The organism is Phenylobacterium glaciei, from assembly GCF_016772415.1.
In the GTDB taxonomy this organism is placed as follows: Bacteria; Pseudomonadota; Alphaproteobacteria; order Caulobacterales; family Caulobacteraceae; genus Phenylobacterium; species Phenylobacterium glaciei.
In genome coordinates this window covers 56315-110947 of the sequence record NZ_JAGSGD010000003.1, presented here as the reverse complement: position 1 = coordinate 110947, position 54633 = coordinate 56315, and the positions used below count along the sequence as shown (strand labels likewise).

At 68.2% G+C, this 54633-nt stretch carries 59 protein-coding genes (2 of these 59 only partly in view); 31 read left to right on the top strand and 28 right to left on the bottom strand.

Annotation, left to right across the window (positions count from 1 at the left end; translation table 11 throughout):
* Nucleotides 1-510 carry the 5' portion of a monofunctional biosynthetic peptidoglycan transglycosylase gene (mtgA, locus tag JKL49_RS20715; RefSeq protein WP_430700836.1) on the bottom strand. Its footprint begins 204 nt before the window's first position, so only the first 510 of its 714 coding nucleotides appear in the window; its start codon is at nt 508-510; its stop codon lies beyond the left edge, outside the window.
* Nucleotides 511-753: 243 nt separating this feature from the next.
* On the opposite strand from mtgA, the gene JKL49_RS20710 reads away from it, so the two are divergent.
* Complete coding sequence (locus tag JKL49_RS20710; RefSeq protein WP_215343340.1) at nt 754-1416, top strand: nitroreductase; 663 nt, start codon at nt 754-756, stop codon at nt 1414-1416.
* Here the strand turns inward: JKL49_RS20710 and JKL49_RS20705 are convergent.
* Entirely contained in the window at nt 1413-2381 is a 969-nt protein-coding gene (locus JKL49_RS20705) for a WD40 repeat domain-containing protein (RefSeq protein WP_215343339.1), read from the bottom strand. The two genes, JKL49_RS20710 and JKL49_RS20705, sit on opposite strands and share 4 nt — an antisense overlap.
* A 207-nt stretch (nt 2382-2588) precedes the next feature.
* On the opposite strand from JKL49_RS20705, the gene JKL49_RS20700 reads away from it, so the two are divergent.
* Entirely contained in the window at nt 2589-3017 is a 429-nt protein-coding gene (locus tag JKL49_RS20700) for a biopolymer transporter ExbD (RefSeq protein ID WP_215343338.1), read from the top strand.
* A gap of 232 nt (nt 3018-3249) precedes the next feature.
* Here JKL49_RS20700 and JKL49_RS20695 read toward each other — a convergent pair whose 3' ends face one another.
* Nucleotides 3250-4329, bottom strand: a complete 1080-nt coding sequence (locus JKL49_RS20695; protein WP_215343337.1) for a CobW family GTP-binding protein — start codon at nt 4327-4329, stop codon at nt 3250-3252.
* A gap of 109 nt (nt 4330-4438) precedes the next feature.
* Between JKL49_RS20695 and JKL49_RS20690 the strand changes: the two genes are divergently transcribed.
* The 8 genes from JKL49_RS20690 (at nt 4439) to proB (ending at nt 11281) form a co-directional block, all read left to right on the top strand.
* Nucleotides 4439-5362 (top strand): cation diffusion facilitator family transporter, encoded by a 924-nt coding sequence (locus tag JKL49_RS20690; RefSeq protein WP_215343336.1) that lies wholly within the window; start codon nt 4439-4441, stop codon nt 5360-5362.
* A 33-nt stretch (nt 5363-5395) separates the two neighbouring features.
* The gene (locus JKL49_RS20685; RefSeq protein ID WP_215343335.1) at nt 5396-6730 is read left to right on the top strand and encodes a serine hydrolase; all 1335 of its coding nucleotides are present in this window, start codon (nt 5396-5398) and stop codon (nt 6728-6730) included.
* A gap of 115 nt (nt 6731-6845) precedes the next feature.
* Nucleotides 6846-7406: a 50S ribosomal protein L21 gene (rplU, locus tag JKL49_RS20680; protein WP_215343334.1), complete on the top strand. Its 561-nt coding sequence runs from the start codon at nt 6846-6848 to the stop codon at nt 7404-7406.
* A gap of 32 nt (nt 7407-7438) precedes the next feature.
* The gene (rpmA, locus tag JKL49_RS20675; RefSeq protein WP_215343333.1) at nt 7439-7708 is read left to right on the top strand and encodes a 50S ribosomal protein L27; all 270 of its coding nucleotides are present in this window, start codon (nt 7439-7441) and stop codon (nt 7706-7708) included.
* A 133-nt stretch (nt 7709-7841) separates the two neighbouring features.
* Nucleotides 7842-8366 (top strand): GNAT family N-acetyltransferase, encoded by a 525-nt coding sequence (locus JKL49_RS20670; protein ID WP_215343332.1) that lies wholly within the window; start codon nt 7842-7844, stop codon nt 8364-8366.
* A gap of 163 nt (nt 8367-8529) precedes the next feature.
* Nucleotides 8530-9102: a biotin transporter BioY gene (locus JKL49_RS20665; protein WP_215343331.1), complete on the top strand. Its 573-nt coding sequence runs from the start codon at nt 8530-8532 to the stop codon at nt 9100-9102.
* On the top strand, nt 9099-10145 hold the full coding sequence (gene obgE, locus JKL49_RS20660) for a GTPase ObgE (protein WP_215343330.1): 1047 nt from the start codon (nt 9099-9101) through the stop codon (nt 10143-10145). The genes JKL49_RS20665 and obgE overlap by 4 nt, the downstream gene beginning before the upstream one ends.
* Nucleotides 10142-11281, top strand: a complete 1140-nt coding sequence (gene proB, locus JKL49_RS20655) for a glutamate 5-kinase (protein WP_215343329.1) — start codon at nt 10142-10144, stop codon at nt 11279-11281. The genes obgE and proB overlap by 4 nt, the downstream gene beginning before the upstream one ends.
* Nucleotides 11282-11497: 216 nt before the next feature.
* Here the strand turns inward: proB and JKL49_RS20650 are convergent, their stop codons facing one another.
* Nucleotides 11498-13924 (bottom strand): ATP-binding protein, encoded by a 2427-nt coding sequence (locus JKL49_RS20650; protein ID WP_215343328.1) that lies wholly within the window; start codon nt 13922-13924, stop codon nt 11498-11500.
* Between the two features lie 144 nt (nt 13925-14068).
* Here JKL49_RS20650 and JKL49_RS20645 point away from each other — a divergent pair, with 144 nt between their 5' ends.
* From JKL49_RS20645 to JKL49_RS20605, 9 genes are all read left to right on the top strand, one after another.
* Nucleotides 14069-15640 carry an aldehyde dehydrogenase family protein gene (locus JKL49_RS20645; protein ID WP_215343327.1) on the top strand — a complete coding sequence of 524 codons (1572 nt, stop codon included), beginning with the start codon at nt 14069-14071 and terminating at the stop codon, nt 15638-15640.
* A gap of 15 nt (nt 15641-15655) precedes the next feature.
* Entirely contained in the window at nt 15656-16315 is a 660-nt protein-coding gene (locus tag JKL49_RS20640) for a nicotinate-nucleotide adenylyltransferase (protein ID WP_215343326.1), read from the top strand.
* Between the two features lie 74 nt (nt 16316-16389).
* Entirely contained in the window at nt 16390-16803 is a 414-nt protein-coding gene (gene rsfS / locus JKL49_RS20635) for a ribosome silencing factor (RefSeq protein WP_215343386.1), read from the top strand.
* Nucleotides 16800-17264, top strand: coding sequence for a 23S rRNA (pseudouridine(1915)-N(3))-methyltransferase RlmH (gene rlmH / locus JKL49_RS20630; RefSeq protein ID WP_215343325.1), 465 nt, complete (start codon nt 16800-16802; stop codon nt 17262-17264). Before rsfS ends, rlmH begins: the two co-directional genes overlap by 4 nt.
* A 6-nt stretch (nt 17265-17270) precedes the next feature.
* Nucleotides 17271-18140, top strand: a complete 870-nt coding sequence (locus JKL49_RS20625) for a murein hydrolase activator EnvC family protein (protein ID WP_215343324.1) — start codon at nt 17271-17273, stop codon at nt 18138-18140.
* A 172-nt stretch (nt 18141-18312) separates the two neighbouring features.
* Nucleotides 18313-19698 (top strand): S41 family peptidase, encoded by a 1386-nt coding sequence (locus tag JKL49_RS20620; protein ID WP_215343323.1) that lies wholly within the window; start codon nt 18313-18315, stop codon nt 19696-19698.
* Nucleotides 19699-19903: 205 nt separating this feature from the next.
* On the top strand, nt 19904-21067 hold the full coding sequence (locus JKL49_RS20615; protein ID WP_215343322.1) for a divergent polysaccharide deacetylase family protein: 1164 nt from the start codon (nt 19904-19906) through the stop codon (nt 21065-21067).
* A gap of 10 nt (nt 21068-21077) precedes the next feature.
* Entirely contained in the window at nt 21078-21569 is a 492-nt protein-coding gene (locus JKL49_RS20610) for an RNA pyrophosphohydrolase (RefSeq protein ID WP_215343321.1), read from the top strand.
* Nucleotides 21569-22327, top strand: coding sequence for an alpha/beta fold hydrolase (locus tag JKL49_RS20605; RefSeq protein WP_215343320.1), 759 nt, complete (start codon nt 21569-21571; stop codon nt 22325-22327). Before JKL49_RS20610 ends, JKL49_RS20605 begins: the two co-directional genes overlap by 1 nt.
* 303 nt (nt 22328-22630) lie before the next feature.
* Here the strand turns inward: JKL49_RS20605 and sugE are convergent, their stop codons facing one another.
* The 10 genes from sugE to JKL49_RS20555 form a co-directional block, all read right to left on the bottom strand.
* Nucleotides 22631-22951 (bottom strand): quaternary ammonium compound efflux SMR transporter SugE, encoded by a 321-nt coding sequence (gene sugE, locus JKL49_RS20600; RefSeq protein ID WP_215343319.1) that lies wholly within the window; start codon nt 22949-22951, stop codon nt 22631-22633.
* Nucleotides 22952-23046: 95 nt separating this feature from the next.
* A complete protein-coding gene (locus JKL49_RS20595; RefSeq protein WP_215343318.1) occupies nt 23047-23715 on the bottom strand; it encodes a hypothetical protein in 669 nt (222 codons plus the stop codon).
* 93 nt (nt 23716-23808) lie between these two features.
* Nucleotides 23809-24075, bottom strand: a complete 267-nt coding sequence (locus tag JKL49_RS20590) for an ATP synthase F1 subunit epsilon (RefSeq protein WP_215343317.1) — start codon at nt 24073-24075, stop codon at nt 23809-23811.
* A 5-nt stretch (nt 24076-24080) separates the two neighbouring features.
* Nucleotides 24081-25649 carry a F0F1 ATP synthase subunit beta gene (gene atpD, locus JKL49_RS20585; RefSeq protein WP_215343316.1) on the bottom strand — a complete coding sequence of 523 codons (1569 nt, stop codon included), beginning with the start codon at nt 25647-25649 and terminating at the stop codon, nt 24081-24083.
* 22 nt (nt 25650-25671) lie between these two features.
* Complete coding sequence (locus JKL49_RS20580; protein WP_215343315.1) at nt 25672-26541, bottom strand: F0F1 ATP synthase subunit gamma; 870 nt, start codon at nt 26539-26541, stop codon at nt 25672-25674.
* An 8-nt stretch (nt 26542-26549) separates the two neighbouring features.
* Entirely contained in the window at nt 26550-27179 is a 630-nt protein-coding gene (locus JKL49_RS20575; RefSeq protein ID WP_215343314.1) for a pseudaminic acid biosynthesis-associated methylase, read from the bottom strand.
* Between the two features lie 11 nt (nt 27180-27190).
* Nucleotides 27191-28726, bottom strand: coding sequence for a F0F1 ATP synthase subunit alpha (gene atpA, locus JKL49_RS20570; protein ID WP_215343313.1), 1536 nt, complete (start codon nt 28724-28726; stop codon nt 27191-27193).
* 6 nt (nt 28727-28732) lie between these two features.
* Complete coding sequence (locus JKL49_RS20565) at nt 28733-29287, bottom strand: F0F1 ATP synthase subunit delta (RefSeq protein WP_215343312.1); 555 nt, start codon at nt 29285-29287, stop codon at nt 28733-28735.
* A 195-nt stretch (nt 29288-29482) separates the two neighbouring features.
* The gene (locus JKL49_RS20560) at nt 29483-29779 is read right to left on the bottom strand and encodes a hotdog domain-containing protein (protein WP_215343311.1); all 297 of its coding nucleotides are present in this window, start codon (nt 29777-29779) and stop codon (nt 29483-29485) included.
* Nucleotides 29780-29943: 164 nt separating this feature from the next.
* Nucleotides 29944-30276 (bottom strand): DUF8200 family protein, encoded by a 333-nt coding sequence (locus JKL49_RS20555; protein WP_215343310.1) that lies wholly within the window; start codon nt 30274-30276, stop codon nt 29944-29946.
* A 298-nt stretch (nt 30277-30574) separates the two neighbouring features.
* On the opposite strand from JKL49_RS20555, the gene JKL49_RS20550 reads away from it, so the two are divergent.
* A complete protein-coding gene (locus JKL49_RS20550) occupies nt 30575-32518 on the top strand; it encodes a transglycosylase domain-containing protein (RefSeq protein ID WP_215343309.1) in 1944 nt (647 codons plus the stop codon).
* A 159-nt stretch (nt 32519-32677) separates the two neighbouring features.
* On the opposite strand, the gene JKL49_RS20545 is transcribed toward JKL49_RS20550, so the two are convergent.
* From JKL49_RS20545 to JKL49_RS20535, 3 genes are all read right to left on the bottom strand, one after another.
* On the bottom strand, nt 32678-33415 hold the full coding sequence (locus JKL49_RS20545) for a M48 family metallopeptidase (RefSeq protein ID WP_215343308.1): 738 nt from the start codon (nt 33413-33415) through the stop codon (nt 32678-32680).
* A gap of 47 nt (nt 33416-33462) precedes the next feature.
* On the bottom strand, nt 33463-34743 hold the full coding sequence (locus tag JKL49_RS20540; RefSeq protein ID WP_215343307.1) for a polyhydroxyalkanoate depolymerase: 1281 nt from the start codon (nt 34741-34743) through the stop codon (nt 33463-33465).
* 104 nt (nt 34744-34847) lie between these two features.
* A complete protein-coding gene (locus JKL49_RS20535) occupies nt 34848-35438 on the bottom strand; it encodes an SCO family protein (RefSeq protein WP_215343306.1) in 591 nt (196 codons plus the stop codon).
* Between the two features lie 54 nt (nt 35439-35492).
* Between JKL49_RS20535 and JKL49_RS20530 the strand changes: the two genes are divergently transcribed.
* The 3 genes from JKL49_RS20530 to JKL49_RS20520 all read left to right on the top strand — a co-directional run bounded on the left by JKL49_RS20530 (nt 35493) and on the right by JKL49_RS20520 (nt 38102).
* Complete coding sequence (locus JKL49_RS20530; RefSeq protein ID WP_215343305.1) at nt 35493-36869, top strand: ActS/PrrB/RegB family redox-sensitive histidine kinase; 1377 nt, start codon at nt 35493-35495, stop codon at nt 36867-36869.
* 93 nt (nt 36870-36962) lie between these two features.
* Nucleotides 36963-37520, top strand: coding sequence for an ActR/PrrA/RegA family redox response regulator transcription factor (locus tag JKL49_RS20525; protein ID WP_215343304.1), 558 nt, complete (start codon nt 36963-36965; stop codon nt 37518-37520).
* A 60-nt stretch (nt 37521-37580) separates the two neighbouring features.
* Nucleotides 37581-38102, top strand: coding sequence for a thioredoxin family protein (locus JKL49_RS20520; RefSeq protein ID WP_215343303.1), 522 nt, complete (start codon nt 37581-37583; stop codon nt 38100-38102).
* Between the two features lie 8 nt (nt 38103-38110).
* On the opposite strand, the gene JKL49_RS20515 is transcribed toward JKL49_RS20520, so the two are convergent.
* The 4 genes from JKL49_RS20515 to JKL49_RS20500 form a co-directional block, all read right to left on the bottom strand.
* A complete protein-coding gene (locus JKL49_RS20515) occupies nt 38111-38380 on the bottom strand; it encodes a GIY-YIG nuclease family protein (RefSeq protein ID WP_215343385.1) in 270 nt (89 codons plus the stop codon).
* Between the two features lie 145 nt (nt 38381-38525).
* Nucleotides 38526-38978 (bottom strand): MmcB family DNA repair protein, encoded by a 453-nt coding sequence (gene mmcB / locus JKL49_RS20510; RefSeq protein ID WP_215343302.1) that lies wholly within the window; start codon nt 38976-38978, stop codon nt 38526-38528.
* A gap of 46 nt (nt 38979-39024) precedes the next feature.
* Nucleotides 39025-39546 (bottom strand): lipocalin family protein, encoded by a 522-nt coding sequence (locus tag JKL49_RS20505; protein ID WP_215343301.1) that lies wholly within the window; start codon nt 39544-39546, stop codon nt 39025-39027.
* 200 nt (nt 39547-39746) lie between these two features.
* Nucleotides 39747-40457, bottom strand: coding sequence for a class I SAM-dependent methyltransferase (locus JKL49_RS20500; protein ID WP_215343300.1), 711 nt, complete (start codon nt 40455-40457; stop codon nt 39747-39749).
* A gap of 179 nt (nt 40458-40636) precedes the next feature.
* Here JKL49_RS20500 and JKL49_RS21140 point away from each other — a divergent pair, with 179 nt between their 5' ends.
* Nucleotides 40637-42280, top strand: coding sequence for an ATP-binding protein (locus tag JKL49_RS21140; RefSeq protein ID WP_249778379.1), 1644 nt, complete (start codon nt 40637-40639; stop codon nt 42278-42280).
* 40 nt (nt 42281-42320) lie between these two features.
* Here the strand turns inward: JKL49_RS21140 and JKL49_RS20490 are convergent, their stop codons facing one another.
* Both JKL49_RS20490 and JKL49_RS20485 read right to left on the bottom strand, forming a co-directional pair.
* Nucleotides 42321-44132: a DUF885 domain-containing protein gene (locus tag JKL49_RS20490; RefSeq protein WP_215343299.1), complete on the bottom strand. Its 1812-nt coding sequence runs from the start codon at nt 44130-44132 to the stop codon at nt 42321-42323.
* Between the two features lie 343 nt (nt 44133-44475).
* Complete coding sequence (locus JKL49_RS20485; RefSeq protein WP_215343298.1) at nt 44476-44688, bottom strand: DUF4287 domain-containing protein; 213 nt, start codon at nt 44686-44688, stop codon at nt 44476-44478.
* A gap of 129 nt (nt 44689-44817) precedes the next feature.
* On the opposite strand from JKL49_RS20485, the gene JKL49_RS20480 reads away from it, so the two are divergent.
* The 3 genes from JKL49_RS20480 to JKL49_RS20470 all read left to right on the top strand — a co-directional run bounded on the left by JKL49_RS20480 (nt 44818) and on the right by JKL49_RS20470 (nt 46293).
* Nucleotides 44818-45126 carry a BrnT family toxin gene (locus JKL49_RS20480; RefSeq protein ID WP_215343297.1) on the top strand — a complete coding sequence of 103 codons (309 nt, stop codon included), beginning with the start codon at nt 44818-44820 and terminating at the stop codon, nt 45124-45126.
* Nucleotides 45110-45421, top strand: coding sequence for a BrnA antitoxin family protein (locus JKL49_RS20475; protein WP_215343296.1), 312 nt, complete (start codon nt 45110-45112; stop codon nt 45419-45421). Before JKL49_RS20480 ends, JKL49_RS20475 begins: the two co-directional genes overlap by 17 nt.
* A 224-nt stretch (nt 45422-45645) precedes the next feature.
* Nucleotides 45646-46293, top strand: coding sequence for a TrmH family RNA methyltransferase (locus tag JKL49_RS20470; RefSeq protein WP_215343295.1), 648 nt, complete (start codon nt 45646-45648; stop codon nt 46291-46293).
* Nucleotides 46294-46340: 47 nt separating this feature from the next.
* Here the strand turns inward: JKL49_RS20470 and JKL49_RS20465 are convergent, their stop codons facing one another.
* Together JKL49_RS20465 and JKL49_RS20460 are read right to left on the bottom strand one after the other, a co-directional pair.
* Nucleotides 46341-46820, bottom strand: a complete 480-nt coding sequence (locus JKL49_RS20465; protein WP_215343294.1) for a VOC family protein — start codon at nt 46818-46820, stop codon at nt 46341-46343.
* A gap of 67 nt (nt 46821-46887) precedes the next feature.
* Nucleotides 46888-47550: a Fe2+-dependent dioxygenase gene (locus JKL49_RS20460; protein ID WP_215343293.1), complete on the bottom strand. Its 663-nt coding sequence runs from the start codon at nt 47548-47550 to the stop codon at nt 46888-46890.
* A gap of 210 nt (nt 47551-47760) precedes the next feature.
* Between JKL49_RS20460 and JKL49_RS20455 the strand changes: the two genes are divergently transcribed.
* Nucleotides 47761-48126: a TFIIB-type zinc ribbon-containing protein gene (locus JKL49_RS20455; protein ID WP_215343292.1), complete on the top strand. Its 366-nt coding sequence runs from the start codon at nt 47761-47763 to the stop codon at nt 48124-48126.
* Between the two features lie 87 nt (nt 48127-48213).
* Here the strand turns inward: JKL49_RS20455 and JKL49_RS20450 are convergent, their stop codons facing one another.
* The 3 genes from JKL49_RS20450 to JKL49_RS20440 all read right to left on the bottom strand — a co-directional run bounded on the left by JKL49_RS20450 (nt 48214) and on the right by JKL49_RS20440 (nt 50863).
* On the bottom strand, nt 48214-49344 hold the full coding sequence (locus JKL49_RS20450; protein WP_215343291.1) for a ferritin-like domain-containing protein: 1131 nt from the start codon (nt 49342-49344) through the stop codon (nt 48214-48216).
* Nucleotides 49345-49893: 549 nt separating this feature from the next.
* Nucleotides 49894-50301, bottom strand: a complete 408-nt coding sequence (locus JKL49_RS20445) for a metallopeptidase family protein (RefSeq protein ID WP_215343290.1) — start codon at nt 50299-50301, stop codon at nt 49894-49896.
* Nucleotides 50294-50863, bottom strand: coding sequence for a protein kinase family protein (locus JKL49_RS20440; protein WP_215343289.1), 570 nt, complete (start codon nt 50861-50863; stop codon nt 50294-50296). Before JKL49_RS20440 ends, JKL49_RS20445 begins: the two co-directional genes overlap by 8 nt.
* An 88-nt stretch (nt 50864-50951) precedes the next feature.
* Between JKL49_RS20440 and divL the strand changes: the two genes are divergently transcribed.
* The 3 genes from divL to JKL49_RS20425 form a co-directional block, all read left to right on the top strand.
* Entirely contained in the window at nt 50952-53270 is a 2319-nt protein-coding gene (gene divL / locus JKL49_RS20435) for a cell cycle protein kinase DivL (protein WP_215343288.1), read from the top strand.
* Between the two features lie 58 nt (nt 53271-53328).
* A complete protein-coding gene (locus JKL49_RS20430; protein WP_215343287.1) occupies nt 53329-54315 on the top strand; it encodes an NAD(P)H-dependent flavin oxidoreductase in 987 nt (328 codons plus the stop codon).
* 214 nt (nt 54316-54529) lie between these two features.
* Nucleotides 54530-54633 carry the start of a carbon-nitrogen hydrolase family protein gene (locus tag JKL49_RS20425; RefSeq protein WP_249778378.1) on the top strand. 667 nt of this gene lie beyond the right edge of the window, so only the first 104 of its 771 coding nucleotides appear in the window; the start codon lies at nt 54530-54532; the stop codon falls past the right edge of the window.

Here is a 54633-nt window from a genome sequence, read left to right as displayed (position 1 = left end):
GGCCCCATAGACGCCGGGACCCCACTCCACGCTGTTGAGATAGACCTCCATGATCCGCCGCTTGCCCCACAGCCCCTCGATCAGGACGGTGAAATAGGCCTCCAGGCCTTTGCGGACATAGGAGCGGTTGGGCCAGAGGAAGACGTTCTTGGCGGTCTGCTGGCTGATGGTCGATCCGCCCCGCACGCGGGCGGAGCGTTCGTTGTGGGCCAGGGCCTTCTGCATGGCGCCGAAGTCAAAGCCGCGATGGGTGCAGAACTTGGCGTCCTCGGCGGCGATCACCGAGCGCACCAGGCGCGGCGAGATCTCGTCCAGGGAGCGCCACTGGCGGGAAAAGCCGCGGCCCTCGAACACCCGCTCGACCATCAGATAGGTGATGGGCGGCGGGATCAGCCGATAGGCGGCGGTCACCAGCACCGGCCCGATCAGGCCAAACACCAGCAGCAAGGTCACCGCGGTCCGCGCCACCCGGCCCCAGAGGCTGCGCTTGCGCGACGGGTCCTGCCGAATCTCGATGGGCGGGGCGTCGCCACGGTCGTCCACCGACCGGGGCTTCTCATTGAGCGAGATGTCGTTCCAGGACCTGGCTAGGTCCTCCCAGCCGCCCGCCGCCTCCGGCGTGAGGCGCAGGCCGTCGTCCTTGTCGGAACCGGAGGTCGTGTCGCTCAAGTGCGCGGGTCCTTGCCTTGACCTAAGGTGCCAGTGCTAGCGAAGCCAAGGAACCGGTCAAGCCGCCGCACCCCAGGAGCGCAGATGAACGTCACCGAAGCTGTCGCCAAGCGAATCTCCATCCGCGCCTTCAAGCCCGAGACCCCGCCCGCCGCCACGGTCCGCGAGATCCTCGAACTCGCCGCCCGCGCGCCGTCGGGAGGAAATCTCCAGCCCTGGCGGGTCTATGCCCTGGCCGGCGAACCCCTGGCGCAGTTGAAGGCCAAGGTGGCCGCCAATCCCTTCGGCGAGACCCCGGAATACGACGTCTATCCCCCCAGCCTCTGGGACCCCTTCCGCACCCGGCGGTTCCAGAACGGCGAGGACCTCTACGCCTCCATCGGCATCCCCCGTGAGGACAAGCCCGCCCGCCTGCGCCAGCTGGCCAAGAACGGCGAACTGTTCGGCGCCCCGGTGGGCCTGTTCTTCTGCCTGGACCGCAAGCTGGGCCCGCCGCAGTGGTCGGACCTTGGGATGTACATGCAGACGGTCATGCTGCTGGCCACGGAGCGCGGCCTCGACACCTGCGCCCAGGAATACTGGGCCCGCTATCCCAAGACGGTGGGGGACATCATCGGCATGCCGCAGGATCACATGCTGTTCGCCGGCATGGCGCTGGGCTGGCGCGACGACACCCACGCCATCAACACCCTGCGCTCGGCGAGGGACCCGTTCGAGGTCTGGGCGGATCTGAAGGGGTTCGACTAGGCGACGTCAAACACCCCGGCCCCGCCCTCTTCATCGCCCCAGGCGACGCGCTTGCCGTCCGGGGTCATGGCCAGCGCCGAGATCGGTGGGCCTTTTTCGGCCTTCAGCATGTCAATGGCCTGGTTGGTGAGGTCGCAGACCCACACCCGGCCGTCGTCCAGGCCCGCGGCGACCCGGTTGCCCACCGGGGTCCCGGCCACGCGGTTGACCATCGCGCGCTCGTCGAAGCCCACCTCGGCGGCCTGCTTGCCCAGCGGCCCGGCCGAGCCGGTGAACGGCCAGATGACCACGCCGTTGGCGCCCGACGTTGCCAGCATCTGGCCCTTGTAGAGGAAGGCCAGGCTCTTCACCTTGGCCGGATAGCCGCCCATCTTCAGGTTCTTCTCGTCGGCCACCCGCCAGCCATGGAGCTGGTTTTCCTGCATCGACGACATCAGGAACTTGCCGTCGGCGCTCCAGGCCAGGGCCACATGGCTGCCGGCCCATTTCAGCACCGTGGGCTTCTGCTCGGCGATGCGGGCGTACCAGAGCCAGGCGCCGTTATAGGTGGCCGTGGCGATCCGTCGCCCCTTGGGGTCGAAAGCCACGTCGGCCACCGACTTTTCGTGCACGAAGACGCGGTTGAACGCCGGATCGCCCGAATCGCGGACGTGCAGCTCCTTGCCCGCCGCGAACGCGATCAGCTTCGACTCCGCCGAGGCGGCCACCGATTCAATCCAGCGGCCCGGTATCCGGGCGATCTCGGTCACCTCTGAGCCCTTGGACCAGACCACCGCCCCGTCGTCGCCCCCGGTGAGAATCCCCTCCCCGCTGGGGTGCAGGCAGGCCGACAGCGCCACGCCCTTGTGGGCGGCGGCGGTCTCTCCGCCCTCGAATCGGACCGTGCCGTCGCCCAGGGCGAAAGCCGCCTTGCCGTGGCGGTCGAAGAGGGCGGCGGTGACATAGGCGTCGTACGAGGTGTTCATGGGGGCCTCTTAGCCGCCTAACACCGGTCTTGGCGAGACATCGGGCGCCTGGAAAATTCGCCCAGGGCGAGATCAACTCAGGCAGCGCTTGGGCTTGGGCGCAGGTCGGCGCCGGTTCGGGCTTTACAATCCCGATTTGATTGGCGAAGGGTGTCCCGACTGTGGATGGGCGCGACGTCATACGCGCCCCTAGGGAAGGAATTGCATATGGGTGCGAAGCTGGGCGGCGGAGGCGGCGGCAAGTTCGACCTCGGCCAAAACAGCGACATCAACGTCACGCCCTTCGTGGACGTGATGCTGGTGCTCCTCATCATCTTCATGGTGTCGATCCCCGCGGCGACGGTGTCGATCAAGCTCGACCTGCCGCCGGCGATCCCGCCGCCCCCGGGCACGAAGATCGAGGAACCGACCCTGATCAACATTCAGGTGGCCGGCCTCTATATCGGCGACCAGCCCACCACCCTCGACACCCTGCCGGCCGATCTGGCCCGCAAGCTGAACAAGCCCAACCCGACCGAAGAGCGCGTCTATATCCGCGCCGACCGCACGGTCCGCTATGGCGAGTTCATGTCGGTGATGAACACCCTGCAGGGCAACGGCTACTTCCAGGTCGCCCTGATCAACGAAGACCTCTAGGCCTTCGTCTCCAAGACAAGGAAAAGCCCGCCCAGGGAAACCCGGGCGGGCTTTTTCGTGGGCGAGGTCTCGCCTGACCCCTGACCGTCATCCTCGGGCTTGTCCCGAGGATCCATGATCTCAGACGCTCAGAAAGTGCGCGACGGCGCCGCTAGCACCTCTTCGAGCAGCACGGTGTTTATGGATCCTCGGGACAAGCCCGAGGATGACGTCCGTAAGTGGGTATTGCGGCCTACGCCGCGCACGCCTCGAACCCGGCCCGCAGCGCGGCTTCGTCCAGGTTGCGGCCGATGAACACCATGCGGCTGAAACGGTCGTCGCCATCCTTCCACTCGCGCTGGAAGTCGCCCTCCAGGATCATGTGCACCGCCTGGAACACCAGCCGGCGCTCGTCGCCCGCCACGTCCAGGATGCCCTTGGCCCGCAGGATGTCGGGACCCTGGTCGGCCAGCAACTGGTTCAGCCAGGTGGTGACCCGCTGCCCGTGGATCGGCTTGCGCAGGGTCAGCGAGATTCCACGGATACCGGCTGCGGCCGCATGGTCTTCGTGCGCACCGTGATCGCCGTGAGAATGGCCGTGGTGAGAATGGTCGTGATCGTGATGATCGTGATCATGGTCGCAGTCCTCATCATGCACATGGCCGTCTTCGCCGTGCGCGGGGTTCAGGAACTCGGGGGAAAGGTCGGTGATCCGGGCCAGGTCGAAGCCGCCGCGGCCGAGAATGGCGTCGAGCGGTACGTTGGAACGCTGCGCCCGGTGGATGGGGGCCAGCGGATTGATCCGCCGGATGGCGGCCTCCACGGCCTTCAGCTCTTCCGGGGTCACCAGGTCGGTCTTGTTCAGCACAATCTGGTCGGCGAAGGCGATCTGCTCGACGGCTTCCTTGGAATCGGCCAGGCGCAGAGGCAGGTGCTTGGCGTCCACCACGGTGGTGACGCTGTCGAGCTGGGTCTTGGCCTTCACGTCGTCGTCGACGAAGAAGGTCTGGGCCACCGGGCCGGGATCAGCCAGGCCCGTGGTCTCCACGATGATGGCGTCGAAGCCGCCCTTGCGCTTCATCAGGCCCGAAAGCACCCGGATCAGGTCGCCGCGCACCGTGCAGCAGACGCAGCCGTTGTTCATCTCGAACACTTCCTCGTCGGCGCCGACGATCAGTTCGTTGTCGATGCCCACCTCGCCGAACTCGTTGACGATCACGGCGTAACGCTTGCCGTGGTCCTCGGTGAGGATGCGGTTGAGCAGGGTGGTCTTGCCGGCGCCGAGATAGCCGGTGAGGACGGTGACGGGGGTCTTGGCGTTCATGGAGCTCATCTAGTCATTGTGGGCGCAGGATGAAACAGGCGACGTCGCTTGACCTCGATCAAGTGTTATAGAATAACACTTCGCACTCCGCCGCCCGCCACTCTCTATATAGGTGACCGTGACCGCCGCCGAACCCCAAGCCCAGCAGCCGATGGACGCCTTCCGGGGCGACCGGGTGTATCTGGGGGCCGACCATGCCCGCAACGAGCGGCGGACCTGGATCGTGGCGGCCATCTGCCTGGCCACCCTGGCGGCGCAGATCACCGGCGGCCTGCTGTTTCATTCCGTGGCCCTGGTGGCGAACGGCCTCCACATGGCCGCCCACGTCGCCGCCCTGCTGGTGGCGGCCGTCGCCTATGCGGCCGCCCGCACCTATGCGACGGATCCGCGCTTCACCTTCGGAGCCGGCAAGCTGGGCTACCTGGCCGGCTTCGCCAACGCCGCGGTGCTCGGCGTCACCGCCCTGCTGATCGCCATCGAGAGCGTCGGCCGGCTGCTGGCCCCCGAGGAGGTCGCCTATGACGGCGCCCTGGCGCTCGCCGCCGGAGCCCTGGCCATCAACCTGGTCTGCGTCTGGCTGCTGAAGCCCGCTCAGAGCCACGCCCACGACCGCGACGGCGACCTCAACCTTTCGGCCGCCCATCTGCACCTGGCCGGCGACGCTGTGATCTCCGCCCTGGCCATCGCCGGCCTCGCCGCCGGCCGCTATCTGGGCTGGACCTGGACCGACCCGGTCGCCGCCCTGGTGGGGGCGGGCCTCCTGGCCCACTTCGCCTGGCGACTGCTCAGCCGCACCGGCGCGGTGCTGCTGGACATCAATCCCAGCCCCGAGCTCACCGCGCAGATCCGCGGGCGGCTGGAGGGCGAGGGTGAACGCGTCCTGGACCTGCATCTCTGGCGCCTCGGCCCCGGCCACCACGCCGCCATCATCGTCATCGCCGCGGCTGATCCGCAGGCGCCCCAGGCCTATCGCGCCCGTCTGGCGGGCCTGGCGGGCCTAAGTCACGTAACTGTGGAAGTCCGCGACCACACGACGGCTTGACCGGAGTCCACGGATCAGCGTTTTCAAGGTCTGATGAATCAAGGACTTGGGCAGCTTCGGGCTTGGGGCCGGTCGGGCGTTGATGGGGTATCCGACCTCGGCGTCAGCCTGCTCGTCGCAAGCCTGCGGGTCCTGACCTGGATCGAGAACCTCACCGCCTCCTGGCCCCAGGCCCGCCGCGACCTCGCCTTCGACACCCGCATGTTCTGGCGCGCCCGCTGGCGCCCGGCCTCGGCGCTGGCCGTCCTGGCTGGCCTGACCATCCTGGGCGGCGTCTATGTGGCCACCGGCACGCCGGCCAAGGCGCCGCCCCCCACCATCCTGGCCGCCGGCGTGGGCGCCCCCAGGCCCCACGTCGCCCCCCGCCCCAAGCCCGGCCCGCCGCCCGAGGCCCTACAGAAGCGCCTGGACGAACTGGCCGAGAACTATCGTGAGACCGTCGGCATCGCCGTGGCCGACTGCAGCGAGGGCTGGATGGCCCAGGTGGCCGGCGACGACGCCTTCCCGCAGCAGAGCGTCTCCAAACTCTGGGTGGCCATGACCACGATGGACGCCCTGGACCAGGGCAAGCTCAGCCTCGACCAGGGGGTGTTCCTGGGACCCCAGGACCGCAGCGTCTTCTTCCAGCCCATCTCCCACAAGATCGGGGCCACCGGTTACGCCACCACCCTGCGCGACCTGGTGCGCCGGGCCCTGATCGAGAGCGACAACGCCGCCAACGACAAGCTGCTGGAGCAGGTCGGCGGCGTCGACGCCGTGGCCGACATGCTGGCGCGCAAGAACCTCACCGGCATCCGCATGGGCGCCGACGAGAAGAACCTGCAGGCCAAGATCGCCGGCCTGACCTGGAGCCCGGAGATGGGGGTCGGCGGCAATTTCAAGGACGCCCGGGCCAGGCTGCCTGATTCCGTCCGCGACGCCGCCATGAAGGAATACCTGGAAAACCCCCTGGACGGCGCGACCCCGGCGGGCCTGGCCACCGCCCTGATGGCGCTGAAGCGCGGCGAGCTGCTGTCGGCGCAATCCACCGACACCTTCCTGGCCACCATGTCGGAGGCTCGCACGGGTCCCCGACGCCTGAAGGGCGGCCTGCCCTCGGGCTGGTCCATCGCCCACAAGACCGGCACTGGCCAGGACTGGCGCGGCGGCTCCATCGGCATCAACGACGTCGCCGTGCTCACCGCCCCCGACGGCCGGTCCTATGCGGTGGTGGTCCTGATGAAGCGCACCACCAAGCCTGTGCCCGCCCGCCTGGCCTTCATGCAGCAGGTCTCCAAGGCCGTGGTGACCAGCTGGGAGAGCGAACGCGACGGGGCTCGCAAGACGCTCGCCAGCCTGCGTCCCGGAGAGTCTTCCGGGGGTCACTGAATCAACAGCGGCTTCCGTTGACTTGGCGGGGGTCGTCTGTATAAGTCCGCGCCTTCGCACGCAGGACCTTCCTGCGGGCGTGATCCTTTTTTGCTAAAGTCTCAAGGCGCGAACGATGTACGCGGTGATCAAAACCGGCGGTAAGCAGTACCGGGTTCAGGCGGGCGACCTTCTCGTCGTGGAAAAGCTTGAAGGTGAGCCGGGCGCCAACGTGGCCTTCGGCGACGTCCTGATGCTGGGCGACGGTGAGACCATCACCCTCGGCGCTCCGATCGTGGAAGGCGCCACCGTCAGCGCCACCCTGATCGAGACCCGCAAGGGCCTGAAGGTGAAGATCTTCAAGAAGCGCCGCCGTCAGGGCTATCGCCGGACCCGCGGCCACCGCCAGCAGGAGAGCGTGCTGCGCGTGACCTCCGTGGTCGGCGCCGGCAAGACCGAGAACTGGGACGGCGTGGTGGACATGACCACCAAGGCGGTCCTCAACGCCCGGGCTCGTAACCTGAAGCTGGAAGAAGCCGCGACCGCCAAGGCCGCGCTCTCCGCCGAAAAGGCCGCCGCGCCCGCCGCCAAGAAGGCCTCGACCCCGAAGGTCGCCGCCGCGCCCAAGGCTGAAGCCGCCGAGAAGAAGGCTGCTGCGCCGAAGAAGGCCGCCGCCAAGAAGCCCGACGCCGAATAAGCGTCGGATCAAGACAAGTTTAGGAGACCACAATGGCTCACAAGAAATCAGGCGGTTCATCCCGCAACGGCCGCGACTCGGCCGGCCGTCGTCTCGGCGTCAAGAAGTTCGGTGGCGAAGCTGTCGTCGGCGGCAACATCATCATCCGTCAACGCGGCACCAAGTTCTTCGCCGGCGTGAACGTCGGCATGGGCCGTGACCATACCCTCTTCGCCACCGCCGACGGCGCTGTGCAGTTCGTCACCAAGCGCGACGACCGCACCTACGTAAACGTGGTGGCTGCCGAGACCAACGCCAGCTAGGCGGAACCTGCCTTCTCCGGTTCCGCCCCAGTCAGGCGGACCGGACAGAATCCCGAAAAGCGGGAGTCCGGAACGCCGGGCTCCCGCTTTTTCTGTTTCAGGGGTCCCGTCAGAGGACCCGGGAGGTTCTTTGATGTGCTCCATCCAGATCGAACCCGTCATCGAGACGCAGCGTCTTCGGCTGCGGCTCCCCCGCATGACCGACGCCCCCCGCGTGGCCAAGCTGCTCAACGACCGTGAGCTGGCCCGCATGACCCATTCCATCCCCCACCCCTACGGACTGGAGGATGCGCAGAGCTATCTGGCCCAGGCGGACGACGCCGACGCCCGGGCCATGTTCGTCATCGATCACCCGGAACAGGGGCCCGTCGGGGTGGTGGGCTTCGACAGCGAGAACGGCGCCCCCGAGATGGAGTGCTGGATCGGCCGGCCCTTCTGGGGTTTGGGGTTCGCCACCGAGGCGGCCCAGGGCGCGCTGGTCTGGGCGCACAGGGACTGGAAGCGGCGCTACGTCCTGGCGCGCCACTTCTCCGACAACCCGGCCTCGGCCTCGGTGCTCTGCAAGACCGGCTTTCTCTACACTGGGGAGGTCAAGCTCTCGCCTTCGGCCGCCCGCGGCGAGGCCGTCCCCTCGCGGATGATGGTCTGGCTGGCGTGAGTTTGCGGCGCTCGCGTGGTAGAGCCTTTAGGATCAGATCCTTCATCTGATCCGTTGAAAAGGCTCTATTCTAAGAAGGTAGAGCGCGCCGAACGGGTTAACCGGCTTCCACTTAACCCTCGCGCGCTCTATGGCGGGCGCCGAACCTCGTCTGGATATGGAATTGACCTCGACCACCACCGCCAAAGCGCCCTTGGACGCCCTGCTCGCAGGGCGCTCCTTGGCATGGCGTGTCGGCGCCGTCCTGGTGGGGAGCTGGCTGCTGGCGGCCTCCTCCCTGGCCGAGGTCCCGATGTATCCCGTCCCCATGACCCTGCAGACCTACGCCCTGCTGGTCATCGCAGGACTGTCGGGCCCGCGCCTGGCCCTTGAGATCGTCTTCGTCTGGCTGGCCCAGGCCGCCATGGGCCTGCCCGTCCTGGCCGACGGCGCGAGCGGCGTCGCGGCCCTGGTCGGTCCCACGGGGGGCTATCTCGCCGGCTTCCTGGCGGCGGCGGGCCTGGTGGGCTGGCTGGCCACGCGCCCCGGGGGCCGGGACTGGCGGCCTCTCGTGGCGAGCTTCCTCGCCGCCCACGCCCTCATCCTGCTGCTGGGCTTCGCCTGGCTCGCGGCCGGACTGGGGGCCAAGGCCGCCTTCGCCGGCGGCGTCGCGCCCTTCCTCGCGGGCGCTTTCTTGAAAACCCTATTGGCCGCCGCGACCGTGAAGATCGCCGGCGACCGGATCCTGACCCGATGAAATTCCTCGACCAGTGCAAGGTCTATATCCGCTCCGGCAACGGCGGCGGCGGCGCCGTCTCCTTCCGGCGCGAGAAGTATATCGAATACGGCGGCCCCGACGGTGGCGACGGCGGCCGCGGCGGCGACGTCTGGATCGAGGCCCAGGATGGCCTCAACACCCTGATCGACTTCCGCTACAGCCAGCACTTCAAGGCCGACACCGGCACCCACGGGATGGGCCGAAACCGCCACGGCGCGGCGGGCGAAGACATCATCATGAAGGTCCCCGTCGGCACCCAGGTGCTGGAGGAGGACAAGGAAACCCTGATCGTCGACATGGACACCGCCGGCCAGCGCTTCCTGCTGGCGAAGGGCGGCAACGGCGGCTGGGGCAATGACCGCTTCAAGAGCTCCATCAACCAGGCCCCCTACCATGCCAACCCCGGCCAGGAGGGGGAGGAGCGCTGGATCTGGCTGCGGCTGAAACTGATCGCCGATGTCGGCCTGGCGGGCCTGCCCAACGCCGGCAAGTCCACCTTCCTGGCCGCCGCCAGCGCCGCCAAGCCGAAGATCGCCGACTATCCCTTCACCACCATCCACCCCAATCTCGGCATCGTCGACCTGTCCCCCAGCGAGCGGTTCGTCCTGGCCGACATCCCCGGCCTGATCGAGGGCGCCTCGGACGGTGCCGGCCTCGGCACTCGCTTCCTGGGCCACGTGGAGCGCACCGCGGTGCTGATCCACGTGATCGACTCCACCCAGACTGACGTCGTCGAGGCCTGGAGGACCGTACGCCACGAGCTGGAGGCCTATGGCGAGGAACTGGGCGACAAGACCGAGATCATCGCGCTCAACAAGATCGACGCCCTGGACGAGAGCACCGTGGCCATGCAGCGCGAGGCGCTGGAGGAAGCCGCCGGCGTGCCGGTTCGCCTGGTCTCCGCCGTCGCCGGGACCGGGGTGAAGGAAATCCTGCGCGAGGCCTACGCCCTGGTGCGCGACCGCAAGGCCGCCGCGGCCGTCGGCAAGGGCGGCGAAGACGAAGTGGGCTGGAAACCTTGAGCGGGATCGAGCGCGCCCGCCGGGTCGTCGTCAAGGTCGGCTCAGCCCTGCTGGTAGGCGAGGGCGGGACCGCCGACACCCTGTGGCTGGCCGCCTTCGCCGCCGACCTCGCCCGGATGCGGGCCCGGGGCCAGCAGGTTCTGGTGGTCTCCTCCGGCGCCGTGGCGCTCGGCCGCCGCCGGCTGATGCTGGCCAAGCGGTCCCTCACCCTGCCCGAGAAACAGGCCGCCGCCGCCGCCGGCCAGTCGGCCCTGATGCGCGCCTGGGAAGAGGCCCTCGAACCCCACGAGATTCACGCCGCCCAGGTGCTGCTGACCCGCGACGACACCGAGGTCCGCCACCGCTGGCTCAATGCGCGGGCCACTGTCGAGACCCTGCTGGACCTCGGCGTGGTCCCCGTCGTCAACGAGAACGACACCGTGGTCACCGAGGAGATTCGCTACGGCGACAACGACCGGCTGGCCGCCCGCGTGGCCCAGATGATCGGCGCCGATGTGCTCGTCCTGCTGTCGGACATCGACGGCCTCTACACCGCCGATCCCCGCAGCAACCCCGATGCGAAGCACCTGGCCCGCATCACTCACCTGACGCCGGAGATCGAGGCCATGGCGGGCGGCGCCAACGCCAGCGCCGGGGTCGGCACCGGCGGCATGGCCACCAAGATCGCCGCGGCCCGGATGGCCCAGTCGGCCGGCTGCGCCACCGTCATCACGCTCGGCCGCCGCCCCTCGCCGCTGGCCGCGCTCGAGGCCGGCGAACCCGCCACCGTCATCGAGCCGGCGCTCAGCGCCAAGGCCGCCTACAAGGCCTGGATCGCCGGGACCCTGGCCCCCGCCGGCACCCTGGTGATCGATAGCGGCGCCGCCCGCGCGCTTTCCACAGGCAAGAGCCTGCTGGCCGCCGGGATCCGCGCCGTCGAGGGCCGGTTCGAGAAGGGCGACGCGGTCATCGTCCGCGACGAGGCGGGCCGCGAGATCGGCCGCGGCCTGGCCCGCTACGACAGCGCCGACGCCGTCACGATCCTGGGGCTGAAGTCCGACGCCATCGAGGGCGCCCTGGGCTACACCTCGGGCCCGGTGATCCACGCCGACGACCTGGCCCTGGGCCACGCCCCGGCGGAAGTTTCGGCGGTCTAGCTGCCCTTGCCGGGTCGGATGAAGGGTCGATAGCCCTATTCGGCAAACCCACCGCTCATCCCGGCGAAGGCCGGGACCCAGGTGAAACCCACTCCGCTTTCAAGCGAGCCCGAGGGAGATGAGAGATCAACCGCCGCCGCTCGGGATGAAGCTGGGTCCCGGCCTTCGCCGGGATGAGCGGTGTTATCTCCAGGACGGAGCGCGACCCCTCCAGACCTAAACCGCCTCGGCCCGCGCGTCCGGCGGGGCTTCGGCGCCGGCCAGGGCCTCGCCGATGGTCTCGTACAGCACCCCCACCTCGATGGGCTTGGCCACATAGGCGGTCATGCCGGCGGCCATGTATTCGGCGATCTGGTGGCTCATGGCGTTGGCCGACAGCGCGATGATCGGGATCGGGGCCATGCCCTGGGCCAGCTCCGCCTGACGGATCGCCAGGGCCGCGGCCACCCCGCCCATCTCCGGCATCTGGATATCCATCAGGATGACGTCGAAATCGGCGGTGGCCCAGGTGGCGACCGCCTGCAGGCCATCCCCCACCACCGTCAGCTCGACGTCCAACGGGGCCAGCAGGGCGGCCAGCACCCTCTGGTTGGTGGGATTGTCCTCCGCCGCCAGGATACGCAGCCGCCGGTCCTGGGGCAGGGTGATCTCGCCCGGACTGGCGTTGGCCGGCGCGCGCGGCGTCTCGCTGATGCGCGGCAAGGGCAGGCTGACCCGGAACTCCGAGCCCTTGCCGGGCGTGCTGGCGACCTCGACGGTCCCGCCCATCAGCTCCACCAGTTCGCGGCTGATGGCCAGGCCCAGCCCCGTGCCGCCGAACTTGCGCTCGTTTGAGTCGTCGACCTGGGTGAACTTGGAGAACAGCCTGGGCAGGGCTTCGGCCGACATGCCGATGCCGCTGTCGCGGACGATGAAATCCAGGCCCTTAGGTGCGGTCGTCACCTCCAAAGAGACCGCGCCAGAGTCGGTGAACTTCACGGCGTTGGAGAGCAGGTTCGACAGGATCTGGCGGATGCGGTCGGCGTCCCCCAGCCACACCCCGGTGGCGTCCAGGTCGACCGTGGCCTCCAGGTCCAGCCGCTTGGCGGTCGCCGCGCCGGTAAAGGTGGAGACCGTTCGCGTCGCCAGGGTCTCGATGTCGAACTCGACAGGCGCCAGGTCCAGCTTGCCGGCCTCGATCTTGGAGATGTCCAGGACGTCGTTCAGCACCTGCAGCAGGCCCGCGCCCGAGTCACGGATGATGTGCAACCGCTCCCGCTGATCGGGGGCAAGTTCCTCGCGCTCCATCACCTGGACCATGCCGAGCACGCCGTTGAGCGGGGTGCGGATCTCGTGGCTCATATTGGCCAGGAACTGGGACTTCATCTTGTTGGCGCTCTCGGCGGCCTCCTTGGCCACCTGGCTGCGCACCAGCACATCCTCCATCTCGCGCCGCTCCTGGGCTCCGCGGCGGAAGACTCCCAGCGCCTGGGCCAGACGGCCGATCTCGTCCTCGCGGAACTCGTAGGGAATCTCGCTGTCCAGATCGCCGGCGGCCACAGCGCCCATGGCCTGCGTGATCCTGGCCATCGGCCGCACCACCCGGCCGACGATGAAGGCTGCTGACAGCAGGCCGAAGGCGCAGGCGATCGCCATCATGGCGATGGCCAGCCGCACCTGGCGCTCGGCGGCCTGCACCTGACGGGTGGCGTGCTCGGCGGTGAGGTCGAAGGTGACGCCGACGATGTCCATCAAGCTGCGCAGGCTTTGGATCATGGCGTGGTTCAGCGCCGGCCCGTCCACCGGCGCGCCGGCCTCCAGCGCGGCGAGCACGGCGGCCCGGGTGGATCGGAACTCGAGGAAGTAGCCGCGCTCGGCCGTGGCGATGGCGCGAGTCAGGCGCGGGGGATTGAATGGGAGGTTGGCCTGGGCCGTCAGCATCCGGTGCGGCGCGTCCACGGCGCCGGTCAGCTTGGCCATGGCTTCGCGCTCGGCCGCCGTCGCCGGCTTGCCCCGGGCCGCCACCTCGCCCAGCAGCATGACGTCCAGCCCCGCCGCGTCGCGCTCCAGCCAGGCCAGCTGCTTGACGGTCATCATCCGGGCGATGAAGGGATCAACCTGGATGGCCTCATTGGAAAGCTGAGCCGAGAGCTCGCCCAGGGTGTCGACCAGATTGCCGTTGGCGGTGAGCCAGGCCTCACGCAGGGCGGCGGACCGGCGCGGATCCGGGGTGGCCAGGGCGTGATCGGTCACCTGACGCATATGCTGCATGGTCGCCTGCCGCGCGCCGATCTCGCTGACCAGGCGACGCAGCGCCGGACGGTCGGAGACCCCCTTCTCCAGGCGGGCGCGCTGCAGGCGGGCCAGGGCCGAAGCGATCGCCGCGTCGGTCGCGCTTCGGCCGTCCCTGAGCTCGCGCAGGGCCTGAGGCGGCGGGACGCCGGGCTTGGCGAGCGCGATGCCCACCGCCCCTCGTTCCAGGCGCAGCCCCTGCATGGCGTGGAAGATGTCGCGTGAAATCTCGGCCGCCAGCAGCACCCGCTGGGCGGTCTGCTGTCGCTGATAGGCCTGCACCGCCAGCATGGCGAAGGTGACCACCAGGGAGACCACCATCACCCCGGCGATGATCTGGAGCAACGCGCCGAGACTGAGGATCTTCTTCATAGCGCTCCCCACCCGAAGTTGCCGATGGCCGGACCCTAGGTGGCGGACTGGTAACGGCGGCTTAATCGGCGAGACATTCGGTCGCGCGTCAGCGGTGAATTGCCGCCTCCGGCAAAGGTGCTTACTAAGGCTCATCTTGAGCATATGGCGGTCGACGTGGACGATGCGGCGGGCAGAGGCAGGACAGAGACGGCCAACGGCCGGCTGACCACGCTCGCCTCTGGCATGGCGATCCCCTATGGCGGCGACCGCGTGGCCTATGTCCCGCAAGCCCTGGCCGACGCCTTCCGGGCCGGCGACCGGCTGGTGGTGGTGCAGGATAGCGGCGACCTGCTGCACGTTCCCGCCACCGTCCAGGCCCTGGCCGAAACCGCCGTCGGCAAGGCCCACGACGCCTTCCAGAAGATGGGCGCGGTCTCTGACGCCGCCATCACCGCCTTCTTCGAGGCCTTCGCCGCCAACCTGGCCGATGAGACGATCTGGGCCGCCATCGGCCAGGCCAACGCCGCCGATGTGACCAAGGCGCAAGGCCGCGGCCGCTCCACCACCCGCTTGTCGGTCAGCGCCACGATGCGCGCCGACATGATCTTGGGCCTGCGGGCCTGGCGCGACACCCCTGGCGTCCGCGGCCGGGTGCTTGAGACCACCACCCACGAGGGCTGGAGTGTCGACCAGGTGATGGCGCCCCTGGGCGTTACGGGCTTCGTCTTCGAGGGCCGCCCCAACGTCTTCGCCGACGCCACCGGGGTGCTGCGCACCGGCAACACCGTGGTCTTCCGCATCGGCTCAGACGCCCTGGGCACGGCGCGGGCCATCGTCGAGCATGCCCTCGATCCCGCCCTGGCGTCCGCCGGCCTGCCCAAGGGCGCCGCCGCCCTGGTCGATAGCGCCGAGCACGCCGCCGGCTGGGCCATGTTCTCCGACAAACGCCTGGCGCTCGCCGTCGCCCGCGGCTCGGGCTCCGCCGTGGCCCAGCTGGGCGCCATCGCCCGCCAGGCCGGGACCCCGGTCAGCCTGCACGGCACGGGCGGCGCCTGGATGGTGGCCGACGCGAGCGCTGACGCCGCTCGCTTCGAGGCCGCCGCCTACCACTCCCTGGACCGCAAGGTCTGCAACACGTTGAACGTCTGCTGCATCGTCCGTGAGCGGGCGGCCGACCTGGTCCCGGTCTTCCTGGCCGCCCTGCAAGCCGCCGGTGAACGGCGCAAAGGCGCCAAGCTGCACGTGATCGACGGCTCGGAGCGCTACATCCCCGCCGCCTGGCGCGACGCCCGCGTCACCGTCGCCCGCGCGCAAGGGCCGGTCGAGGAACCCCTGGTGGAACGCCTCTCCGAGGCCGAGCTCGGCCGCGAGTGGGAATGGGAAGAGACCCCGGAGGTCACCCTGATGGTGGTGGAGGACGCGGGCCAGGCGATCGCCCTCTTCAACCGCTACAGCCCCCGGTTCGCCGCCAGCCTGATCTCGGAAGACGCCGCCGCCCACGAGCGCTTCTACGCCGCCATCGACGCTCCCTTCACCGGCGATGGCTTCACCCGCTGGGTGGACGGCCAGTACGCCCTGAACCGCCCTGAGCTCGGTCTCTCCAACTGGGAGCATGGCCGGCTGTTCGCCCGTGGCGGGGTCCTGGCCGGGGACGGGGTGTTCACCGTCCGCGCCCGGGTCCGCCAGACCGACCTCAACCTCGACCGCAATCCCGATACGGCGAAGCGGTTTTGATCCAGAGCAGAGACCATGTGGTTCGCGGGACCCGCCCGGCGCGTCCCTGAGGCCGGCCGGCCCGCGACCCTGCGCCTGGGCTTTACGCTCACGCGGGGTATGCGGGTGGGGCTCTATGGCGGCTCGTTCAATCCGGTCCACGCCGGCCATGCCCACGTGGCCGAGACCGCGCGGCGGCGGCTGAAGCTGGACCGGGTGATCTGGCTGGTCTCGCCGCAAAACCCGCTGAAGTCGTCGAAGGACACCGCCAGCCTCGCCGAGCGCATGGCCGCCGTGCGCAAGGTGGCGCGTGGCCGGGCGATGATCGTCTCCGACGCCGAGACCGCCATCGGCTCCACCTACACCATCGACACCCTGCGGGTGCTGAAGGCTCGGTTTCCGGGCGTGAAGTTCGTCTGGATCATGGGCGCGGACAGCCTGGCCAGCTTCCACCGCTGGCGCGGCTGGACGCAGATCATGGGCGGCGCGCCGGTCGCCGTGGTTTCCCGGCCCTGGATTTCCCTGAAAAGCCGCTTCTCGCCGGCCGCCCGGCGGTTCAGCCACGCCCGCCGTCCCGCCAGCCAGGGGCCCATCCTGGCCGGGGCCAAGCCGCCCCGCTGGGTGTTCCTCACCGGCCCCCTGAACTTCCTCTCCTCCACCGCCATGCGGGCGCGGATGGGTGGCTCAAGATCGTGATTTCACGCGGACTGCCCCTTTCCCCGCAATCATGATATGAGGCCTTTTAGCGAGGCAAAAAAGGAGCTACCCCGCTGAGCCCTGACCCTGCGCCGAGTGCGCACGAAACCCCGATTTCCACCGAGGTTTCCTCCGATATCCAGAACCGCATCAGCGCTCTGGAAGACCTGATCCTGGCGCGTCTCGACGACGACAAAGCCCAGGACGTCGTGTTCATCGACCTGAAGGGTAAGAGCGCGGTGGCCGACGGCCTGATCGTCGCCTCTGGCCGTTCGCACCGCCATGTCGGCGCCATGGCCGACCACCTGCTGCGCGCCCTCAAGGACGAGGGCTACGGCAAGGTGCGCGTCGAGGGCATGCCCCATTGCGACTGGGTGCTGATCGACACCGGCGACGTGATCATCCACCTGTTCCGTCCCGAGGTCCGCACCTTCTACAACATCGAAAAGATCTGGTCGGTGGACTCGGCCCACATCGCCTTCACTTGAAGCTGACGATCCTGGCGGTCGGGCGTCTGGCCCGTTCCCCCGAGGTCGAGCTGGTGAAGCTCTATGTGGACCGCGCCACCGCGGCCGGTCGTGCGCTCGGCCTTGGCCCCGTCGAGGTGGTCGAGGTCGAGGCCAAGAAGCCCGGCAAGGCCGCTGAGGCCGATGTCCTGCGCCCGCACCTGACCGACGCCCACGTCATCGCCTGCGATGAGCGGGGCGCCGCGCGCGCGTCCCGCGACTTCGCCGCCGAGATCGCCCGGCTGCGCGACCAGGGGGTGCGGCGGCTGGTGTTCTTGATCGGCGGCGCCGATGGCCTCGATCCCGCCCTTGTGGCCAGCGCCAACGGCAAGCTGGCCTTCGGTCCCCAGACATGGCCCCATGCGCTCGCCCGCGCCATGCTGGCCGAACAGGTCTATCGGGCGGTGACCATCCTGGCCGGCGGCCCCTATCACCGTGACTGAAGCCCCTTGCTGACCCTCCGCACCGCCTGTCTGATCGGCGCCTTCGCCAGCCTGGCGGTGGGCGTCGTGGCGCTCGCCGCCGCCAGCGAGCGGGACAAGCTGCAGAGCCTCAATGTCCGCGAGACGGTGCTCAGCGCCGAGCAGGGCCGCAATCTCAACCGCCTGGCCCGACTGCTCACCGTGCTGGAACAGTTCCGCCGCGATCCGCCGCCGGCGCTGCTGGTCAGCCCCGATGACGCGGTCTCCGCCGTCCGGGCCGCCATCCTGGTCAAGGCCATCACCCCGGAACTGCAACGCCGCGCCAAGCTCTACGCCGCCGAAGCCAGCGAGATCGCCCGCCAGCGCCGCCTGGCCGCCGTGGCCAGCGAGGCCCTGTTCACCGCCGACAGCCAGCTGGCCGAGGCGCGCATGATGCAGCCCCCGGGCCTGCGGCCAGCCAACCCCCTGCAGGACGACGACGGCGAGGTGACCCCGCCCAAGAGCCTGGCGCCCCCCGCCCCGGGGCCCATCACCCGGCGCTTCGGCCAGGCGGTTCCCGGCGGCGGCAAGGCTAACGGCCTGACCATCGCGACCGCCTCTGGGGCGAAAGTGACGGCGCCCGACGCCGGACTTGTCCAATATGTGGGCCCGGTAAAGGGCTGGGGTGTGATCTTGATCTTAAGATTGGCCGGTGGATACCATCTGGTGTTGGCTGGTCTGGACCGGACAAGCGTCGGCGTCGGACAATCCGTCGCGGCGGGTGCGCCTGTCGGATGGATGGCGGATGGGCGACAATCGCCTTCTGACCTCTATCTTGAGGTCCGGGAACGGGGCGCGCCGGTAGACCCGGGGCGTTGGATGAAGGGCGGAAACGGCTTGAGACCGACCGTCGGCTGAGAGCGTGACAGACGGAAGTGGACACCGGTTCCGGCGCCCGTCACGCTCAACGCATAAGAGGCCGAGCCTGTTCAGGCTCGGAGAAGACTAAGGAACCTCCTGGGGTTCTGGTGGGGACGTGAAGCGGTTAAGCGGCTCAATTCCGCCGCAAGGGAGCCCTAGGGCCTTGGTTATGCGCAAGTATCTGTTGATCGGTGTTTCGGCCTTCGTCCTCGGGGCGGGGTCCATGGCCTATGTGAGCCAGCAGGCCCTGGCCTCGGCCCAGCCGCGGGCCAAGACCTACAAGATGCTCGAGCTGTTCGGCGACGTGCTGGACACCGTCGAGCGTCAGTACGTCACCGAGGTCGACGACAAGAAACTCATCGAGGCGGCCATCGACGGCATGCTGACCTCGCTGGATCCCCACTCCGGCTACCTCAATCCCGAGAGCTTCGACGACATGCGCGATCAGACGCGCGGGGAGTACGGCGGCCTGGGCATCGAGGTCACCAGCGAGGACGGCGTGGTCAAGGTGATCTCGCCCATGGACGGCACGCCCGCCTTCAAGGCCGGGGTCAAGGCCGGCGACTTCATCACCGCCGTCAACGGCGAGAGCGTGTTGGGCCTGTCGGTGAACGACGCGGTCAAGCAGATGCGCGGCAAGCCCGGCGAGGCGGTCACCCTGACCATCGCGCGTGAGAAGACCGATCCCTTCGACGTCAAGCTGATCCGCGAAGTGATCAAGCCCAAGTCCGCCACCGCCAAGCTCGAGGGCGACTACGGCTATCTGCGGGTCTCGGCCTTCAACGAGAAGACCACCGACGAGGCTGAGGCGGCGATCGCCGACCTGCGCGCCAAGAACCCCAAGATGAAGGGCCTGATCCTCGACCTGCGCAACAATCCGGGCGGCCTGCTCGACCAGGCCGTCAGCATCTCCGACCTGTTCCTGGAGGGCGGCGAGATCGTCTCCCAGCGCGGCCGCGACCCCCGCGACGTCGAGCGCTACAACGCCCGCACCGGCGACGCCATCGGCGGCCTGCCGATGGTGGTGCTGATCAATTCCGGCTCGGCCTCTGCCGCCGAGATCGTGGCCGGCGCCCTGCAGGACCGCAAGCGCGCGGAACTGGTAGGCCTCACCAGCTTCGGCAAGGGCTCGGTCCAGACCGTGATCCCGCTGCGCGGCGGCATGGACGGCGCGCTGAAGCTGACCACGGCGCGCTACTACACCCCCTCGGGCCGCTCCATCCAGAAGACCGGCATCCAGCCGGACCTGGAAGTGGCCGAGACCCGCGACGAGGCCCAGGCCATCGCCAACCGCGCCTTCCAGTTCAGCGAGGCCTCCTTCCGCAACGCGTTGAACGCCGAGGAGGGCAAGACCCGGGTCGGCGCCCACGAACCGGCCGAGGCGCCCCCCGAGGCCTTCAACACCAACACCGGCGACTTCCAGCTGGCCCGCGCCAAGGACGTCCTGCGCTATGGCTCGGTGGCCGCCACGCCCAAGCTGCCCAAGCCCACCGCCAAGATGGCCGAGGTGGTCTCCAAGCTGCCCAAGCTCGAGCCCAAGCCGCTCGCCAAGTAGTCAACGGGCGGGGCCACGCTGAGCCCTTTAGGGTCAGATGATCATCTGACCCGTTCAAAGGGGCTCAAAAGTCAAAACATAGAGCGCGTACGACGCGCTCTATGCGGCCCCGCCTGCGACCCTGCAACCTGCTGCGGCGCGGCGAAAAGTAGCCCTTCATTAACCATGATCGCGCAGGCTCCCGGCTGAAGCCTTGCGCGTGGTCATGTCTATGTTTTCCAAGAAAAAGCTCGTCACGGTCCCCGCCGCCCCCAGCCCGGGGATCAATGCGCAGGAGATGTTCGCCAAGGCCATCGCCAACCCCTATGTGGGTGCCGGCGGCGCGGCCTTCCTATTCATGTCCGCGGCCCTGATCCTGGTCACCCTGATGGGCGATCCCAAGGCCGGCACGCCGGTGGTCCGCATCAGCCTGGCCAAGGTCGCCGCCATGGCCGCGCCCCCCGGCTGGCGCGAGGCCCTGACCGCCGACCATCCCGGCGGCACGACGCTGTCGACCGACATCTTCCGCCTCTCGGAAAACCCCCTGGGCCCCGGAGCGGCCTTTGGTCAGGCGGTGATCACCGTCCCCGGCGGCCAGGCCTTCCACGCCGCCGATCCCCTGCCCCCAGCCCCCATCGCCGGCCTGACCGCGCAAGGGTCCGGCGGACTGCTGCCGATCATCGGCTCGGGCGGCAAGACGCCTGCCGAGGCCTATGCCCGGCCCTTCGCCAGCAATGGCCGGCCCAAGGTTGGCCTGGTGATCGGCGGCCTGGGTCTCAACGCAACGGCCACCCGCCAGGCCATCGAAAACCTGCCGCCCGAGATCACGCTGTCCTTCGTGCCCTATTCCGACGGCCTGCAGGGCTGGATCGATCTCGCCCGCCAGAACGGCCATGAGGTGCTGCTGGAAGCCCCCATGGAGCCGGTGGACTATCCCGACAACGATCCCGGCCCCTACACCCTGATGGCCCAGGCCCAGGGCCAGGAGACGGTGAAGAAGCTGGAATGGCTGCTCAGCCGGGCCACCGGCTATTTCGGGGTCACCAACTATCTCGGCTCCCGCTTCGTGGGCTCCGACAGCGCCATGACCGCCTTCACCGGCGCCCTGCGCGGTCGCGGCCTGGCCTTCATCGACGACGGCTCGGCCTCGCGGCGCGGCGGTGGCCTGCCCCGAGCCTCGGCCGACCGCATCGTCGACGACCAGCTCTCCGTGGAGGCGATCGACCAGCAGCTCCTGTCCCTGGAAGCCGGCGCCCTGCAGCACGGCCAGGCGCTCGGATCGGGATTTGCCTACCCCGTGACACTGACACAGGTGGCGCAGTGGGCCCAAAGCGTGGAATCTAGGGGCTACCAACTGGCGCCGGCCTCGGCGCTGACCACACGCAGGTAATCTCGCGCCTATGGAAGACCTCGCCGCCTATCGCCCGAACGTCGGGGTGGTGCTCTTCCACCCTGACGGCCGCGTCTGGCTAGGGCGGCGGGTCAACACGCCCGAGCCCTACAACTGGCAGTTCCCGCAGGGCGGCGTCGACGCCGGCGAGGATCTGTACGCCGCCGCCCAGCGCGAGCTGGCCGAGGAGACCGGGGTCACATCCACCACCCTGCTCGGCCGCACCGACGGCTGGATGGCCTATGACTTTCCCGCCGGCCACAACGGCAGCAAGATCGCCAAGGGCTGGAAGGGCCAGCGCCAGGTCTGGTTCGCCCTGCGCTTCGACGGCGAAGACAGCGAGATTGACCTTGGCGGCCAAGGCCATCCCGAGTTCGACGACTGGCGCTGGGGCAAGCTTTCCGAAACGCCAGGCCTGGTGGTCCCCTTCAAGAAGGCCACCTACGAGGCCGTCGTCACCGCCTTCCACGATTTCGCGGGCCTGACGGGTCGCGCCGCCTGATGGCCGCTCCCATCGTCATGGTCCACGGCGCCTTCTGTGGCGGCTGGGCCTTCGAGGCCTTCCGCGCGCCCTTCGAGGCCGCCGGCCACACCGTCCTGACCCCGGACCTGCGCGGCCACGGCGAGGCGGGCGGCTCGGTCGCCGGCCTGTCGATGACCGACTATGCCAAGGATATCGCCGCCCTGTGCACGAGCCTGCCCGAGCCGCCGATCCTGATCGGCCACTCGCTCGGCGGTCTGGTGTGCCAGCTGGCCGCCAAGCGGGCGCCGCTCAAGGCCCTGGTCCTGCTGGCCCCATCGCCGCCCTGGGGCGTGGCGGGCTCCTCCATGGAGGAGGCGGTCACCGCCTTTGGCCTGATGATGGGGGCGGCCTTCGCCCAGAGCATCAGCCCTGACCGCACCCTGATGCGGACCTACAGCCTCGACCGCATGCCCAGCGCCGAGCGCGAGGCGGCCGTCCAGCGCCTGCGCCCCGAGAGCGGCCGGGCCCTGTGGGAGGCGCTGAACTGGTGGCTCGACCCCTTCATGACCACCAGCGTGGGCACGGGGGGGATCGGCGTCCCCTGCCTGGTGATGGTGGGCCAGCGCGACGTGGTCCACCCGCCGATGACCGCCCGCCAGACCGCCCAGCGCCTGGCCGCCGACTACATCGAGATGGCCGGCATGAGCCACTGGCTGCTGGGGGAAACCGGCTGGCAGGCCGTGGCCACCCAGGCCTGGGACTGGCTAGAACGGCTGGACGCCCGCGCCCCGGCCTAGCGGCGCTCGGCTCGGCGCTCTTCCCTTGCCGGAGAAGGTGGCCCTGTGGATCAGGTTCGGATGAGGGGTCGGTAGACCTCGCAAGCAAACATTCGTCATCCCCGGGCTTGTCCCGGGGACCCATGATCTCCGCCTAGCCACAGATCGCACGGCGCGCGCCACGCATCCTTACTGCACCCCCGTGATCATGGGTGGCCGGGACAAGCCCGGCCATGACGATCAAAGGGGATAACGGAGCGCGACACCTTTATCGGTCAGCTTCGCTCACACCTTCTCCCGCAAGGGGAGAAGGATGAGCACCGCCTAGCCCTTCCCGAAGAGCTTCAGCCCCAGGATACCCGCCACGATCAGGCCGACACAGACCAGCCGGGCCACCGTCACCGGCTCCTTGAACAGCACGATGCCCAGGATCACCGTCCCCACCGCCCCGATGCCGGTCCAGACCGCATAGGCCGTGCCCAGCGGCAGTGACTTCATCGCCACCCCCAGCAGGGCCATGGAGACCAGCAGGCTGGCGCCGGTGAACACCGTGGGCCAGAGCCGCGTGAAGCCGTCGGTGTACTTCAGGCCCACGGCCCAGCCGATTTCACAGAGACCGGCGACGAACAGGATGAGCCAGGCCATGGCTGTCCTCCTATGACCGGGCCGTCCCGGAAAAGAGAAAGGCGCTGGAGTCGTCTCCAGCGCCTGAACTCATATCGATGTCGGAGGCTGAACGCCTAGAACTTGCGTTCCGAATAGAGCACTTCGCCCATGTCCCACTTGCCGGTGACCGAGGAGCCGTCCGGCTTCTTCAGCTGCAGGAAGACCAGGCCGATCGACTCGTGATCGGTGAAATATTCCCAGGAGTTGGTGATGCGCTTGTAGTCGGTAGCCGGCACGAAGTCGTTGCGCTGCTGGAGCAGCTCGGGCTGGTGCAGCAGCGAGAAGATGTTGAGGCCCACGATGATCGGCTTTTCCTCGCCGAGCGTGTAGTTGAGCGCGATCCGGCAGACGTCCTTGTTGGAGCCGGGCGCATAGACGGTCAGGGTATAGGGCTTGGCCACCAGGGTCTGGGTGTAGGTCCCGTCCCGCTTGTTGACCTTGAAGCCCAGATCCTTGGTGGCGAGCTTGCTGATGTCGCCGCCGCGCACCTGGGGCACGCAGATGCGGTTGATCACGTCGATGATCTGGCCGATCTCACCGGTGGTGGGAACGGCGTAGACCTTCTCGGGCTCAGGCGCGGGGGCCGGAGCTGCGACGGGCGCGACGGCCGGAGCCATGGCCGGCGCCATCGGCGCGACCGGCATCGCGGGCGGCGCGGCCGGTGGAGCCATGGGCGCCATGGTTTGCGCGGCGGCCGAAGTGGCCAGGCCGGCGGCGATAAGACTGATGATGGCGGTACGCATAGACGGGTCCCCTGACTTGCGATCTATCACACTCAAAGTGGCCGTCCCTCGCAAGCCCCGTAATGCGAGAATACGGCGGCGAAGAGGCGGCGCCTAAATGGCGGCCTCGACCGCCTTCTCAGCGAGAACGGTCAGGCCGTCCGGCGTCACGTCCGCGAACCCGCCCTCGACGTCGAAGGCCAGCACCTTGCCGTCATTGTAAACCTTCACCCGACCGGTCTTCAGGGTCGTCATGAAGGGGGCATGGCCGGCGAGCACGCCGAAGTCGCCTTCGGACCCGGGCGCGTCGACCTGGTCGACCTCGCCCGAGAACAGTTCACGCTCGGGCGAGACCAGGGAAAAGTGCAGCTTGCCGGCCATCAGACTTAGGCTTCCGACGCGAGTTGTTCGGCCTTGGCCACCGCGTCTTCGATGGAGCCGACGTTGTAGAAGGCGGCTTCCGGCAGGTGGTCGAACTCACCGTCCACCACCGCCTTGAAGGAGCGGATGGTGTCTTCCAGGCTGACGAAGATGCCCGGCATGTTGGTGAACTGCTCGGCCACGTGCAGCGGCTGGGCCAGGAACTTGGAGATCTTGCGGGCGCGGGCGACCGTCAGCTTGTCCTCTTCCGACAGCTCGTCCATACCCAGGATGGCGATGATGTCCTTCAGGGCCTTGTAGGCCTGCAGGGTTTCCTGGACGCGGCGGGCGACGTTGTAGTGTTCCTCACCGATCACCAGCGGGTCCATGATCCGGCTGGTGCTATCCAGCGGGTCAACGGCCGGGAAGATGGCCTGGGCGGCGATGTCGCGCGAGAGCACGGTGGTCGCGTCCAAGTGGGCGAAGGAGGCGGCGGGCGCCGGGTCGGTCAAGTCATCGGCGGGCACGTAGATGGCCTGGACCGAGGTGATCGAACCCTTGGAGGTCGAGGTGATGCGTTCCTGCAGGTTGCCCATCTCGGTGGCCAGGGTGGGCTGATAGCCCACGGCCGAGGGGATGCGGCCCAGCAGGGCGGACACTTCGGAGCCGGCCTGGGTGAAGCGGAAGATGTTGTCGATGAAGAGCAGCACGTCCTTGCCCTCTTCGTCGCGGAAGTACTCGGCTTGCGCCAGGCCTGTGAGGGCGACGCGGGCCCGCGCGCCGGGGGGCTCGTTCATCTGGCCGTAGACCAGGGTGCACTTGGAGCCTTCGCCGCCGCCGGGCAGGTTCACTTTCGACTCGATCATCTCGTGATAGAGGTCGTTGCCTTCGCGGGTGCGCTCGCCGACGCCGGCCAGCACCGAGTAGCCGCCGTAGGCCTTGGCGATGTTGTTGATCAGTTCCTGCATGGTCACGGTCTTGCCCACGCCGGCGCCGCCGAACAGGCCGATCTTGCCGCCCTTGGTGTAGGGGCAGAGCAGGTCGATGACCTTGATCCCCGTCACCAGGATTTCCGCTGACGTCGCCTGTTCGGCGAAGGACGGGGCCTCACGGTGAATGGGGGCGAAGAACTTGGAGTTGATCGGACCGGCTTCGTCGATGGGATCGCCGATGACGTTCATGATCCGGCCCAGCGTGGCCGGCCCGACGGGGACGGTGATCGCGCGGCCGGTGTCGGTCACCGGCTGGCCGCGGGTCAGGCCCTCGGAGGTGTCCATGGCGATGGTGCGGACCGTGTTCTCACCCAGGTGCTGGGCGACTTCCAGCACCAGGCGGAAGGGCTCGCCCGTCCGTTGGTCGGTGTTGGTGGTTTCCAGCGCGCTGAGGATCGGCGGCAGGTGGCCTTCAAACTCGACGTCGACGACGGCGCCGATGATCTGGACGATGCGGCCGGTGGCCACGCGGGCCGCCGGGGCGACCGCCTTGGTCGGCGCCTTGAGCGCGGTTGCAGCCTTGGCGGCGGCGGCTTTCGGAGCGGCAGCCTTCGGGGCGGGAGCGGCCTTGGTGGCGGCCGGCTTCTTCGGGGTCGTAGCCATGGGTCTAACTCTTTCGGTCTAGCTAGAGCGCTTCGGCGCCGGAGATGATCTCGATCAGCTCCTTGGTGATCTGCGCTTGGCGAGTACGGTTTTTCTTCAGGTTGAGGGCGGCGATCATGTCGCCCGCATTGCGAGTGGCGTTATCCATCGCCGCCATCTGGGCGGCGTAGAATCCGGCCTGGTTTTCGAGCAGGGCCGACAGCACCTGGACCGTGAGGTTCCGGGGCAGCAGGGTCTCGAGGATGGTCTCCTCGTCCGGCTCGTATTCGTAGGCCGCGCCCTTGAGGTCGATGGTGGCGGCGGCGCCGGCCACCTGGGCGGGGATCAATTGGGCGAGCGTCGGGGTCTGGACGACCACCGACTTGTAGCGGCTGAAGGCCAGGGTCACGACGTCGACCTGACCGGCTTCGAACAGCTCGGTGATCTTGTCAGCCACCGGTTGGGCCGAGGCCAGGCCCGGCACGCCGGCTTCGAAGCTTGCGAGGAAGCGGTCGGCGAACAGCCGGCGCAGCTGGTCGCGCGCCTTCTTGCCCACCGTGATGATCTTCACGTCCTTGCCTTCGGCCAGCAGGGCGTTGATCCGGTCACGGGCGGCGCGGATGATCGAGGAATTGAACCCGCCGGCCAGGCCGCGGTCGGACGAGGTGACCACCACCAGGTGACGGTCCTGACGGCCCGTCCCCACCAGCAGCTTGGGCGCGCCGTCACCGGACACCCCTGCCGCCAGGTTGGCGATCACCGCGGCCATGCGCTGGGCATAGGGCCGGGCGTTTTGAGCAGCATCGGTCGCGCGGCGAAGCTTCGCCGCGGCCACCATCTGCATCGCGCGCGTGATCTTCTGCGTGGATTCCACGCTTTTGATCTGGTCGCGCATCTCCTTGAGGCTAGCCATTTCTCGCCTCAGACCTTTCTAAACAACCACCAGGTGCTGTTATCCATCACGGTCGTCCGTTTCCAGAAGAAGCCGTAATCGACCAGCACGAGGTCGGGAAACATATCCAGGTAGAGCCCGCCGAAGTCGTTTTTGAAGAGCAGGCCCTCTTCCCCGCGATAGGGAATGGCCTCCGGCTTCGGCGAGAAATACTCAGAACAAAAAACGTATTTGGCGGCGACCCGGTGAACTTCCCGCATCGTCGCCTCGAGCAGGCTGGGATCCACGTGGATCAGCACGCCCGCCGTAAAGGCCATATCGACAGCCTTGTCGGCCATCGGGATCGCGTGGCCGAAGCCCTCGATCACCCGATCGGCTGGCAGGACGCCGTCGGCGACAAGCCGCTCGCGGGCCGAAGCGTTGGGCTCGATGGCCCAAAGCTCCATGTCGCAGAGCGCCGAGATGCCCAGGAGGTTGAGGCCCAGATTGGGGCCGACCTCGATGGCGCTTCCCGGCATGTCGCCGTCCATCTTCGACAGCACCTCCGCCCACACCCGCGCGCGTCCGCGAACGACATCGGCCGAAGCGCCACTGCGCTCGGTGTACCGATCGCCGAACTCGCCGGACCAGGCGCTCAGGGCTTTGGGCTCAGGGGCCATCGGCTCAGGTCTTAGGCGAAGGTCGCGACGAAGGCGGCCAGCGCGTCTTTCAGAGCCTGTTCCGTATCAGCCTTCAGTTCCTTGGACGTCCGGATGGTGTCCAGGATCTTCTGGTGCTTGGCGTGCAGGTTGCTCAGCAGCTCGGTCTCGAACCGGCCGACCTGGTTGGTCGGGATGGTGTCGAGGTAGCCCCGGGTCCCGGCATAGATCACCGCGACCTGCTCTTCGACCGTCAGCGGCGCGTACTGCGGCTGCTTCAGGAGCTCGGTCAGGCGCTCACCGCGGGCCAGCTGACGCTGGGTGGTGGCGTCCAGGTCGGAGCCGAACTTCGCGAAGGCGGCCAGTTCGCGGTACTGGGCGAGCTCGCTCTTGATGGGGCCGGCGGCGGTCTTCATGGCCTTGATCTGCGCTGACGATCCCACGCGGCTCACCGAGGCGCCGACGTTCACCGCGGGGCGGATGCCCTGGAAGAACAGGTCGGTTTCCAGGAAGATCTGGCCGTCGGTGATGGAGATCACGTTGGTCGGGATATAGGCCGAGATGTCGTTGGCCTGGGTCTCGATCAGCGGCAGGGCGGTCAGCGAGCCCGAACCATTGTCTTCGTTCAGCTTGGCGGCGCGTTCCAGCAAGCGGGAGTGCAGGTAGAACACGTCGCCCGGATAGGCTTCGCGGCCCGGCGGACGGCGCAGCAGCAGGGACATCTGGCGATAGGCGACGGCCTGCTTGGAAAGGTCGTCATAGATGATGACGGCGTGCATGCCGTTGTCGCGGAACCACTCACCCATGGCGCAACCGGCGAACGGGGCCAGGAACTGCAGGGGGGCGGGCTCCGACGCGGTGGCGGCGACCACGATGGTGTAGTCGAGCGCGCCGCGCTCCTCGAGGGTCTTGACGATCTGGGCGACGGTGGACCGCTTCTGGCCGATGGCGACGTAGATGCAGTAGAGCTTGGCGCTCTCGTCGGTGCCGGCGTTGATCGACTTCTGGTTCAGGATGGTGTCGATCGCCACGGCGGTCTTGCCGGTCTGACGGTCGCCAATGATCAGTTCGCGTTGGCCGCGGCCGACGGGGATCAGGCTGTCGATGGCCTTCAGGCCGGTCTGCACGGGTTCATGCACCGACTTGCGCGGGATGATGCCCGGGGCCTTCACGTCCACCCGGCGGCGCTCGGCCACGTTGGTGAGCGGACCCTTGCCGTCGATCGGCTCGCCCAGCGGGTTGACGACGCGGCCCAGCAGGCCACGGCCCACCGGCACGTCCACGATTTCCGAGAGGCGGCGGACTTCGTCGCCTTCGGAGATGGCGCGGTCGTCGCCGAAGATGACGACCCCAACGTTGTCGCGTTCGAGGTTCAGGGCCATGCCCTTCACCCCGGCTTTCGGGAACTCGACCATTTCGCCGGCCTGGACATTGTCCAGACCGAAGACGCGGGCGATGCCGTCACCGACGGACAACACCTGGCCGACGTCGGAAACGTCAGCCTCTTCGCCGAAATTGGCGATCTGCGACTTGAGGATGGCCGAAATTTCGGCGGCGCGGATATCCATGACTTCTTACGCTCTCTTCAGGGCGAACTTGAGGGAATCGAGCTTCGAACGAAGTGAAGCATCGAACAGTCGCGAGCCGACCCGCACCTTGATACCGCCCAGGATGGACGGATCGACACGGGTCTCGATTTCAGGGTCCTTACCCAGGGCGGTGCGCAGCGAGGCTGCGACGCCCTTGGCTTGGGCCGCGGTCAGGGCGACCGCGGTGGTGACAGTGGCCGCGACGACGCCGCGGCTCTTGGCCGAGAGGGCCTCAAAGGCCGTGATCGCCGCCGGCAGCGCCGCGAGGCGGCCGTTGGCGGCCATCAGGCCGAGGAACTTCTTGGTGGTGGTGTTGAACTTGCCCTTGGCGCCGAGCGCCGCGATCGCGCGGCCCTTCTCATCGGCGCTGAAGGCCGGGGAGGCCAGCAGGGTGCGGAAGTCCTTGGAGTCAGCGCGCATGGTCTTGAGCGCCTTCAGGTCGGCCTCAACGGCCGCCAGGTTCCCGTCTTCGGTCGCGAGATCGAAGAGGGCCTGAGCATATCGGCCGCCCACATTCGAAGTCTTGGAATCGTCCGCCACTTATTTGTCCGCCCGTGCGTGTCGAAAGCCGGCAATAAGGTGCCCCTTACTGCGGCCTAAAGGCTTGAAAGCGCTTGGAAAAGCACATTGGCCGTCGGAGCTTGAGGAACCCCCTGGCCCGAAGCCGCGCGCCTGATAGCACGCGACTTTACGGGCCGCAACCAAACCGGACCCTATAGAGCCATACGAGGTCATTTAAGCGGCCACCGGCGCGGGGGCCTCACGGCGGAACACCGCCGAGCCGCTGGCCACCAGATCGCCGTTCGCCGCGAGCAGCCGCGCGTGGGCGAAGACCAGGGTGCGGGTGGCCCGGTCGATCCAGGCCTCCGCCACGACCGGAGCCCCGGCGGCGACCGCGCGCCCGTAGTCCAGAGTCAGGGAGACCGGCTCCGCGCCCATGCCGGCGGCCGAGGCCAGCAGGGGCTCCAGCAGCGTGGCCGCAGGGGCGGAGCCGCCCGGGAAGGCGGCGTCTTGGCGAAGGGTGTCGGTCATGTGTGGCGCTCTCTTAAGGGCGCCTGAGCAAAAGAAAAAGGGCGCCGGAGAAATCCAGCGCCCTGAAGTTAGGCTCGACACAAATTAGGAGCGGCTGGGAGGCTGCGCCGCGAGCCGTGTCGGTCGGGACAAACGAGACAGCCGCCCATCCCGACCAATAGGATTTAGCGCTTGGCCAGTTGGGTCGAGGCGCCGGCGTTGCACGCGTCCAGCTTGCCGGCGTCCAGGGTCTTGGCGCCGACGCCGAAGGCGGCGATCGCCCCGACATTCTTGGCCACGACCTTGCAGGTCGAGGACGCGAAGGTCTGCGAGGTCGGGGCCGAGGCCACGCAGGCGTCGGCTTCACAGACGAAGATCGCGCCACCGGCGATGAACTTGGTCTTCTCGGCGACGGGGGCCGCCAGCTTGGCGGTGACCACGTCAGCGGCGAAGGCGCCGCCGGCGAAGGACAGAGTGATAGCAGCCGCGCAGGCGGCGGAAAGGGTTTGGAGCTTCATGGGAGCCCTCCAGCGTTTCGGGGAGAAAACAGATCCCCGAGGGAACCTGGCCGTCTGGACCGTGGGTCGCCTCGGGTATCCCCACCCTTGGCGCGCTCCGAACTAAGCAACGCTAAGATAACACTGTTAAGATTGGCGGCAATCGCTTTTTTCGCAACGCCGCTATGCGTAATTGCAGAGGTTAAGCGGCGGGGCCTGAAAGCGCCCCATTCATACCCCGTCAATCTTGTCGCGTGTTTGGTGCGGCTGGGCTATCAGTCGCCTCGAGCGGGACGACCCTTTCAGGACCAAACACCCTATGGCCAATGCGCAGTCGCCCCGTCGGGCCCCTCGCACACCCGCCCAAGCTGCTCTCTACTGGAGCGCGGTCATTGGCGTCTGGGGCCTGATCTTCCTGGTGGCCTTCTTCGCGGTGTTCGCGGTCGATCTCCCCGACACCTCCAAGCTGTACGACGTCAAGCGCCAGCCCTCGATCTCCTACCTGGACCGCTCGGGCGCCCTGGTGGCCGTGCGCGGCAGCCAGTACGCGCCGCCCGTGGACCTGGACAAGCTGCCGCCCTACGTGCCGAAAGCCTTCATCGCCATCGAGGACCGCTGGTTCTACTGGCACATCGGCTTCAACCCCTGGGGCATCATCCGCTCCACCCTCTATAATGTGACCCATCACGGCGGCCCCCTGCGCGGCGGCTCCACCATCACCCAGCAGCTGGCGCGCAACCTGTTCCTGACCGCCAACCAGACCTATCGCCGCAAGGCCCAGGAGCTGATCCTGGCCGTCTGGCTGGAGGCCAAGTTCTCCAAGAAGGAGATCCTCTCCCTCTATCTCAACCGGGTCTATTTCGGCGCCGGGGCCTATGGCATCGAGGCCGCCGCCCAGCGCTACTTCAACAAGCCCGCCTCCCAGCTGACCATCGGCGAGAGCGCCCTGCTGGCCGGGATGATGAAGGGGCCCTCGCGCTACTCGCCGGTCTCGGCCACCGACCGCGCCGCACGGCGCGCCACCATCGTGCTGGATGAGATGGTCCGCACCCGCGCCATCACCCCCGAACAGCGCGCCGAGGCCTTCAAGACCCCGGTCCGGGTCAACCCGGTGCTGGCCAATCAGCGCGCCCAGTACTTCACCGACTGGGTGGACGACCAGGTCCGCGCCCTGGTGGGCGAGCCCACCGAGGACCTGGTGGTGGAGACCACCCTGGACCTGCCGATCCAGACCGCCGCCGAACAGTCCCTGCGCCGCGGCGTCGAGGCGGGCAAGGCCCAGGGCGTCGGCCAGGGCGCGCTCGTCGCCATCGACGGCGAGGGTCGCATCCGCGCCTATGTCGGCGGCTCCTCCTATGCCGACAGCCAGTTCGACCGCGCCACCATGGCCCAGCGCCAGGCCGGCTCGTCCTTCAAGCCCTTTGTCTATCTCACCGCCATGGAACAGGGCCGCACGCCCGCCACCCCGGTCGTCGACGAACCCCTGAAGATCGGAACCTGGGAGCCGAAGAACTATACCGGCCGGTTCCTCGGCCCCATGAGCCTGCAGACGGCTCTGGCCCAGTCCATCAACACCGTGGCCGCGCGCCTGGCCAACGAGGTCGGCACCGGCAATGTGGCCGCAACGGCGCGCCGCCTCGGAATCACCTCCCACATCCAGCTCGACCCCTCGATGGCGCTAGGCGCCGTCGAGGTCAGCCCCATGGAAATGGCCCAGGCCTACGCCCCCTTCTCCAACGGCGGTTTCCTGGCCAAGGGCTACGGCATCGAGCGCATCCGCACCGCCAGCGGCAAGGTTCTCTATGACCACGGCGTCGACAAGGGTGCGCGCCGGGCCGTGATCGGCTCGCCGGCCCTGCAGTACATGAACCAGATGATGCGCCAGGTGATCACCAGCGGCACCGGGACCAAGGCCCGGGTCGCGGGCTTCGACATCGCCGGCAAGACCGGCACCACCAGCGACTACCGCGACGCCTGGTTCGTCGGCTACACCGGCGGCTTCGTCACCGCCGTCTGGGTGGGCCGCGACGACAACACGCCGATGAAGAAGGTCACCGGCGGCGGCGCCCCGGCCGGCATCTGGCACGACTTCATGACCGCCGCCCTGCCGCGCCTGAAAACCCAGCCCATCCCTGGCGGAACCCTGGCGCCGCCCCCGGTGGAGGCGCCGGCCCCCTCAGATCCCATCGGCGACCTGCTGTCGGGCGACGGCCCCAAGACCGAAGCCCCCGCCGAGAAGCCCGCGGAAGAGATTCCGTACTAGGAAGTTCCAACCACGATCGTCATCCCCGGGCCTGTCCCGGGGACCCATGATCTCCGTCTTCCCGCAGATCGCATCGGGCGCGCCGCGGCGTCTTGCTGACCTGCGGAGATCATGGCTGGCCGGGACAAGCCCGGCCATGACGAAAGAGAGTGAGGGAGTTCAGGCCCCGAAGGCGTGCAGCCTCGCGCCCTCGGCCCGAAGCCACGCGCGGTAGGGACGTTCGTCCCCCACCAGGGCCTTCACATGGGCCCAGAAGCGGGGGCCGTGATTGAGTTCCAGCAGGTGGGCGCACTCGTGGGCCACCACATAGTCGGCCACCTCGAACGGGGCCAAGGCCAGCCGCCAGCTGTAGCGGATCGAGGCGGGCTTACCGATCATGCCCGGCCGGCACGAGCCCCAGCGGCCGCGCGCATCCATCACCGTCACCGCCGGCATCTTGGCGCCCAGCAGCCCACAATAGTGGGCCGTGCGGTCGGCGAACACTTCCAGCGCGTGTTTCTTCAGCAGGCGCACGACGGCCCGCGCATAGGTCTCGCCCTCGCCGCGCGCCGCGATGCGGGCGGGCTCGTCCCCGGTCGCCGGGAAGAACCGCACCGGGTGGGTGGCGCGCTCCAGCCGGCACGGCTGACCGAACAGGTCGATCGTGACGCCCGGCGCGATGGACTGGCTCTGCGGCAGCTCGGCCAGGCGGGCGGCGATCCAGCCGGCCCGCTCGGTGGCGAAGGCCGCGGCTTCGTTCAGCCGCCGTACCGAGGGCGCGGTGGCCACCACCTCACGCTTGGTGCGGTCCAACCGCAGGGAAACCCGCCGCGCGCGGCTGTGGACTTTCAGGCGGACGACGGCCCCGGCCACATCCAGCCGGTCGCCATCGGCCAGGGGGCGGCCGAACAGGGACATGGCCCCTATCTAAGCTGCTTTTGGCGAGGGGCTAGCCCGTCGCGGTCTTAAGCCGCGTTGGCGGCGTCGCGGGTCTTTTCAAAGCCGGCTTCGGACTTGCGGATGAAGGCCCGCACCCGGGGATAGATCTCCTCGCGGAACCGGCGGCCGTTGAAGACCCCATAGTGCCCCACGTGCGGCTGGACGTAGTCCTGCTTGAACGCCTCCGGCAGACCCGAGCACAGGGTGTGGGCCGCCTGGGTCTGGCCGATACCGGAGATGTCGTCGTTCTCGCCCTCGACGGTAAGCAGCCCGATGTCGGTGATCTTGGCCGGCTGCACGGCACGGCCGCGATGGGTCAGCTCGCCCTTGGGCAGCAGGTAGGACTGGAACACATAGTCCACCGTCTGCAGATAGAACTCCTCGGGCAGGTCCAGCACCGACAGGTACTCATCGTAGAATTCCAGATGCTTCTCGGCGGCGTCGCCGTCGCCCTTCATCAGGTCTTCCAGATATTGCTTGTGGGCGTCCTGGTGCTTCTCGGCGTTCATCGACATGAAGCTGTAGAGCTGCACGAAGCCCGGATAGACCCGGCGGCCCAGGCCCGGATAGGGGGCCGGCACGGTGTCGATCATGTTGGACTTGAACCAGGCGAAGGGCTTTTCCTCCGCCAGCTTGTTGGTGACGGTCGGCGACAGCCGCGCATCGATGGGCGAGCCCATGAAGGTCATGGTGCCCGGACGGCAGTCCTCGTTGTCCTCGGCCATCAGGGCCGCGGCGGCCAGGACGGCGGGCCCCGGCTGGCAGACGGCCACGACGTGCGGGCGCGGGCCCAGCAGGCGCAGCATCTCGCGGATATGGTCCAGATAGTCGTGGAAATCGAAGCGGCCGGCGTGCAGCGGCACGTCGCGGGCGTTGGACCATTCGGTGATGAACACCTCGTGGTCCTGCAGGAAGGCCTCCACCGTGCCGCGCAGCAGGGTGGCGTAGTGGCCCGACAACGGCGCGACGATCAGCACCGCCGGCTCCAGGTCGCGGCGGCCGGCCTTACGCATGTCGGCCATGTTGCGGCTGAAGTGGGTGAGCTTCACCCAGGGGCTGGACCAGACCTCGGTCTGGGTGACCCGCACCGGCTTGCCGTCGATCTGCACCGAATCGACGTTCCAGACCGGGCGGCCATAGCGGCGGGTGAGGTTGGCGAACAGATCGGCGCCGGCGAAGATCCGCCGCCCCAGGTCGCTGTCCTTGGCCGGGTTGAGCGGCGACGACCAGAAATCCCGGGCGGCGCGGGCGGCGAACCGCAGCGGCGAGGCGGCGTAGTAGCCGGCTTCATACATCGTATAGAGCATGCGAGATCGTCCCGTTGTGCAATGCAGCATGCACGCTGAGGCTTAAGAGAGTCTACCCCTGTTGGGTTCCGCTATGCGGCGTGAAGACGCGGCCGAGCTTGCGCCTAACCGCCCCGCATCGCCGCTGACACCTGCGTCACCACCTCGTCGGGGCCGATGCCGAAGGGGATCACCCGGTCGAAGCGGCCCTTGGGGTCCATCAGATAGGCCGGCGTCGGGTGGTCCATCAGGTAGTCGGTCCCGGTCCCCACCTTGCGGTAGAAGGTGCGGTAGGCCTTGGCCGCCACCGCCACCTGGGCCGGCGTTCCGGTCAGGCCGATGGTCCCCTTCGGAAAGGCGTCGTTGGACAGATAGGTGGCCAGCTGGGCCGGGGTGTCGCGCTCGGGATCGACGCTGATGAACAGGAACTGCACATCCTTGGCCTTGGGCCCTAGCCGTTCCTGGGCCTGGGCCATCTCCACCATGGTGGTGGGGCAGACGTCCGGGCAGTAGGTGTAGCCGAAGAACACCACGCTCCATTTCCCCCGCAGGATCTTCTCGTCCACCGGCTTGCCGGTCTGGTCCACAAGCTGGAAGGGCCCGCCCACCAGGGACGTCGGCGGAGCCTTGAACACCCCCGTCTTCCAGGCCACGGCGCCCAGCAGGGCCAGGCTGAGGACGGTGCAGACGATCACGATCAGGTTGCGGCGGGGCATGGAAGAACCTTTTGTCTCGTCACGACGTGCGACTTGCACGATGCTCTGACCGGCATGGCGTCCGTCAAAACCACGACGCCGTCGGGGCCGGCTGCGGGCCTCGATAGGCAAAGCCCGGCCCAGGCGCAAGACGAGCTGGCCTGGGATATGCGCGGGGCCGGCGGGCGGCTGCGTATGCGCACCCTCGTCACTCTGCGCTGGACCCTGATCCTCGGCGAGGTGGCCATCCTGCTGGTGGGCGCCCTGTTCCTCGGGTTCAGGGCCCCCTACGCCATCTGCTTTGGCCTGATCGGCGCGGCGGCCTGGATTAACCTGCTCACCGGGGTGGCCTCGCCGGGCCAGAGGATGATCGCCGACTGGGAGGCCACCGCCCAGCTCGCCTTCGACATCGCCCAGATCAGCGTCCTGGTGTTCCTGACGGGCGGCTCGGGCAACCCCTTCATCCTCATGCTGATCGCGCCCATCGCCTTGGCGGCCGCGACCCTGCCCCTGAAGCCCCTGCTGATTCTCGGCGGCGCGGCGGTGGGGGCCTCCCTCGCCCTGGCCTTCTTCCACCTGCCCCTGCCCGTGCGAGGTCCAAACGTCAGCTTTTCGCTGATCTATATGCTCAGCAGTTCGGCGGCCAACGTGGCGGGAATCCTGGTGATCGCCAGCAGCGTCCGCCAGGCCGCCCAGGAATCGGCCCGCATGGCGCTCGCCCTCGACGTGACGCAAAACGTGCTGTCGCGCGAACAGCGGCTCTCGGCCCTGGGGGCGCTGGCCGCCGCCGCCGCCCACGAGCTGGGCACGCCGCTGGCCACCATCGCGATCGTCGCCAAGGAGATGGCCCGCGAGGCGCCCACCGCGCAGATCAAGGAGGACGCCGACCTGCTGATCGCCCAGGCCGCCCGCTGCCGCGAGATCCTGCGCCGCCTCACCGACGCCCCGGCCGAGGCCTCCGACGTGGTCCACGAGCGGATGAGCCTGCTGCAGCTGGTCCACGAGGTGATCGAACCCCATGCCGGGGTGAAGGGGGTGCGTGTCGAGGCCATCGTCACCGGCGCGGCCGGCGTCGCTTCCCCCGACATCTGGCGCATGCCCGAGGTGCTGCACGCGCTCACCTCCTTCGTGGAGAACGCCGTCGACTTCGCCACCTCCGAGGTGCTGATCACCGCCCGCTTCGATGCGCTGAGCGTCTCCATGGAGGTCCGCGACGACGGCCCCGGCTTCGCGCCCGAGGTGCTGGCCAAGCTGGGCGAGCCCTATGTCACCACCCGTCCGGGAGCGGAAGGATCGCGCACCGGGCACATCGGGATGGGGTTGGGATTCTTCATCGCCAAGACCCTGCTGGAACGAACCGGGGCCGCGGTGACTTTCCAGAATGGACGGCCGCGTGGCGCGGTGGTCTCGGCGCGCTGGACGCGCGCCCAGATCGAAGCGCCCCTGGCCTAGGATCTCCGGCTTTGGGCTTGCGCCGCGCGAAGAACGCGCGACATGATGCCGCAGAGAGCGAAGCTGCCGAACACCAATATTCAGGGTTGCGTAATGACCGATCTCTCCGCCGACATCGCCGCCCTGCCCGACAAGAGCCTGCTTGTGCTCGACGACGATGCGCCGCTGCGAACCCGGCTTGGTCGGGCCCTCGAGCAGCGCGGTTTCGAGCCGGTGCTGGTGGGCAGCGTCGCCGAGGCCCTGGCCGCGGTGCGCACCTTCGCCCCGGCCTACGCCGTCCTCGACATGCGGCTGGAAGATGGCAGCGGCCTGAAAGTGGTGGAGGCCGTCCGCGACGCCCGCCCCGACGCCAAGGTCATCATGCTGACCGGCTACGGCAACATCGCCACCGCCGTCCAGGCCGTGAAGTCAGGCGCGATCGACTACCTGTCGAAGCCCGCCGACGCCGATGACGTGGCCCGCGCCCTGCTGGCCCGCAAGGACGAGAGCCCGCCGCCGCCCGAAAACCCCATGAGCGCCGACCGCGTGCGCTGGGAACACATCCAGCGGGTCTATGAGCTCTGCGGCCACAATGTCTCGGAGACCGCGCGCCGCCTCAACATGCACCGCCGAACCCTGCAGCGCATCCTGGCCAAGCGCGCCCCGCGCTAGCCTTTTCGGCCTGGCCGCCTAGATAGGTCCTCTGTCCCGATCACGGGCGTGGAGTGACTGATGCGACAAGTTCCGATGCTGGCCGCCCTGGCCCTGACCGCCAGCCTCGTCGCCGGCGCAGCCTCCGCCGCCGTGACCCCGCCCAAGGTCAGCATCACCGACTACGCCCAGCTCAAGACCCCCCTGCCCTATCCCTATGACGAGGCCGCCAAGGCCGACGCCGACGTGGCCAAGGCCAAGGCCCGCGCCAAGGCGGCCCACAAGATCCTGATCATCGACCTGGGCGGCAACTGGTGCGGCGACTGCCGCATCCTGGCCGCCACCATGGACCTGCCCGAGATGAAGACCTGGGTCGCCCGCCACTTCGAGCTGGTCACCGTCGACGTCGGCCGCTTCGACAAGAACCTGCAGATCCCCGCCCGCTACGGCGTCACCAGCCGGCTCGAGGGCGTACCCGCCCTGCTGATGGTCGACCCGGCCACCGACAAGCTGCTCAACAAGGACACCGTCGCCTCCCTCGCCGACGCCCGCCACATGAGCCCCCAGGCCCTCGCCGATTGGCTGGCGACGTGGGCCAATTAGGAAGGTCGTCACGCGTTCAGCGTCTCGTAGAGGTCAAGCCACTGCGGGTTCATCTTCTCGATCAGGTCGATCTTCCACGCCCTCCGCCAGCGCTTGATGCGCTTCTCCGTAGTGATGGCGTCGTAGATGCTTGAAAACGTCCCATACCAGACGAGCCGTTTGACGCCATACTTGGAGGTGAAGCCGGGTGTCCGGCCCTCGCGATGCTGGTGGACTCGGCGTGATAGGTGAGCCGTGACGCCAGTGTACAACGTGCCGTTGCGACCGCTGGCAAGGATGTAGCGTAGGAGCTCTGCTCCATGGCTCTCCCCTTTTCACGTCATCCCGGCCGCAGCGAAGCGGAGAGCCGGGACCCAGGGGCGGAGTGCTGGGCCCCTGGGTCCCGGCTCGGCCTGTCGGCCGTCCGGGATGACGTGGTTTTGTTTAAGCCTCCAGCAAGGTCCCCACGCCCCCCGCCGCCCGTAGCGCCGCGAGCCGGGCGAAGGCGATGGTCAGGGCCTTGCGCCGGGCGCCGGCCAAGGGAACGCTGGGCGCCTCGCGCAGCACCGCGCCGCCGAAGCCGTCGCAGACCACCAGGCCCGGCTCCTCGGGGAGGATGTCCCGCGGAAACTCCGGGGCCACGGCGAAGGCGAAGGCGTCGCAATAGGGCATGTACTCATGCCACTTGCGGTCCACCCGGAAGTCCTCGACGCCGGACTTCACCTCGAGGATCAGGATGTGGCCCTTGCGCGACAGGGCCATCAGGTCGGCGCGCCGCCCATTGGGCAGGGTCACCTCCGCCAGGGGCGCATAGCCCAGGTCGATCAGCAGCCGGGCGGCCCCGCGCGTGACGGCGGTGGTGATCTCCGGGCGCGTGATGGTGACGATGACGTCCATGCCCAAGTCTTGTTCCGGCTTCGTTCCGGAATCAAGACCCTCGGCGCTAGTTCCGCGCCGGCGTCGGGAATTCCAACCGGCTGACGTCGTAGCCCAGGGACTTCACCCGGGCCACGGCCTGGGACTTGGCGCTCGCGCTCAGGATCGGGCGCTGGGACATCAGCCACATGTACCGGCCGTTGGGGGTGCCCAGGATCAGCCAGTCGCTCTTGTGGTCCAGCACCCAGTATTCCTGGCTCAGCATGCCGCCGAAGAAGCTCATCTTGATGCGGGCGTTGGTCTTGGGATCGATGACCTTGGCCTTGGCCTTCCACTCGGTGGCCGGCGCCGCCAGCGTGCCCTTGTGGCAGGCCTGGACCACCGAATAGCCGTCGCCGGTGCGCACCCAGTCCGAGGTGCCGCCCTGGCAATCCTTCTGGGTGTTGTTGGGCAGGCGGGCGACCTCGTACCAGCGGCCCGTCATCTTGGTCAGCTCGATCTTGTCGGCCGGCGGGGCCGGCGCGGCCATGGCGGGCGCGGCGCCCATCAGGGCGGCGGCGGCGAGCAGCAGAGGGGCCAAGGAACGCATGGTCGTCATCGCTAACCGTTACCCGCCGATTGTGAAATTTAAAACGCCCCCGGCGCGAACCGGAGGCCTGCACGTTCAACAGCACGAATTAGACCATTGCACGGCAGCTAAACCGTACAGAACGCTCACTTTCCGCGACAAAACGCCCCGTCGCGCCGACCAGGACCTCCGCCAGGCGTCCCACAATCGGACGCGCAGGCTCAGCCCTTGGTCGCCAGCACGTCGAAGCGGTAGTGGGCCGTGAAGCGCCCCGGATCGACCTGGAACGCCACCGCGTAGCCAAAGTCCTCCAGCACGCCGCGCAGGTGGTCGCGGCTCCACCAGGTCCCCAGGGCCTCTTCGCCGGCCGCGCGGGCCCGCTCGAACGCCGCCCAGCGTTCCGGCGTGTCGTAGAAGGCCGTCAGCCGCGCCACGTCGGGAACATCGGTGAAGACCAGCCTTGTCTCGCCTCTTGCGAAGGCCTCGATGTTGCCCAGCAGCCCCCGCAGCATGGCCTCGTCGAAATATTGCAGCCCCTGGTTCATCACCACCTTGTTGAGGCCCGGCGGCGGAAAGTCGCCTGGCCCGATCTGCTCGGCGCTGCGCTGATGATAGGTGACGTTGGCGCCCGCATAGTCCCGCCGCGCCACCGCGATCAGCTCCCGCGAATAGTCGATCCCCACCACGGCCGCGCATCGCTGCGCCAGCCGCACCGTGATCAGCCCGTTGCCGCAGCACAGGTCGGCCAGCACGTCGCCCGCCTGCAGATCCAGCGCATCCTCAATGGCCCCCACCAGCCGGTCCATCTGAGCGGCGTCGATGGGCTTGCCCCCCACCGTGCGGCCCACCTGCACCAGGGCGTCATCGGCCAACGGCGCGCCGCCGTCCCAATGGCGCCGCCAGTCGCGGTCGGTCGGCAGGGTGTCAGGCATGGACATCAACTCACGGTTCGGGGCGGCCTATCGGTGGCGGATTCGCAGGGCGGCGCCCGATTGACGGCCTGTCGTGATTATAGCACAGCGGTCGGCCCCGGGTCCTGAGGCGCCGGCCCTGGAACTCATGCCCGATCAAGGCCTTCAGGGCACGGTGGAAACGAAATCGGAGGATGGAGTTGTTCAGCTACTTCCGGGAATTGCTCGACACAAAGCTGCTCTCGCCTCACGGATTTTGCCTGTTATGGCGACCGGAGCTGCTGTGGACCCATGTTGTCTCCGACGCCCTGATCGGCCTGGCCTACATGACGATCCCGCTGTCCCTGGGAGTCATCCTGCACAGACGAAAGGACGTTCCCTTCGGCCTGGTGGCCTGGTGCTTCGTGCTGTTCATCGCCGCCTGTGGTTTCACCCACTTCATGGCCATCTGGACGCTTTGGCATCCAGACTACGGCGCCGAGGCCCTGTTGAAGGCCGCCACGGCCATCGTGTCGGTCTTTACCGCCCTCATCCTGTGGAAGCTGGTCCCCTTCGCCGTCAGCCTTCCGTCCCCGGCTCATCTGCAGCGCGCCAACGCCGACCTGGAGCAGATGCTGGCGGAGCGGGACATCGCGCTGGCCAGCCTGAAGGCGGAGAGCGAACGCCGGGCCCGCGCCGAGGAGGCGCTGCGGCAGGCCCAGAAGATCGAGGCGGTGGGACAGCTGACCGGCGGCGTTGCGCACGACTTCAACAACCTGCTGACCGTCATCATAGGCGGGCTCGACACCATTCGCCGCAATCCCGACGGCGACCCCGCCCGCTTGAAGCGGGCCGCGGACATGGCGCTGCAGGGCGCCCAGCGTGCCGCCGGCCTCACCGCCCGGCTGCTGGCCTTCGCCCGGCGTCAGCCGCTTAACCCCACGCGCCTGCAGATCAACGCCGTGGTGCGCGACCTCACCGACCTGCTTCACCGGACGCTCGGGGAACAGGTGGAGCTGGAGACCGTGCTGTCGTCGCGGGTCTGGGTCATCGAGGCCGACCAGAACCAGCTTGAAAGCGCCTTGGTGAACCTCGCGGTCAACGCGCGCGACGCCATGCCGGAAGGCGGGAAGCTCACCATCGAGACCGACAACACCGAGCTTGACGAACGCTATGCGGAGACCGACGCCGAGGTGATCCCCGGGCAGTACGTCGTCGTCGCCGTCAGCGACTGCGGTGAGGGCATGAGCAAGGAGACCCTGGACCGGGTCTTCGAGCCGTTCTTCACCACCAAGGAGGTCGGCAAGGGTACGGGACTGGGATTGAGCATGGTCTACGGCTTCGTCAAGCAGTCCGGCGGCCACGTGACCATCTATAGCGAGCCGGGGATGGGAACCACGGTCAAACTCTACTTCCCACGCTTCTACGGAGAGACCGAGGCGATCGAGGCGATCCCTGAGTCCGCCATGCCCCGCGGGACGCTGGAGGACATTGTTCTTGTCGTCGAGGACAACGACGAGGTGAGAAGCTTCAGCACCGAGGCCCTGCGGGACCTCGGCTACGGCGTTCTCGAAGTGGCCGACGCCGAGGCGGCTCTGGAGATCCTGCGCAGCGACGCCGAGATTTCGCTGCTGTTCACCGACGTCGTGCTGCCCGGCAAGAGCGGCCGGGTGCTGAGCGACATGGCCAGGACCATTCGCCCCGACCTGCCCGTGCTGTTCACCACCGGCTACTCGCGCAACGCCATCGTCCACAACGGTCGCCTCGATCCCGGCGTGCAGCTGCTGGGCAAGCCCTTCACCACCGCACAGCTGGCCACCCGGGTCCGCGACGTCCTCGACAAGGGCTCTAAATCAAAAAGTTAGAGCCGCGGGCCGGCCTGGGCGGCGCGGCCCGCCCGCCATCTCAGGCCTGCGCCTTCACCCAGCGCCGAACCCGCGTCTCCAGCACCGGCAGCGGCAGGGACCCGGCGCCCAGCACCACGTCATGGAACGCCCGCTGGTCGTACTTGGCGCCCAGCGCGCTCCGCGCCTGCGCCCGCAGCGCCAATATCCGCGACTGCCCCACCATATAGGCGCAGGCCTGTCCCGGCGTGACGAAGTAACGGCGGATTTCCGAGGCGATCTTGCCCACCGGCTGCGGCGAGTTGGCGGTGTAGAAGGCCGTGGCCTTGTCCTCGCTCCAGCCCTTGGCGTGGATGCCGGTGTCCACTACCAGCCGGATCGCCCGCCAGATCTCGCGGCCCAGCCGCCCGAAGTCGCTGTAGGGATCGGTGTAGAACCCCACCTCCTTGGCCATGCGCTCCACATAGAGCCCCCAGCCCTCGGCGTAGGCCGCGTAGCCGTACTGGGTGCGGAACACCGGCAGGCCGCGGGTCTCCTGAGCCAGGGAGATCTGCAGGTGATGCCCCGGCCAGCCCTCGTGATAGGCCGTGCCCTCGATCTCGTAGAGCGGCGTCGCCCGGGTGTCGGCCAGGTGCACGTAGAAGACGCCGGGCCGCGAGCCGTCCGGCGCGCCGGAGCTGTAGTGCGCCGCTCCGCCGGCCTCCTCGCGGAACGCCTCCACCCGCCTGACCACCAGGTCAGCCTTGGGCAGCCGCCCGAAGAACTCCGGCAGCCGCGCCTTCATGCCCGCCAGATAGCCCGCCGCCAGTCCAAGGTACCTGGCCCGGCCGGCGTCGTCGTTGCTCACATAGAACCGGTCGTCGGTCCGCAGGGCGACGAAGAAGTCCTCCAGCGTCCCTGAGAACCCGATCTTGCCTTTCAGCGTCTCCATCTCGGCCCGGATGCGCGCCACCTCCGACAGGCCCAGCGCATGGATCTGATCGGCGCTCATGTCGGTGGTGGTCTGCTGGCGCAGCATGGCCTGGTAATAGGCCGCCCCGTCCGGCAGGGCGCCGGCCCCCTGCGGCAGCGCCGAAGCCGCCCCCCGATCCGCCGCCAGCCAGGCGCCGACGCGGTCATAGGCGGGCTTCATCGCGCCCGTCATGGCCGCCGCCGCCCCAGCCACGAAGCCGGCCTCCTGGGCCCCATCGATCTTGCCCGCCGCGCGCAGAGCCGCCGCCTTGGCCTTGGCGTCGGCGAACAGGGCGGAGTCCGCGCCGGCGTCGAAGGGCGCACCCGTCGTCAGCCGCGTCACCTCGTCGCGCGACTGGTCATAGGCAAAGCGCGGCATCCGCACGCCCTCCGCCGCCGCGGCCTTGGCCTTGTCCAGCTCCACATCCATCGCCGGCCCGATGGCCGACAACCGGGCCACATAGCCCGCCATGTCGGCGGCGCTATCCACCCGATGGGTGTTGATCATGAAGTTCGGCAGGCCGGTGTGCGGCCCATTGCGGTCGAACACATAGCCATGCCCCCGCCAGCGATAGGCCTCCTCGGCCCGCGCCAGGGCTAGGACCCAGATGTCGTAGGACGTCCGCGCGTCCTCCCCCAACTTGCCGGGATCGAACCGCCGCTTCATCCCCGCCACGCTGCCGCGCCGCCAGTCCAGCCGCGCCTTCAGCCCCGCCTCGCTGCGGTCGGTGAGTTTGTCGTTGGCGGTCTTGCGCCCCAGCCGCGTCAGCCGCTCCGGCTCCAGGGCCAGTTCAGCCTCGAAGGCTTCGTCCAGATAGGCGGTCAGCGCCGCGTCGAGATCGCCAGCCGGCGCCGCGAAAGCGCCCGACGCCACCGCCGCGCCCGCGACACCTAGTCCGAAGCCACGTCGCGAAAGGTGCATGGGGGGAAACTCCTGCCCGATTTGAGGACCGACCCTAGTCGCCCCCCGACACGACGAAAAGCACGCACCGGGGCGACGCGCGTCCTTCTCCCCTTGCGGGAGAAGGTGGCCCTGCGGAGCAGGGTCGGATGAGGGGTCGTTAGACCTATCGGGTTAGGGCTTATGAGCATGCGCGGAGAGGGGAGAGCGACCCCTCATCCGACCGGTCGCTGACCGGCCACCGTCGAGAGCGAGCCGGGCTACTTAAGCCCGGCTATGGAGTTCGCCAACGATTTGGCGAACTCCCGCTCTTGACCCCGCAAGGGGAGAAGGAAGATCGAGGGCCAACCCATCCGGGACCCGCCTACGCCCCCTCTTCCGCCAAAGTATGCGCCACCACCGCATTCGCATGCCCATGCCCCATCCCATGCTCGGTCTTCAGCATGGCGACGAGCTCCATATGCTTGGCCGGCAGCCGCCCCCGCACCAAGGCCTTCCACTCGGCGATCGGCCGCCCGTAGGTCTTCTCGATGGACGGAAAATAGGACGCGGGGCCTTTGATCTTCTCTTCAGCCATGGGGTGATCCTCCTTATGGGTCCTCAAAGGACGAACGGAGAGCGGCGCGTCCGACAAGGACGGCCCATCGGCTTTTGAGTTCAAGGCGGCCAGCTTGTGTAATTACAAATCTATAATTATATGGAGGCCATGACCAGCGTCCGATTTGAATGGGACGAGGCTAAAAACCTCTCAAATCAGCGCAAGCATGACGGTGTGAGCTTCGAGGACGCCCGGCAGGTATTTCAGGATCCGCTGCACATCTCTGTGCAGGACCGCATCGAGGGTGGCGAACAACGTTGGCAAACCGTTGGGGCGGTCCAGGGCGTCTTGATCCTACTGGTGGCGCACACGGTCACGGAGCAAGACGCCGACGGCGGATCGGTCGAGATCATCCGTATCATTTCAGCGCGACGGGCCACGCCGCGAGAGAGGCGACGCTATGAAAACGAAGCTTGATAAGGCGGAAACCCCGCCGGCTTTGACCGACGCGCAGCGCGAGCACCTGGCCGAGTTGGCGGCGCTGCCTGACGAGTCGATCGACACCCGCGACATCCCCGAGCTGTCCGACGAGGCATGGGCCGCCGGCGTCCGTGGGCGCTTCTATCGGCCCGTAAAGCAGCAGATCACCGCCCGCGTCGACGCCGACGTGCTGGATTGGCTCAAGTCGCAGGGAAGGGGCTATCAAGGCCGCCTCAACGCCATTCTGCGGCGGGAAATGCTGGCATCGCTCAAGCAGGCGCGCCGGGCGTAAACAAGGGCGCAATGCTGGCGGCCAGGAAGGCGAGAGGTGTCGCCTACAAGCCGCAGTTCCCGACTTCACAGTCGGGGTTAGCGGATGTTGGAATTCCTCCCTACCGCCTCAAAGCCTCCCGGCCACCACTTCACCTGCCAAGTCTGGCGCCCCAATCAGTCGGTCATGGGCCGTATGGGAGCTCGTCGGCTAGGAGTCCCTGCTCAGAGAGAGTCGAGGTCACTATGGAAGAGACAACCGCACCGAAGAAGTCGGCTCGCATCCGCGCTGACGAGATCAAGGCCTTTCGCTGCAAGAACCTGATCGCTGTCCTCGAGAACCCGAGCGACTTGAGAAACATCGGGACTGTGATCCGGAACGTGAACGCCCTCGGCGTCGAGAAAATCTATGTGGTCGATCCGCGCCGGTCCCTTGCCGATGATTGGCAGGAGTTGCGCACCGGGAAGAAGCTTTCTGGCACATCTGCCTCCGCGGTGAAGTGGACGTTTGTGAAACGCTTCGACAGCACTGACGAATGCTTCGACTATCTTGAGAAAAAGCACTTCAAATCGATCGTCACCTCACCGCACGTGAAGGGCAAGGCGAGCATTTTCCTGGACGAAGGCGACTACACTACCCACGCCAAACTCGCGGTCTGGTTCGGCAGCGAAGCGGTGGGGATCAGTGATCGAGCCGTCGAGCGGGCGGAAACGTGCGTTTCAATTCCAATGTTCGGCATGATCGAGAGCCTCAACCTTGGAACAAGCTCGGGCATTGTCCTCTATGAGGTCGCCAAGCAGAGGCGCGCCTATCAGGCGAAATATCGATTGCGCGACCAGCGGGGCGCCCGGGCCACGCCACTGCCGACTGTGATCGCCCCGAAGGTCTCGTAAACGTCCGCAATGGGTGGCTTTTCACCCCTTGGGACAGACGCGCCGGCCTACCCCCGCCTTGCCGCCTCGATCCTCGCCACGTCGATCTTCTTCATCGTCATCATCGCCTCGAACACCCGCTTGGCCACCGCCGGGTCGGGGTCGGACATGGCCTGGTTCAGCTGGCGCGGGGTGATCTGCCAGGAGAAGCCCCAGCGGTCCTTGCACCAGCCGCACTGGCTCTCCTGCCCGCTATTGCCGACGATGGCGTCCCAGTATTTGTCGGTGTCGGCCTGGCCGTCGGTCTCCACCACGAAGGAGACCGCCTCGTTGGGCTTGAAGAGGGGGCCGCCGTTGAGGCCCATGAAGGCCTGGCCGAGCACGGTGAACGCCACCGTCAGCTCGGCGCCGGCCTTGCCGTCGGGAAAGTCGCTAGGCGCCTTCGCGGCGGGTCCGACATGGCTGTCGGGGAACAGGCCGGCGTAGAAGTCGGCGGCCTGCCGGGCCTCGCCGTGGTCGAACCACAGGCAGGTGGTGAACTTGGCCATCGTCTTGCTCCTGATTGTTTCTGATCCAAGGACGAACGGCGCGCGCGGTTCCCGACAGGTCCGAGGTCTAGCCCTCCCCCCACATCCTCAGAAGATTGCCGATGGCGTTGTCGATACGCAGGCGGGGGTCGCCCTCGGGCAGTTCGTCCCGCGCGCGCTCGAGCTCGAACAGCAGATCCCGCTGGTCGGCGCGCCGGACCTGGCTCTGCACCCATCCCACGCAGGCCAGCCGCACCCCGTCCGTCACCGGTGTCACCTCATGCAGCTGTCCGGTGGCATAGAGCACCACCGACCCGGCCTCCGGCCGGAAGCTGCGCTCGCCGTCCCGCCCCAGCAGCCGCAGCGCGCCGCCTTCATAGGCGGCGGGGTCGGAGAGAAACACCGTGAAGCTCAGGTCCGTCCGCAATGGCCAGCCATGCTCGTCGGTCATCGTCGCGGCGTCGGCGTGCAGGCCGTAACGCTGACCCGGGACATACCGGGAGAACATCAGCCGCGACCACCGGGCCGGCCGCGCCAGGGCCTGGAAGGTGGGATGGCCCTCAAGGGCGAGCCTCACCGAGGCGGCAAGTTCGGCGACCTGGGGATCGTCGCCGCGCGCCTGTTGGTTCAGCTTGACCCGGCGCGCGTCGGGACCGGCGGTGGCCCGTCCGTCCCGATAGGGCGCCTCGGCCAGCCCCTCGGTGATGCGCGCCACCTCGGCGGCGCCCAGGATGTCGGTCAGCACGATCATCGCATCCTCACGTCACGCCGCCCGGTCGCCAACGGGGCCTCTGCAGCGAGAGCGCCCTGGAATCGCCGCGCTCGCACACCATATTGGCGACTGCGGACCGGGCCCCTCTGGCGGCGCACATTGTGCGTTGTGATGTCGGACGCAACACGTTCAAGCGTGAGGCCCCGTCTATCCAAGCGGTTTGCCTCAGTCGACAAAGAGGAAATCGCAATGCCCCTGCTCCTATGTCCCAACGACAACAGCTCGATGAACACGGTGGACCGCGCCGGCGTGCAGTTTGACATGTGTCCCACCTGCCGAGGCGTGTGGCTGGACCGCGGCGAGCTGGAGAAGCTGCTGGCCGGCGCCGTCGACGACGCCCCTGCCGCTCCGCCCCAGGCGGCCTTCCGCCAGGCCCCGCCCCCCGCCCAGCCGCCCGGCCAGCCCTGGGGCTACGGAGAGCGAGGCGAACGCGGCGAACGCGGCGAACGCGGCGAACGCGGCGAACGCGGCGAATATGGGGAGCGCGGTGAGTACGGCGAGCGCGGCCACGGCGGTTACCACAAGAAGCGTTCGATCTTCGACATCTTCGACTGACCCCGGGCGGCACGACGCAAGACGCCCGCCGGGGGGACCGGCGGGCGCTTCACGGTCATCCCCTCCCAGGTCGGGGAGGGCGGGCCGCTACTCCGCGGCGATGGAGATCGACTGGGCGATGCGGTCCTTGAAGTTGATCTCCTGCAGGTAGGCGATGCCTTCCTCGGCGATGTCGTCGCCGACCATGCGGTCGCCCTCGGCCTTCAGCTCCTCCAGGTCCACATAGATGGCGTAGAAGGCCCGCGTCCGCTCGGTGATGATGCCGGCGTTCAGCAGGGTCTTCACCAGCACGCGGAAGATGTTGGACTGTTCCTTCATGTCCTCGCGGCGGGTCTCGTCGTTCATGTTGGCGGCCATCTCGGCGATGACGCGGTCGGGATCGAGGCCGAACTCCTCATAGAGGTCGCGCTGCTGGGTGGGCGCCACCAGGTTGAACAGCAGGGTCTGGAAGCAGTGGGCAGCCCAGGTCTCGATGATCTCGTGCTCGGCTTCGCTCAGGTGCGGGATGGTCCGGTCGGCCCAGATCTTGCCGAACTTGTGGTGGAAGGCCTCGTCGGTCATCACCAGCTGCATCAGCTTCTTGCCGAGCGGGTCGTTGATATTGTTGAAGAAGGTGGCGAAGGCGCCCATCGCCAGGCCCTCCACCAGCATCTGCATGCCGATGATCTTCTTGTAGACTTCCGGGCTGCCGATGATGTCGATCAGCAGGGCCTTCAGGGTGGGGCCGGCTTCCACCGGGCGGCCCCAGCGGGCCTTGATGTACTTGGCGAAGGCCGTGACGTGGCGGGCCTCTTCGCGGGTCTGGTTGGCGGCGTATTCCTGCGCCCCCTGGTCCAGCAGCACGTGGCACAGGCTGGCCGACAGGTTCAGCGCGCCTTGCTCGCCATGCAGGATCGAGGAGAAGGACCGCAGCGCCGACTGGTTGGCGAACCGCACGCGGGTCTTCCAGTCGGTGAGGTGGTTGGAGACATAGTCCGTGCCCAGGGAGATGATCATGTTCTCCGGCAGGAGCATCTCGTTCTCCATGTCGAAGGGCTCGTCGAAGTCGATGTACTTCTTGTCGAGCGGATCCCAGAAATGGTCGTGGGTGGCCGAGATGATCTTGTCGAAGGCGGTGGACCGATTGCCGTAGCGGTCGAGGTCCAGCATGGACTCAAAGTCGTCCGGGGCCACGGCCTCGTAGATGATGTCCTTGGTGATATTGCCGTCGGCGGCCATGGGCTCTGCTCCTGCGGGACGCACGCTGGCGCCCGGTTTCCTCGTTGGAGCGACGATCACCCGCAAACCTTACGGAGTCAATAAAGATGACGGGGGCGTCACTTTTAAGAACCCACCCCTCTGATCGTCATGGCCGGGCTTGTCCCGGCCACCCATGATCTCCGGGGTTCAGCAACGATCAGCGGCGGCGTCGCGCAATCTGCGGGAAGGCGGAGATCATGGGTCCCCGGGACAAGCCCGGGGATGACGGTTGAGGGGGGAGAGCATCGCCCCCAAATCCGCTCATCCCGGCGCAGGCCGGGACCCAGATTCACCCAGTGCGTTTGGACGTGATCCACTTGTTCGTGTGGTTCGTGTGGTTCGTGGACAATCTGATGGGCCTCGCGGCGGGGCGACCGGAAGAGTTGGAACCGCAAACCACACGAACGGGACTTTGCTCGAGAGCCGGAGATGGATCTGGGTCCCGGCCTGCGCCGGGATGAGCGGATGGGGGGTGACACCTGCGCGCGTCCTCATCCGACCGCGCTCGCCCCCAAGGGTGGCTGAGCCTCAATCCCCCTCGATCGCGTCGATGTCGTCATCCGACAGCCCGAAATGGTGCCCGATCTCGTGGACCAGGACGTGACTGACCAGTTCGGCAAGCGTCACGTCGCCGCGGTCGACCCACTCATCCAGGATCGGCCGGCGGTAGAGGAAGATCATCGAGGGCTGGGGAGAGGGATCGAACAGGGTCCGCCGGCCGATGTCCACGCCCTGATAGAGCCCCGTCAGTTCGAAGGCGTCCTCGATGCCCAGTTCATCGAGCACCTCCTTGGCCGCGAAGTCGTCGACCCGGAAGATTACGTCCCCGGTCATCTTGCGGAAATCGTCCGGCAGGGCGGCGAAGGCCGCCTCGGCCAGGGCCGCGAGGTCGTCGAGGGAGGGGGCCAGGCCGCTGGCGTCGGGGGCGTCACTCATCAGGCATGATGATATGCGGCGCCTCGGGGGGCCGTGTCTCGAACAGACCGATATCCAGCGGCTGCTGCGGCTTGAACGCCCGCATCGGCTGGCGGGCGAGCGCGTTCAGGGCCTGATAGTCCATGGGGTCGCGGGCCTTGCGCCGGGCGTCGCGGGCCTGGGGGCCGTCGGCCGCCTTCACCGCCGAGCCGAGCCGCCAGTAGCTCACCTGCAGCCGCCAGACGGTGCGCGGCGCAGGCTTGGGCTGGGGCCAGCGGCGGCCGTCCTGCATCAGCGGGGCCACCGGCGCGGGGGGCCTGCCGTCGATCGCCTCGGCCAGCCGGCAGTAGCGGTCCTCGGGCGCCAGGACCACGCTCCGGCCCGGCCGCTCGTCCTCCACCCGGCCGGCATGGGCGTCGAGCGCCGCCTCGCGGCTGGCATAGGGCGGCCCCACCGGCTCGGTGACGAAGACCACGGCCTGGCCCGCCGCGCCCACGGCCTCGCGTTCGCGCGCCGCCCGGGCAAGCGGCGCCTTCAGGGCGGCCGCCGCGTCGGGCGCCACCGGATAGAGGATCGCGGTCATCCTTGGATTATCGCCGAACTGGGCCCGAGCGCCTATGTTCGATCCTGATGATTCGACAGGCAAAAGCACCAACGTCGCAGGCGGCGCGATGAGCGAGCTGGACCTGATCCTGTCCGCCGCCGCCGGCGCCGTGCTGCTGGCCATCTGCGCCACCCTCTGGGCGCTGGCCCAACGCCGCCAGTCCGACGAGAAACTCGACACCCTGCGCCTCAAGATCGCGGGCCTGGAGGCCGGCGCCGAGGCGGCGCAAGCCTCGGCCGAGGCCTTCGATTCCGCCCTGCTGGCGGTCGAGGACGGCCACGCCCTGCTGGCCTCGGGGGAAGAAAGCCTGGCCGCCTGCATCTCCGCCCTGGGCCTGGCCGACGGCGATCCGCAGCACGTGGTCGCCGCCCTGATGCGCGCCGACCCCGACCATGCGCGGCGCCTGCGGGCCCTGTTCGAACGCGGCGAGGCCTGCGCCTTCGAGGTCCAGGGGCCGCATGGCGTCGTCGCCGTCGAGGGCCGGGCCGCCGGGGCGCTCGCCTGGCTGCGGCTGTCGGCCGTGGTGGGGGAGGACGCCGGCCTGCCCACCGCCCCGCGCTTCGCCGCCTTCCTGGACGCTCGCGCCACGCCCGCCTGGATCGCCGCCGCCGACGGCAGCCCGGTCTGGGTCAACGCCGCCTGGCTGGCCGCCGTCGACGCCGCCAGCCTGGACGACGCCGCCGCCAAGGGCCTGAGCTTCGACAAGGCCGCCGATGCGCTGGCCGCCGAGGCCGCCAACCTGGGCCAGAAGCGCGAGGCCCTGCGCTGGTCCTCCTTCGCGGGACGTCGGCGCGCCTTCCAGATCACCGCCCAGCCGCTGGAAGGCGGCGGCGTCGGGGTCTGGACCGAGGACGTCAGCGAACTGGAGGAACTGCGCGAGGCGCTGAAGCGCCACGTCGAGGCCCATGACGAGACGCTCAACCACATCGCCGACGCGGTCGCCATCTTCTCCAAGACCAAGCGGCTGATCTTCCACAACACCGCCTTCGCCGCCCTCTGGGGCCTGGAGCCCGCCTGGCTGGCCGAGCGCCCCACCCACTCCGAGATCCTCGACCGCCTGCGCCAGCGCCGCCGCCTGCCCGAGACCGCCGACTACACCAAGTGGAAGGCCGCCGAGCTCGACCGCTACGAGGCCCTCGACGCCAGCCCCGACGACATGTGGTCGATCCCCGACGGCCGCACGCTGAAGGTCGGCCGCCAGGTCCACCCCCTGGGCGGTATCGTCCTGCTGTTCTCCGACATCACCGGCGAGCTGCGGCTGAAGGCCCAGTACAACGCGCTCATCCAGGTGCAGCAGGCCACCCTGGACAAGCTCAACGACGCCGTGGCGGTGTTCGGCGCCGACGGCCGCCTGCGCCTGCACAACGAGGCCTTCGAGCGCTTCTGGAACATCACCCCCCAGCAGCTGGACCTGGCCCACGACTTCGAGGGCGTCGTCGAGCTCTGCATCCCGCGCCTGCATGACATGGGCTTCTGGCGCGAGCTGAAGGGCCGCGTCGCCGACACCGACCCCGCCGCCCGCGCCCCCATCTCCGGCGAGGTGAAGACCTCCGACAGCCGCATCGTCGTCTATCAGTCGCGCCCCCTGCCCGACGGCGCGACCCTGATCGCGTTTGGCGATGTCACCGACGCCCGCAAGCTGGAGAGCGCCCTGGCCGACCGGTCCGCCGCCCTGGCCGAGACCGAGCGGCTGAAGCGCGACTTCGTCGGCAATGTCTCCTATGAGCTGCGCACCCCGCTCACCACCATCATCGGCTATTCCGAACTGCTGGAGCGCTCGGGCGAGAACCTGTCGGAGCGCGGCCGCGGCCACGCCGCCGCCGTCCGCTCGGCCGCCACCCAGCTGGCCCGCTCCATCGACGACGTCCTCGACATGGCCCAGATCGACGCCGACGAGATGGCCCTGGACCTGGAGGACGTCCACGTCGCCCAGCTGCTCAATGACGCCGCCGCCCGCCGCGCCGACGAGGCCGCCGCCGCCCAGGTGGTGGTGAAGGCGGAGTATCCCGACGACATCGGCGTCATCCGCGGCGACATCAAGCGCCTGGCCCAGACCCTCGACCACCTTACCGAGAACGCCATCCGCCAGACCCCGCCCGAGGGGATCGTCACCATCTCCGCCCGCCGGGCCCTGGGCGAGATCCAGCTGCAGGTGTCCGACACCGGGCGCGGCATCCCCTTCCACGTCCAGGCGCACATCTTCGACCGCTTCGTGGGCCGCGAGCGGGGCGGCCCGGGCCTGGGCCTGGCCCTGGTGAAGTCCCTGGTGGAGCTGCACGGCGGCTGGGTGGCCCTGGAGAGCGAGCCCGGCGCCGGCGCTACCTTCACCTGCCACCTGCCCGAGGAAGCGCAGGGCGCGGCCGGTCATCCCGAGTTGGGCTTCTAAACTCACCCAACCCCCTGCTAGTCTGGTCCCAACCAGAAATCACATCAGGGGACGAGACATGATCAAGACCAGGATTACCGAGATGTTCGGCGTCGAGACGCCGCTGATCATGGGGGGCATGACCGGCGTCGGCTACGCCCGCCTGGTGGCCGCCGTCGCCAACGCCGGCGCGCTCGGCTTCATCACCGCCCACCATTCCAACAACAAGCAGGAGCTGCTCGAGGAAATCGAGCTGTGCCGCAGCCTGACCGACAAGCCGTTCGGGGTGAACCTCACCCTGCTGCCGTCGCTGAACAAGATTCCCTACGACGAGTACCGCGAGGCTATCATCGAGAGCGGCATCAAAATCGTCGAGACCGCCGGCCGCAATCCCACCGACCACCTGCCCGCCTTCAAGGAAGCCGGGGTGAAGGTGATCCACAAGTGCACCTCGGTCCGCCACGCGGTGACCGCCGTGCGCCATGGCGTGGATATCGTCTCCATCGACGGCTTTGAGTGCGCCGGTCACCCGGGCGAGGACGACGTCGGCCTGATCGTCCTGCTGCCGGCCACGGTGGACGCGCTGGGCGACGTGCCGGTGATCGCCTCGGGCGGCATGGCCGACGGCCGCAGCCTGGCCGCGGCCCTGATGCTGGGCGCCGACGGCGTCAACATGGGCACCCGCTTCATGGCCACACAGGAGTGCGCCATCCATGAGAACGTGAAGAAGAAGATCGTCGAGAACACCGAGCGCGACACCCTGCTGACCAACCGCACCCTGCGCAACACCAGCCGCGTGGCCCGCAACGCGGTGTCGGAAGAGGTCGTGGCGATCCAGCAGGATAGCACCAAGACCATCGAGGACGTGCGCCACCTGGTGGCCGGTGTCCGGGGACGCACCAACGTGATGGGCGCGGGCGACACCGACGGCGGCATCTGGACCGTCGGCCAGAGCCAGGGCCTGATCCACGACATCCCCACCTGCCAGGAACTGGTCGCCAACATCATGCGCCAGGCCGAACAGGTGCTGAGCAAGAACGCCCAGCGCGTGGTGGTGAGCGCTTAAGCGCCACCTTCAACCCCCACCATCGTCATCCCCGGGCTTGTCCCGGGGACCCATGATCTCCGCCTCGCCCAAATCCGCTCATCCCGGCGAAGGCCGGGACCCAGATTCATTTCCGGTGGTCCGCATTGATCACCAACCTGCTTTCGGTTTCTCAATGGGATGGAAGTGGGTTTCACCTGGGTCCCGGCCTTCGCCGGGATGAGCGGATGGGGTGATGTCCCGCCGGATTTCACCGAAACTCATCTCCATGCCCCGCATCGCCGCCGCCCAGACCCCGGAGTTCCGTGAGGACGTCGACGCGGCGTTCGCCTACGCGCT

Excerpts from the sequence above, each read along its gene's own strand:
- JKL49_RS20710 (WP_215343340.1), top strand. The coding sequence starts at position 754 with ATGAACGTCACCGAAGCTGTCGCCAAGCGAATCTCCATCCGCGCCTTC.
- JKL49_RS20705 (WP_215343339.1), bottom strand. The coding sequence starts at position 2,381 with ATGAACACCTCGTACGACGCCTATGTCACCGCCGCCCTCTTCGACCGC.
- JKL49_RS20700 (WP_215343338.1), top strand. The coding sequence starts at position 2,589 with ATGGGTGCGAAGCTGGGCGGCGGAGGCGGCGGCAAGTTCGACCTCGGC.
- JKL49_RS20695 (WP_215343337.1), bottom strand. The coding sequence starts at position 4,329 with ATGAGCTCCATGAACGCCAAGACCCCCGTCACCGTCCTCACCGGCTAT.
- JKL49_RS20685 (WP_215343335.1), top strand. The coding sequence starts at position 5,396 with ATGAATCAAGGACTTGGGCAGCTTCGGGCTTGGGGCCGGTCGGGCGTT.
- rplU (WP_215343334.1), top strand. The coding sequence starts at position 6,846 with ATGTACGCGGTGATCAAAACCGGCGGTAAGCAGTACCGGGTTCAGGCG.
- rpmA (WP_215343333.1), top strand. The coding sequence starts at position 7,439 with ATGGCTCACAAGAAATCAGGCGGTTCATCCCGCAACGGCCGCGACTCG.
- JKL49_RS20670 (WP_215343332.1), top strand. The coding sequence starts at position 7,842 with ATGTGCTCCATCCAGATCGAACCCGTCATCGAGACGCAGCGTCTTCGG.
- obgE (WP_215343330.1), top strand. The coding sequence starts at position 9,099 with ATGAAATTCCTCGACCAGTGCAAGGTCTATATCCGCTCCGGCAACGGC.
- JKL49_RS20650 (WP_215343328.1), bottom strand. The coding sequence starts at position 13,924 with ATGAAGAAGATCCTCAGTCTCGGCGCGTTGCTCCAGATCATCGCCGGG.
- JKL49_RS20645 (WP_215343327.1), top strand. The coding sequence starts at position 14,069 with ATGGCGGTCGACGTGGACGATGCGGCGGGCAGAGGCAGGACAGAGACG.
- JKL49_RS20640 (WP_215343326.1), top strand. The coding sequence starts at position 15,656 with ATGTGGTTCGCGGGACCCGCCCGGCGCGTCCCTGAGGCCGGCCGGCCC.
- JKL49_RS20620 (WP_215343323.1), top strand. The coding sequence starts at position 18,313 with ATGCGCAAGTATCTGTTGATCGGTGTTTCGGCCTTCGTCCTCGGGGCG.
- JKL49_RS20615 (WP_215343322.1), top strand. The coding sequence starts at position 19,904 with ATGTCTATGTTTTCCAAGAAAAAGCTCGTCACGGTCCCCGCCGCCCCC.
- JKL49_RS20610 (WP_215343321.1), top strand. The coding sequence starts at position 21,078 with ATGGAAGACCTCGCCGCCTATCGCCCGAACGTCGGGGTGGTGCTCTTC.
- JKL49_RS20605 (WP_215343320.1), top strand. The coding sequence starts at position 21,569 with ATGGCCGCTCCCATCGTCATGGTCCACGGCGCCTTCTGTGGCGGCTGG.
- sugE (WP_215343319.1), bottom strand. The coding sequence starts at position 22,951 with ATGGCCTGGCTCATCCTGTTCGTCGCCGGTCTCTGTGAAATCGGCTGG.
- JKL49_RS20595 (WP_215343318.1), bottom strand. The coding sequence starts at position 23,715 with ATGCGTACCGCCATCATCAGTCTTATCGCCGCCGGCCTGGCCACTTCG.
- JKL49_RS20590 (WP_215343317.1), bottom strand. The coding sequence starts at position 24,075 with ATGGCCGGCAAGCTGCACTTTTCCCTGGTCTCGCCCGAGCGTGAACTG.
- atpD (WP_215343316.1), bottom strand. The coding sequence starts at position 25,649 with ATGGCTACGACCCCGAAGAAGCCGGCCGCCACCAAGGCCGCTCCCGCC.
- JKL49_RS20580 (WP_215343315.1), bottom strand. The coding sequence starts at position 26,541 with ATGGCTAGCCTCAAGGAGATGCGCGACCAGATCAAAAGCGTGGAATCC.
- JKL49_RS20575 (WP_215343314.1), bottom strand. The coding sequence starts at position 27,179 with ATGGCCCCTGAGCCCAAAGCCCTGAGCGCCTGGTCCGGCGAGTTCGGC.
- atpA (WP_215343313.1), bottom strand. The coding sequence starts at position 28,726 with ATGGATATCCGCGCCGCCGAAATTTCGGCCATCCTCAAGTCGCAGATC.
- JKL49_RS20560 (WP_215343311.1), bottom strand. The coding sequence starts at position 29,779 with ATGACCGACACCCTTCGCCAAGACGCCGCCTTCCCGGGCGGCTCCGCC.
- JKL49_RS20555 (WP_215343310.1), bottom strand. The coding sequence starts at position 30,276 with ATGAAGCTCCAAACCCTTTCCGCCGCCTGCGCGGCTGCTATCACTCTG.
- JKL49_RS20550 (WP_215343309.1), top strand. The coding sequence starts at position 30,575 with ATGGCCAATGCGCAGTCGCCCCGTCGGGCCCCTCGCACACCCGCCCAA.
- JKL49_RS20545 (WP_215343308.1), bottom strand. The coding sequence starts at position 33,415 with ATGTCCCTGTTCGGCCGCCCCCTGGCCGATGGCGACCGGCTGGATGTG.
- JKL49_RS20540 (WP_215343307.1), bottom strand. The coding sequence starts at position 34,743 with ATGCTCTATACGATGTATGAAGCCGGCTACTACGCCGCCTCGCCGCTG.
- JKL49_RS20535 (WP_215343306.1), bottom strand. The coding sequence starts at position 35,438 with ATGCCCCGCCGCAACCTGATCGTGATCGTCTGCACCGTCCTCAGCCTG.
- JKL49_RS20530 (WP_215343305.1), top strand. The coding sequence starts at position 35,493 with ATGGCGTCCGTCAAAACCACGACGCCGTCGGGGCCGGCTGCGGGCCTC.
- JKL49_RS20525 (WP_215343304.1), top strand. The coding sequence starts at position 36,963 with ATGACCGATCTCTCCGCCGACATCGCCGCCCTGCCCGACAAGAGCCTG.
- JKL49_RS20520 (WP_215343303.1), top strand. The coding sequence starts at position 37,581 with ATGCGACAAGTTCCGATGCTGGCCGCCCTGGCCCTGACCGCCAGCCTC.
- mmcB (WP_215343302.1), bottom strand. The coding sequence starts at position 38,978 with ATGGACGTCATCGTCACCATCACGCGCCCGGAGATCACCACCGCCGTC.
- JKL49_RS20505 (WP_215343301.1), bottom strand. The coding sequence starts at position 39,546 with ATGCGTTCCTTGGCCCCTCTGCTGCTCGCCGCCGCCGCCCTGATGGGC.
- JKL49_RS20500 (WP_215343300.1), bottom strand. The coding sequence starts at position 40,457 with ATGCCTGACACCCTGCCGACCGACCGCGACTGGCGGCGCCATTGGGAC.
- JKL49_RS20490 (WP_215343299.1), bottom strand. The coding sequence starts at position 44,132 with ATGCACCTTTCGCGACGTGGCTTCGGACTAGGTGTCGCGGGCGCGGCG.
- JKL49_RS20485 (WP_215343298.1), bottom strand. The coding sequence starts at position 44,688 with ATGGCTGAAGAGAAGATCAAAGGCCCCGCGTCCTATTTTCCGTCCATC.
- JKL49_RS20480 (WP_215343297.1), top strand. The coding sequence starts at position 44,818 with ATGACCAGCGTCCGATTTGAATGGGACGAGGCTAAAAACCTCTCAAAT.
- JKL49_RS20475 (WP_215343296.1), top strand. The coding sequence starts at position 45,110 with ATGAAAACGAAGCTTGATAAGGCGGAAACCCCGCCGGCTTTGACCGAC.
- JKL49_RS20470 (WP_215343295.1), top strand. The coding sequence starts at position 45,646 with ATGGAAGAGACAACCGCACCGAAGAAGTCGGCTCGCATCCGCGCTGAC.
- JKL49_RS20465 (WP_215343294.1), bottom strand. The coding sequence starts at position 46,820 with ATGGCCAAGTTCACCACCTGCCTGTGGTTCGACCACGGCGAGGCCCGG.
- JKL49_RS20460 (WP_215343293.1), bottom strand. The coding sequence starts at position 47,550 with ATGATCGTGCTGACCGACATCCTGGGCGCCGCCGAGGTGGCGCGCATC.
- JKL49_RS20455 (WP_215343292.1), top strand. The coding sequence starts at position 47,761 with ATGCCCCTGCTCCTATGTCCCAACGACAACAGCTCGATGAACACGGTG.
- JKL49_RS20450 (WP_215343291.1), bottom strand. The coding sequence starts at position 49,344 with ATGGCCGCCGACGGCAATATCACCAAGGACATCATCTACGAGGCCGTG.
- JKL49_RS20445 (WP_215343290.1), bottom strand. The coding sequence starts at position 50,301 with ATGAGTGACGCCCCCGACGCCAGCGGCCTGGCCCCCTCCCTCGACGAC.
- JKL49_RS20440 (WP_215343289.1), bottom strand. The coding sequence starts at position 50,863 with ATGACCGCGATCCTCTATCCGGTGGCGCCCGACGCGGCGGCCGCCCTG.
- divL (WP_215343288.1), top strand. The coding sequence starts at position 50,952 with ATGAGCGAGCTGGACCTGATCCTGTCCGCCGCCGCCGGCGCCGTGCTG.
- JKL49_RS20430 (WP_215343287.1), top strand. The coding sequence starts at position 53,329 with ATGATCAAGACCAGGATTACCGAGATGTTCGGCGTCGAGACGCCGCTG.